At 67.1% G+C, this 57671-nt stretch carries 52 protein-coding genes (2 of these 52 cut by a window edge); 18 read left to right on the forward strand and 34 right to left on the reverse strand.

Annotated elements, in window-relative coordinates; all coding sequences use genetic code 11:
• The 4 genes from G6N55_RS10695 to G6N55_RS29375 form a co-directional block, all read right to left on the reverse strand.
• Nucleotides 1–766: the 5' portion of a ferredoxin reductase gene (locus G6N55_RS10695; protein WP_085220046.1), read on the reverse strand. Its footprint begins 386 nt before the window's first position; only the first 766 of its 1152 coding nucleotides appear in the window; it begins with the start codon at nt 764–766; the stop codon falls past the left edge of the window.
• 152 nt (nt 767–918) lie between these two features.
• Nucleotides 919–1431: a DUF6912 family protein gene (locus G6N55_RS10700; protein WP_085220045.1), complete on the reverse strand. Its 513-nt coding sequence runs from the start codon at nt 1429–1431 to the stop codon at nt 919–921.
• 2 nt (nt 1432–1433) lie between these two features.
• Complete coding sequence (ppk2, locus tag G6N55_RS10705; protein WP_085220044.1) at nt 1434–2297, reverse strand: polyphosphate kinase 2; 864 nt, start codon at nt 2295–2297, stop codon at nt 1434–1436.
• A 44-nt stretch (nt 2298–2341) separates the two neighbouring features.
• Nucleotides 2342–3751, reverse strand: a complete 1410-nt coding sequence (locus tag G6N55_RS29375) for a WS/DGAT/MGAT family O-acyltransferase (RefSeq protein ID WP_085220043.1) — start codon at nt 3749–3751, stop codon at nt 2342–2344.
• A gap of 192 nt (nt 3752–3943) precedes the next feature.
• Between G6N55_RS29375 and G6N55_RS10720 the strand changes: the two genes are divergently transcribed.
• Nucleotides 3944–4489, forward strand: a complete 546-nt coding sequence (locus tag G6N55_RS10720) for an Rv3235 family protein (RefSeq protein WP_139826660.1) — start codon at nt 3944–3946, stop codon at nt 4487–4489.
• An 18-nt stretch (nt 4490–4507) separates the two neighbouring features.
• Complete coding sequence (locus G6N55_RS10725; protein ID WP_085220042.1) at nt 4508–4981, forward strand: SRPBCC family protein; 474 nt, start codon at nt 4508–4510, stop codon at nt 4979–4981.
• Here G6N55_RS10725 and mddA read toward each other — a convergent pair.
• The 9 genes from mddA to G6N55_RS10770 all read right to left on the reverse strand — a co-directional run bounded on the left by mddA (nt 4978) and on the right by G6N55_RS10770 (nt 16882).
• Entirely contained in the window at nt 4978–5736 is a 759-nt protein-coding gene (gene mddA / locus G6N55_RS10730; RefSeq protein WP_085220041.1) for a methanethiol S-methyltransferase, read from the reverse strand. The two genes, G6N55_RS10725 and mddA, sit on opposite strands and share 4 nt — an antisense overlap.
• A 47-nt stretch (nt 5737–5783) precedes the next feature.
• Nucleotides 5784–7367: an HD domain-containing phosphohydrolase gene (locus tag G6N55_RS10735; protein ID WP_232078975.1), complete on the reverse strand. Its 1584-nt coding sequence runs from the start codon at nt 7365–7367 to the stop codon at nt 5784–5786.
• Nucleotides 7368–7398: 31 nt separating this feature from the next.
• A complete protein-coding gene (locus G6N55_RS10740; RefSeq protein WP_085220103.1) occupies nt 7399–8145 on the reverse strand; it encodes a hypothetical protein in 747 nt (248 codons plus the stop codon).
• A 218-nt stretch (nt 8146–8363) separates the two neighbouring features.
• On the reverse strand, nt 8364–11213 hold the full coding sequence (secA, locus tag G6N55_RS10745; RefSeq protein ID WP_085220040.1) for a preprotein translocase subunit SecA: 2850 nt from the start codon (nt 11211–11213) through the stop codon (nt 8364–8366).
• Between the two features lie 94 nt (nt 11214–11307).
• The gene (hpf, locus tag G6N55_RS10750) at nt 11308–11985 is read right to left on the reverse strand and encodes a ribosome hibernation-promoting factor, HPF/YfiA family (protein ID WP_372517579.1); all 678 of its coding nucleotides are present in this window, start codon (nt 11983–11985) and stop codon (nt 11308–11310) included.
• Nucleotides 11986–12333: 348 nt separating this feature from the next.
• Complete coding sequence (locus G6N55_RS10755; RefSeq protein ID WP_085220038.1) at nt 12334–12966, reverse strand: ComF family protein; 633 nt, start codon at nt 12964–12966, stop codon at nt 12334–12336.
• A 331-nt stretch (nt 12967–13297) separates the two neighbouring features.
• A complete protein-coding gene (locus tag G6N55_RS10760; RefSeq protein ID WP_232078976.1) occupies nt 13298–14911 on the reverse strand; it encodes an FAD-binding protein in 1614 nt (537 codons plus the stop codon).
• 68 nt (nt 14912–14979) lie between these two features.
• Nucleotides 14980–16002 (reverse strand): nitronate monooxygenase, encoded by a 1023-nt coding sequence (locus tag G6N55_RS10765; RefSeq protein WP_264001520.1) that lies wholly within the window; start codon nt 16000–16002, stop codon nt 14980–14982.
• Nucleotides 15995–16882 carry a Crp/Fnr family transcriptional regulator gene (locus G6N55_RS10770; RefSeq protein ID WP_085220036.1) on the reverse strand — a complete coding sequence of 296 codons (888 nt, stop codon included), beginning with the start codon at nt 16880–16882 and terminating at the stop codon, nt 15995–15997. Before G6N55_RS10770 ends, G6N55_RS10765 begins: the two co-directional genes overlap by 8 nt.
• A gap of 192 nt (nt 16883–17074) precedes the next feature.
• Here G6N55_RS10770 and G6N55_RS10775 point away from each other — a divergent pair, with 192 nt between their 5' ends.
• A complete protein-coding gene (locus tag G6N55_RS10775; protein WP_085220035.1) occupies nt 17075–18076 on the forward strand; it encodes an AraC family transcriptional regulator in 1002 nt (333 codons plus the stop codon).
• Nucleotides 18077–18108: 32 nt separating this feature from the next.
• Here the strand turns inward: G6N55_RS10775 and G6N55_RS10780 are convergent, their stop codons facing one another.
• A complete protein-coding gene (locus G6N55_RS10780) occupies nt 18109–19107 on the reverse strand; it encodes an AraC family transcriptional regulator (protein WP_085220034.1) in 999 nt (332 codons plus the stop codon).
• A 70-nt stretch (nt 19108–19177) separates the two neighbouring features.
• Entirely contained in the window at nt 19178–20215 is a 1038-nt protein-coding gene (locus G6N55_RS10785; RefSeq protein ID WP_085220033.1) for an AraC family transcriptional regulator, read from the reverse strand.
• A gap of 215 nt (nt 20216–20430) precedes the next feature.
• Here G6N55_RS10785 and G6N55_RS10790 point away from each other — a divergent pair, with 215 nt between their 5' ends.
• Together G6N55_RS10790 and G6N55_RS10795 are read left to right on the forward strand one after the other, a co-directional pair.
• Nucleotides 20431–21864, forward strand: a complete 1434-nt coding sequence (locus tag G6N55_RS10790) for an FAD-binding oxidoreductase (protein WP_085220032.1) — start codon at nt 20431–20433, stop codon at nt 21862–21864.
• A gap of 13 nt (nt 21865–21877) precedes the next feature.
• Nucleotides 21878–22909, forward strand: a complete 1032-nt coding sequence (locus G6N55_RS10795; protein WP_139826656.1) for a class I SAM-dependent methyltransferase — start codon at nt 21878–21880, stop codon at nt 22907–22909.
• A gap of 3 nt (nt 22910–22912) precedes the next feature.
• Here G6N55_RS10795 and lpqB read toward each other — a convergent pair whose 3' ends face one another.
• The 10 genes from lpqB to G6N55_RS10845 form a co-directional block, all read right to left on the reverse strand.
• Complete coding sequence (gene lpqB / locus G6N55_RS10800; RefSeq protein WP_085220030.1) at nt 22913–24667, reverse strand: MtrAB system accessory lipoprotein LpqB; 1755 nt, start codon at nt 24665–24667, stop codon at nt 22913–22915.
• Entirely contained in the window at nt 24667–26358 is a 1692-nt protein-coding gene (mtrB, locus tag G6N55_RS10805) for an MtrAB system histidine kinase MtrB (protein ID WP_085220029.1), read from the reverse strand. Before mtrB ends, lpqB begins: the two co-directional genes overlap by 1 nt.
• 49 nt (nt 26359–26407) lie before the next feature.
• Nucleotides 26408–27094 (reverse strand): two-component system response regulator MtrA, encoded by a 687-nt coding sequence (gene mtrA, locus G6N55_RS10810; protein ID WP_046187325.1) that lies wholly within the window; start codon nt 27092–27094, stop codon nt 26408–26410.
• A 102-nt stretch (nt 27095–27196) separates the two neighbouring features.
• Nucleotides 27197–27829, reverse strand: coding sequence for a dTMP kinase (locus G6N55_RS10815; RefSeq protein WP_085220028.1), 633 nt, complete (start codon nt 27827–27829; stop codon nt 27197–27199).
• A 30-nt stretch (nt 27830–27859) separates the two neighbouring features.
• On the reverse strand, nt 27860–29317 hold the full coding sequence (gene ahcY, locus G6N55_RS10820; RefSeq protein ID WP_085220027.1) for an adenosylhomocysteinase: 1458 nt from the start codon (nt 29315–29317) through the stop codon (nt 27860–27862).
• A gap of 117 nt (nt 29318–29434) precedes the next feature.
• Entirely contained in the window at nt 29435–30106 is a 672-nt protein-coding gene (alkX, locus tag G6N55_RS10825; protein ID WP_085220101.1) for a TetR family transcriptional regulator AlkX, read from the reverse strand.
• A 27-nt stretch (nt 30107–30133) separates the two neighbouring features.
• The gene (locus tag G6N55_RS10830; protein ID WP_085220026.1) at nt 30134–30316 is read right to left on the reverse strand and encodes a rubredoxin; all 183 of its coding nucleotides are present in this window, start codon (nt 30314–30316) and stop codon (nt 30134–30136) included.
• Nucleotides 30313–30486 carry a rubredoxin gene (locus G6N55_RS10835; protein ID WP_085220025.1) on the reverse strand — a complete coding sequence of 58 codons (174 nt, stop codon included), beginning with the start codon at nt 30484–30486 and terminating at the stop codon, nt 30313–30315. Before G6N55_RS10835 ends, G6N55_RS10830 begins: the two co-directional genes overlap by 4 nt.
• Nucleotides 30483–31730, reverse strand: coding sequence for an alkane 1-monooxygenase (locus tag G6N55_RS10840; RefSeq protein ID WP_085220024.1), 1248 nt, complete (start codon nt 31728–31730; stop codon nt 30483–30485). Before G6N55_RS10840 ends, G6N55_RS10835 begins: the two co-directional genes overlap by 4 nt.
• Before the next feature lie 100 nt (nt 31731–31830).
• Entirely contained in the window at nt 31831–33306 is a 1476-nt protein-coding gene (locus G6N55_RS10845; protein ID WP_085220023.1) for an amino acid permease, read from the reverse strand.
• A 66-nt stretch (nt 33307–33372) separates the two neighbouring features.
• On the opposite strand from G6N55_RS10845, the gene G6N55_RS10850 reads away from it, so the two are divergent.
• On the forward strand, nt 33373–34785 hold the full coding sequence (locus tag G6N55_RS10850; RefSeq protein WP_085220022.1) for an FAD-dependent oxidoreductase: 1413 nt from the start codon (nt 33373–33375) through the stop codon (nt 34783–34785).
• On the opposite strand, the gene manA is transcribed toward G6N55_RS10850, so the two are convergent.
• The 4 genes from manA to G6N55_RS10870 form a co-directional block, all read right to left on the reverse strand.
• On the reverse strand, nt 34763–35989 hold the full coding sequence (gene manA / locus G6N55_RS10855) for a mannose-6-phosphate isomerase, class I (RefSeq protein WP_085220021.1): 1227 nt from the start codon (nt 35987–35989) through the stop codon (nt 34763–34765). The genes G6N55_RS10850 and manA overlap by 23 nt on opposite strands.
• 8 nt (nt 35990–35997) lie before the next feature.
• Entirely contained in the window at nt 35998–37113 is a 1116-nt protein-coding gene (locus G6N55_RS10860; RefSeq protein ID WP_085220020.1) for a TobH protein, read from the reverse strand.
• Nucleotides 37110–38507 carry a phosphomannomutase/phosphoglucomutase gene (locus G6N55_RS10865; protein WP_085220019.1) on the reverse strand — a complete coding sequence of 466 codons (1398 nt, stop codon included), beginning with the start codon at nt 38505–38507 and terminating at the stop codon, nt 37110–37112. The genes G6N55_RS10860 and G6N55_RS10865 overlap by 4 nt, the downstream gene beginning before the upstream one ends.
• Nucleotides 38508–38574: 67 nt before the next feature.
• Complete coding sequence (locus tag G6N55_RS10870) at nt 38575–39048, reverse strand: DUF3499 domain-containing protein (protein ID WP_197747394.1); 474 nt, start codon at nt 39046–39048, stop codon at nt 38575–38577.
• Nucleotides 39049–39221: 173 nt separating this feature from the next.
• Between G6N55_RS10870 and G6N55_RS10875 the strand changes: the two genes are divergently transcribed.
• Nucleotides 39222–39644 (forward strand): metallopeptidase family protein, encoded by a 423-nt coding sequence (locus G6N55_RS10875; protein WP_085220018.1) that lies wholly within the window; start codon nt 39222–39224, stop codon nt 39642–39644.
• 11 nt (nt 39645–39655) lie between these two features.
• Here G6N55_RS10875 and G6N55_RS10880 read toward each other — a convergent pair whose 3' ends face one another.
• Nucleotides 39656–40027 carry a WhiB family transcriptional regulator gene (locus G6N55_RS10880; protein WP_308206467.1) on the reverse strand — a complete coding sequence of 124 codons (372 nt, stop codon included), beginning with the start codon at nt 40025–40027 and terminating at the stop codon, nt 39656–39658.
• 290 nt (nt 40028–40317) lie between these two features.
• On the opposite strand from G6N55_RS10880, the gene cofD reads away from it, so the two are divergent.
• Genes cofD through G6N55_RS10900 form a run of 4 tightly spaced genes read left to right on the forward strand, consistent with a single transcriptional unit; the run spans nt 40318 to nt 44789 of the window.
• Nucleotides 40318–41307 carry a 2-phospho-L-lactate transferase gene (gene cofD, locus G6N55_RS10885; RefSeq protein WP_085220017.1) on the forward strand — a complete coding sequence of 330 codons (990 nt, stop codon included), beginning with the start codon at nt 40318–40320 and terminating at the stop codon, nt 41305–41307.
• Nucleotides 41304–42656, forward strand: coding sequence for a coenzyme F420-0:L-glutamate ligase (locus G6N55_RS10890; RefSeq protein ID WP_085220016.1), 1353 nt, complete (start codon nt 41304–41306; stop codon nt 42654–42656). Before cofD ends, G6N55_RS10890 begins: the two co-directional genes overlap by 4 nt.
• 10 nt (nt 42657–42666) lie before the next feature.
• Nucleotides 42667–44256 (forward strand): Eco57I restriction-modification methylase domain-containing protein, encoded by a 1590-nt coding sequence (locus G6N55_RS10895; protein ID WP_085220015.1) that lies wholly within the window; start codon nt 42667–42669, stop codon nt 44254–44256.
• The gene (locus tag G6N55_RS10900) at nt 44253–44789 is read left to right on the forward strand and encodes an NUDIX domain-containing protein (RefSeq protein ID WP_085220098.1); all 537 of its coding nucleotides are present in this window, start codon (nt 44253–44255) and stop codon (nt 44787–44789) included. Before G6N55_RS10895 ends, G6N55_RS10900 begins: the two co-directional genes overlap by 4 nt.
• Before the next feature lie 73 nt (nt 44790–44862).
• Here G6N55_RS10900 and manB read toward each other — a convergent pair whose 3' ends face one another.
• The 3 genes from manB to rfbD are packed head-to-tail and all read right to left on the reverse strand — an operon-like array spanning nt 44863 to nt 47741.
• Nucleotides 44863–45942, reverse strand: a complete 1080-nt coding sequence (gene manB, locus G6N55_RS10905; RefSeq protein WP_085220097.1) for a mannose-1-phosphate guanylyltransferase — start codon at nt 45940–45942, stop codon at nt 44863–44865.
• Between the two features lies 1 nt (nt 45943).
• On the reverse strand, nt 45944–46840 hold the full coding sequence (locus tag G6N55_RS10910; RefSeq protein WP_085220014.1) for a glycosyltransferase family 2 protein: 897 nt from the start codon (nt 46838–46840) through the stop codon (nt 45944–45946).
• Nucleotides 46833–47741, reverse strand: coding sequence for a dTDP-4-dehydrorhamnose reductase (rfbD, locus tag G6N55_RS10915; protein ID WP_085220013.1), 909 nt, complete (start codon nt 47739–47741; stop codon nt 46833–46835). Before rfbD ends, G6N55_RS10910 begins: the two co-directional genes overlap by 8 nt.
• An 84-nt stretch (nt 47742–47825) precedes the next feature.
• Here rfbD and G6N55_RS10920 point away from each other — a divergent pair, with 84 nt between their 5' ends.
• The 7 genes from G6N55_RS10920 (at nt 47826) to G6N55_RS10950 (ending at nt 57469) form a co-directional block, all read left to right on the forward strand.
• On the forward strand, nt 47826–49292 hold the full coding sequence (locus G6N55_RS10920) for an LCP family protein (protein WP_372517578.1): 1467 nt from the start codon (nt 47826–47828) through the stop codon (nt 49290–49292).
• A complete protein-coding gene (locus G6N55_RS10925; protein ID WP_197747395.1) occupies nt 49280–49996 on the forward strand; it encodes a TIGR03089 family protein in 717 nt (238 codons plus the stop codon). Before G6N55_RS10920 ends, G6N55_RS10925 begins: the two co-directional genes overlap by 13 nt.
• A gap of 148 nt (nt 49997–50144) precedes the next feature.
• On the forward strand, nt 50145–50426 hold the full coding sequence (locus G6N55_RS10930) for a DUF1490 family protein (protein ID WP_085220011.1): 282 nt from the start codon (nt 50145–50147) through the stop codon (nt 50424–50426).
• A gap of 9 nt (nt 50427–50435) precedes the next feature.
• A complete protein-coding gene (ctpC, locus tag G6N55_RS10935) occupies nt 50436–52631 on the forward strand; it encodes a manganese-exporting P-type ATPase CtpC (RefSeq protein ID WP_085220010.1) in 2196 nt (731 codons plus the stop codon).
• Between the two features lie 158 nt (nt 52632–52789).
• Nucleotides 52790–53704 (forward strand): class I SAM-dependent methyltransferase, encoded by a 915-nt coding sequence (locus G6N55_RS10940; RefSeq protein WP_085220009.1) that lies wholly within the window; start codon nt 52790–52792, stop codon nt 53702–53704.
• A 15-nt stretch (nt 53705–53719) separates the two neighbouring features.
• A complete protein-coding gene (locus G6N55_RS10945) occupies nt 53720–54907 on the forward strand; it encodes a CoA transferase (protein WP_085220008.1) in 1188 nt (395 codons plus the stop codon).
• A gap of 312 nt (nt 54908–55219) precedes the next feature.
• On the forward strand, nt 55220–57469 hold the full coding sequence (locus G6N55_RS10950) for a SulP family inorganic anion transporter (RefSeq protein ID WP_085220007.1): 2250 nt from the start codon (nt 55220–55222) through the stop codon (nt 57467–57469).
• Nucleotides 57470–57478: 9 nt separating this feature from the next.
• On the opposite strand, the gene G6N55_RS10955 is transcribed toward G6N55_RS10950, so the two are convergent.
• Nucleotides 57479–57671, reverse strand: the final stretch of a protein-coding gene (locus G6N55_RS10955; RefSeq protein WP_085220006.1) for a response regulator. The gene runs 248 nt beyond the window's last position; only the last 193 of its 441 coding nucleotides appear in the window; the start codon falls outside the window, past its right edge — the gene reads right to left on this strand; it ends in the stop codon at nt 57479–57481.

A 57671-nucleotide genomic window follows, 5' to 3' on the forward strand; every position in this document is an offset into this window, starting at 1 on the left:
GCCAGTCCGGCACCTCGTCGTCGAGCCGGGTCAGGTCAAACCGGCCCTGCGCCCGGGTCTCGCGTACCTGCAACCGGTACCCGGGGTGCACCGACGCGAGTGCGGTCAATTCCGTGCCGAACATCACGTCCGATTGGGTGGGCGCCGAGTGCACGTGCTGAATGTCGCTAATTTGCTTGCGGCGCACCAGTGTTCGCAGCATCGACATCACCGGCGTGATCCCCGATCCAGCGGTGAGGAACAGGATCGACGGCGGAGCCGGATCGGGCAGGACGAAGTTGCCCTGCGGCGCGGCCAGCCGCACGATCGTCCCCGGCTCGACACCGGCCACCAGGTGGGTGGACAGGAAGCCTTCCGGCATCGCCTTGACGCTGATGGTCACCGTGCGTTCGGGACCGGATCCGGACCGTGCCACCGGGCTCGACGTCAGCGAATAGGACCGCCAGCGCCAGCGGCCGTCGACCAGCAGTCCGATCCCGATGTACTGGCCCGGCTCGTAGTCGAAGCTGAAGCCCCAGCCCGGTTTGATGACCAGGGTCGCGGAGTCCTCGGTCTCCCGTCGAACCTGCACGATGCGGCCCCGCAATTCGCGCGCCGACCACAGCGGATTGGCCAGATGCAGATAGTCGTCGGGCAACAGCGGCGTCGTGATGCGCGCGGCGATCTTGCGCAGCGCATGCCAGCCGGGATGGCGCTCGGCCCCCGCGACCGTGGGGCGCCTGGTCTCGACGACATTCGCCGTGATCGATTCGTATTTCTTACCCATAGGAAGCTCCTGCTCAGGCTGCGGGCGTTTAGCTTCCGCTTCATTTTCGCCGGGGCGTCGGCGCCCGCACAAAGGCTACGGTACCGTAAGTTACGGTAAATTATCCAGGCCTATGCGCCCGGGACTGCGTCACAATTGTCGGTCCGTCGCGGTTACAGCAAGTCGAGCAGGAACGGCAGCTCCTGGTTCGCGTACCAGGCCAAATCGTGGTCCTGGGCGTCGCCGACGATCAGGTCGGCATCCTCATCCCCCAGGTCAGCGGCGTCGATGGCCTCAATCGCCTTGGCGACGGCGTCTTCCGCGCCGGAGTTGTCGACGTAGGCCGCGATCACCCGGTCCATCGGCACGGGCCCGGCGAGCCTGACCACCGCATCGTCGAGATCGGGGCGGAAGGTGACGTCATCGACCTCGGCGGCGACCACCACTCGCCGCGGCCGCGCCGATTGATCGTCGTCGGCCGCCAGCAGGCGCAGCGAGGCCAGCGCCGCCTCACGCAGCGCCACCTCGGCGAGCTCGTCGTCGTCGCCCTCCGCGTAGGCCTCGCGCAGGGCCGGAGTCACCGCGAATGCGGTGCCATTGACCGGGCTCATCGAACCATCGGCGACGAGCTGCTGCAGCATCGCCAGCGTGGCCGGAATGTAGACCTGGATCGCGCCAGCGCCCATCGTCAGCTCTCGATCAAGGTGGCCGCATAATCATCGACATAGGTCGACAGCTCCCGCGGCGGGCGCTGGTAGTTGCCGGTCTCGATCGGGCGTTCCGGCAAGTCGACCTTCGGCTCTTCGACCTCGTGGTAGGAGATGCTGGTGAGCAGGTGATGCATCATGTTCAGTCGCGCGTGTTTCTTGATATCGGATTCCACTACGTACCAAGGACTTACCGGCGTATCGGTGTGCACCATCATCTCGTCCTTGGCGCGCGAATAGTCCTCCCACCGAAACACCGATTCCAGATCCATCGTGGACAGTTTCCAGCGCCGGACGGGGTCGTTGCGGCGCGCCCGGAAACGGCGCAGCTGTTCGGCCTCGGAAACCGAAAACCAGTACTTACGCAGCAGAATCCCGTCATCGATCAGCATCTGCTCGAATATCGGCGTCTGTCGCAAAAACAGCGCATGTTCTTGCGGCGTGCAGAATCCCATGACTTTCTCGATGCCGGCGCGGTTGTACCAGGACCGGTCGAACAGCACGATTTCGCCTTTACTGGGCAGATGCGCGATATACCGCTGGTAGTACCACTGGCCGCGCTCTCGATCCGTGGGCACCGGCAACGCGGCGATGTGGGCGGTACGCGGGCTGAGGTATTCGGTGATCCGCTTGATTGAACCACCCTTACCCGCGGCGTCTCGGCCTTCGAACAGCACCACGATCCGTGCCCCGGAATACCGCACCCACTCCTGCAGCTTCACGAATTCTGTTTGCAACCTGAACAATTCGGCTTCATAGACGGCGTCGGAGATCTTGGGCACGTCCCGCCCAGACGATTTCTTTTTCTTCGCCTTCGCCGGTGTGCCGTCGCTCGAGGTGCTCACGTTTACGAATGGTATACCCCCACACCAATTTTCACTGCCAACAATTAGCGGGAAGCTTCGAGTAGTTCCTCGAGCGATTGCTTCAACAACGCCGGCAGCAGGTCGACGTCGCTCATCGCATCGCGGTCGGCATTGATTCCGAAATACAGCGTGCCGTTGTAGGACGTCACACCGATGGCCAGCGCCTGATTGTGCAGCAGCGGCGGCACCGCGTAAGTCTCCAGCAGTTTGGTGCCGGCGACGTACATCTGCGACTGGGCGCCGGGCGCATTGGTGATCAACAAGTTGAACAGGCGCGCCGAGAAGCTGGTGGCCACCCGGATGCCCATGGCGTGCAGGGTCGGTGGCGCGAAACCGGACAACGTGACGATGGTGCGGGCGTCGACCAGCCGCGCGGCCGACGGATTCGACTCGGTGGCATGCGCGATCTGCGACAGGCGCACCACCGCATTGCGCTCGCCCACCGGCAGGTCGACCAGGAACGGGGTGACCTGACTGATCATCTGGCCGGGGCCCGTCGAGTCGTGTTGGTCCTCGGCATAGACCGAAAGCGGCGCCATCGCCCGGATCGTCGCGCTCGACGACACCCCTTCACCGCGCGACATCAGCCAGCTGCTCAGTGCGCCGGTCACGACGGCCAGCACCACATCGTTGATGTCGCAGTCGTAGCGTGCCCGGACCGTGCGGTAATCCTCGAGGCTGCCGCGGGCGACGGTGAACCGCCGATGCCGCGAAACGGTGGCGTTGAGCGGGCTACTGGGCGCCGTGCCGCGCGCCACGGTCCGCGCGATGTCGAAGACCCGGCGGCCCACGTTGAGCAGCTCGCCGTAGTTCGTCGCCAACCCGGCCATCGCGGAGCCGACGGCCTGCAGCTGCGTGCCCGGGCCAACCATCCAGTCGGTGAGCGCGCCCACCAGCAGCCGCGTCGGGCCGGGCTCCCGTTCCGGGATCCAGATGTCCTCGGGGAACGGCGCCGGCTGCCGCGTCCGGTCGGCGATCACGTGACCGATCTCCAGCGCCGTCATCCCGTTGATCAGCGCCTGGTGCGACTTGGCGTAGAGGGCAACCCGGTTCTTGGCCAGGCCTTCGACCAGGTACATCTCCCACAGCGGCCGCGTCTTGTCCAGCGGCCGGGCGGCCAGCCGCGCGATCAGCTCGTGCAGCTGCTCATCGCTGCCCGGCGACGGCAGCGCCGAGCGCCGTACGTGGTAGGTGATGTCGAAATCCGCGTCGTCGATCCACACCGGCCTGGCCATGCCGATCTTCACTTCGCGGACCTTCTGGCGGTAGCGCGGTATCTGTGGCAACCGCTGTTCGACGGCGGCGAGCACCGTCTCATAACTCAGCCCGGTCCGCGGGCGCTGAAGGATCGATAGCGATCCCACGTACATCGGGGTGGCGGTGTTCTCCATCCGATAGAAGGACGCGTCCGATGTGGACAACCGGGTCACCATTGCGGCCCTGGCCTCCTTGGTCAATCCTTGGCGTTCCCCGATGCTCTCGCCCACCGTAATAGTCCGCTAGGGCGCAACACGGTGCGGGTACGCGCGATGTCGAATTGTGCGATGATGACCGGCAATTGAAAGACTAATTGTCTGCCACTCTCCTGCAGGCCGCTCGTTCATCGATGACTTGGAGAGTGCGTGTTGACCGTCAGCCCCGTAAACCCCGCTCACCGAGACGATTTCGCCGTCGTGCCGGTCGTCGAGTACGAACCACCGCCGCGGGAGTTGCCGCGCAACCTCTCGCCCTGCCGCCAGTCGACCGTGGCGCACCGGGCCGGCGGCGGGCCACGCCGGCCCTATAGCGGGCGGGCAGTCAGGCAACCGGAGCCGACGGCGCCCTGGTCCGCGGCGATGCGTCAGGCCGCGACCTTCGCCGACGCCGCGCTGCGCCGGGTGCTCGAAGTGATCGATCACCGGCGACCCGTCGCCCAGCTCAGGGGTCTGCTGATACCCGGCCTCGTCGACTCCGTGCTGTCGGTCAGCCAGTCGGGCGCCGGACGCCAGGGGGCGGCGGTGCTGCGCCGGATGCGGCTGCAACCCGTCGGGCACCGCGCCGCGGAGAGCGCCGCCGAGATATTCGGCTCCTACAGCCGCGGGGACCGCATTCATGCCATCGCCGCTCGGGTGGAGAAGCTGCCCACCAACAGCGGAGTCCGCTGGCAGGTGGTGGCCCTGCATATCGGTTGACGGCGCTAGTGTTGCCGAATGGATGGAGACACGCTCAGCGTCGAACGGGTCATCAAAGCACCGCCGGACAGGATCTTTGCCCTGCTGGCCGACGCCGCCAAACACGCCAGTTTCGACGGCTCCGAGTCGGTGAACCGGTGCACACAGGAGTCGGTCCCGCTGACGATGGGTTCGACGTTCGGGATGGCGATGCGGGGCCGCAAGGAGACGCTGTTCATCCCCTACCGCACCACCAACACCGTCATCGAGTACGAACCCGACCGGCGTATCGCGTGGAAGACCACCGCCTTGGGCGGCCGGGTGGGTGGCCGCATCTGGCGCTACGAGCTGATTCCGGCCCCGGACGGCACCGAATGCACGCTGGTCCGCGAAACCTGGGACGTGTCGCAAGACAAGCAGAAGGCGATGATCACCAGCGGCTCGATGCCCAGCCGGACCGAGGCGGGCATCCGCGCAACCCTGGACCGGATCGCGACGCTCCTCGAAAGCTAGTGATGTGGGCGGGCGGCCGCGTGCGGGTGCCGCCGCATCCCGGGCACCAGCGCCGGCACCTCGCGGCGGTAGGCAAGGTATTGCTCGCCGACCGACTCGACCAGATCGTGTTCTTCCAGCCGCACCGCGATCAGGATGTAACCCGTTGTGGCGAGGCTGAATAGCAGGTGCCCGGCCGTCATCGTGGGTGTCGACCAGAATGCGATCAGAAAGCCCAGCATCAGCGGGTGCCGCACCACCCGGTACAGGTACCGAACACGAAAGTCCAAGTCGCGGTACGGTTTTCCGCGCCATGCTAGGTACACCTGCCGCAACCCGAACAGGTCGAAGTGGCTGACCATGAACGACGAGAAGAACACCGTCGCCCAGCCGAGCCAGAACAACGCCCACAGCACCACCCGTGCCGCCGGCAGGCTCACGTCCCACACGACGTCCGGAAGCGTCCGCCACTGCCAGTAGAGCAGCAACAGCGCGCCGCTCGCCAGGACCACGTAGGTGCTGCGCTCGATCGACGAGGGCACGAATCGCGTCCACCATCTCTTGAACGCCGGCCGCGCCATGACGCTGTGCTGAATCGCGAAAACACCGAGCAGGAGTACGTCGATCAGCACCGCCAGACCCATTGGCGCCGAGAGCGCGTGGTCGACACTGCGCGGCACCCAGATGTTGCCGACGAATCCGATCGCGTACGTGAACGACACCAGGAACAGCAGATAAGCCACTGCGCCGTAACAGATTGTCAAATATCGACTCATGTCTTGATTGTCCGCCGCATCCCGCGCGAAAGAGTGGGGCGATTGCCTCAATTTTCGGTTGTTGGTAGTGACAACCCTTGTTGCAGGGCATACATGCTGGCGCCGATGCGATTTGAGACGCCGATCTTCGCGTATGTCCGCTCCACATGATTGCGGGCGGTCTTCTCGCTGATCACCAACGCGACCGCGATTTCCTTGTTGGACGCACCGCGCGCGACGAGGCGGAGCACCTCGATCTCGCGCGGGGTGAGTCCGCCCGGACGGGGCTTGGGCCGCTGGGCAGGCTGACCCGCCGCGTGCAGCACCGCTTCGACGGCGACGGGGTCGAGTTCACCGGCGCCCACCCGCTCATGCAGCCGCCGGGTCGCCGTGCCCGGTGACAACTCTTCGCGGTATGGCCTTGGTTCACAAGCGGATTGGTAGCTGACCGCGGCCGCCAGGATACGGTCGGGCAGGCTCAGCGCGGTCCCGGCAAGCCCGCGCGGGTATCCCGATCCGTTCAGGCATTCGTGGTGGTTTCCGGCGACTTCCGCGAGCCGACCCAGGCCGCGGACCTGGTTGAGGATCCGGGCGGTGAGATAGGGATGCAACCGCACCCGCTCGAACTCGCCCGCGGTCAACGACCCCGGCTTGGACCAGATTTGATTGGACACACCGATGCGGCCCAGGTCGTGAACGTGACCCGCACGTCGCGTCAGGGCCGCCGAGCCGGCGTCGACGCCGGCCACGAGCGCCGCGTCGCCGGCGAGCCGGGCCACCGCACGCGAATGCCCAAGGGTGAACGGACATTTGAGGTCGACGAAGTCACCGAACGCGACGAGAAGGACGTCCAGCTCCTGGTCGTCGAGCCGTCGGTGCCGATCGGGCGCCTCGCGCAGTGCCGCCGCCCACGCATCGCCGGGGCCCGGCCCGGCCAGGACCGCGTCGGCATTGTCGATGAAGGCGTCGACGACCTTCGGGTCGAATTGGCCCCCGCGGCGGCTGCGCGCCATGGCCACGGCGCCCTCGACGCCGTAGGTACGGTGGTGCACCTCGACCATCTCGGCGAGTTGGGCAACCCTCATCTGGATCGGGATCTGGTCGCCGCGCGCGCCGGCGGGCAGGCCGCCGCCGTCGTAGCGCTCGAAAGCGAACGCGAGCGACGCCTGGACGTCGGGGCCCAGTCCGATGCGATCCGCCAGCAGCGCCGCGGAGGTGCAATGCGAATGGATCAACCGGGACAACTGCCCGCGCGCATTGGCGAACAGCGTTGCCATGATGGTCAGCCGCTGCGTCAACGGCTGACCACGACCGATATTCCCCAGCAGGAACCGCCAATACGGCAGTCCCGACCAGTCGACCAGGTACGAGTCATGCCGCACCGCAATGTCGTCGCCGAACCAGCGTGCGTATTCATGCGAGTCGGCATGGCACCCGATCCACATGACCAATGTCGTGTAGTAGACGCAATCCCGTTGTGCGTCGGTAAGTCCCAGCCGATCCGCGAGCCGGGTGGCGATCATCGCCGCGCGCAGCATGTGCTCGGCGGGTTGCCCCAAACCGAGGTCGATCGCCACGGAGAGCGCCGCCAGCAGCTCGGCCCGGCTGGGCGCCTCGCCCGCCGGCGCCGGCCCGGTCATATGCGACGCCATCGGCTCATTGTCCCCTTCGGTCGCGTGCAAGTCAGCAAATCGAAACAGTGCGCTGCACCGCGCGGTGACGGCTCGGGTCGAACGTCTCGAAACGGCCGCCCCCGGTCACGAAAAGCCCGCGCTGCGGGCCCCAGAAGTCGGCCAGGCGGGCCTGCTGCCGCAGCGGGGCAACCGGGCCGAGATCCTCGGCGCGCCACACCGCGCGCGAATCGGTGACGGACCAGAATCGCTTGGGGGCGATCGTGAATCGCTGGCCGTTCGGTGCCCGGCCGGATAGCCGGACCCGTCCGGCGCCCATCATCGGTCCGGCGACTCGCGCGATAGCGCCGAGCGCCAACCGGTTGGTCCACACCCGTTCGGGCAGGCGCGGGGCGATCCCGCTCATCAGCCGGGTCGACGCGCTGGTCCCGAGATCCAGATGCCACTCGAGCAAGCCGGCAATCCGGACGAACAGCGACCACGGAGTAACCCAGGCGACGTCGATGTCGCATTGCACGGCGTCTCGGGGCGTGGCCGCGCTGAAGAAGCGGGAGCAACTGAGTTCGCCGGGGCTCGTCGCGTAGAACGTCCACACCCCGGCCACGTCGCGATGCCACACCGACCGGTAGCCCGGCGCGAACGAGGAAGTGGGTATGCAGCGCAGCGCGAGGTAGTGCCCGCTGGCGAAGGGCAGCCCCAAAACCCCGAAACCGGCGAATCTTTCGTTGTCACCGGGGGGCAGCGCGGCGTTGTGCAGGACGGCCGACGCGGCGTCGGCGGGAGTGTGCGACGTGGTCATGCACCGATGCTGCGCGGCGCCGCCGGGCCAGCGCATGAGGCTTATGCCTCAAATCCCTGGGCCGTGCGCCGAACGCCCGGCTGGCGGCGCGCTCGGCGTCTAACGCCCGGCTGGCCGGCCACTCGGCGACGCCCCGAAAGTGAAGTTAGTTTCACGCTGGGCGTCGAGTGTGAAACTAACTTCACTCTCGGCGAGAGGGCCGTGCGCCGAACGCCCGGCTAGCGCTTCTTCACCGACTTCGGCGGCTTGGCGCCCCGGCCTTGTTGACGGGCGGCGGCACGGCGCTCGCGCCTGCTGGCGCCGGCGGGTACGCCGGCCGGGGTCTTCTGCGCGCCACCGCCGTTGCGCTGGACTTCCGCCGAACCGTCCTCTGCCGGACCGGAGTACGTCAGAGCCGGAGCCTCGTTGTCAATACCCTTGGCGCGCAACGTGCTCGGAGCCTGCTCGCGCGCCGCGGCGGGTGCAGCGGCGGATTCGCCTTCCTGCTGTTGGGCGGCCGCGGCAGCAGTCGCGAACTCCGCGAGCCCCTCCGGCGTTTCCACCGGCGCGACCTGCGGGGCTGGGGCGGCCTCCACCGTGACGTTGAACAAGAAGCCGACGGACTCCTCCTTCATGCCGTCGAGCATGGCCATGAACATGTCGTAACCCTCGCGCTGGTACTCGACCAGCGGGTCGCGCTGGGCCATCGCGCGCAACCCGATGCCCTCCTTGAGGTAGTCCATCTCGTAGAGGTGCTCGCGCCACTTGCGGTCGATGACGTTGAGCAACACGTTGCGCTCCAGCTGACGCATCGCACCTTCGCCGGCGATTTCCTCAAGCTCGGATTCCCTTGCGGCATAAGCTCGTTCGGCGTCTTTGACGAGCGCTTCGAGCAGCTCTTCACGGGTCAGATCGTCGTGCTCGGAGTCCGCGTCACGGCGCGTGAGCGACTCGTGGTCGATCCCGACCGGGTACAGCGTCTTGAGTGCGGACCACAACGCGTCGAGGTCCCAATCCTCGGCATAGCCTTCTGTTGTCGCGCCGTCCACGTAAGCGGTGATGACATCGCGGACCATCTCGAACGCCTGCTCTTGCAGGTTCTCGCCCTCGAGAATGCGCTTGCGCTCGGCGTAGATCACCTTGCGCTGCTGGTTCATCACCTCGTCGTACTTGAGGACGTTCTTGCGGACCTCGAAGTTCTGCTGCTCGACCTGGGTTTGGGCGCTCTTGATGGCGCGGGTGACCATCTTGGCCTCGATCGGCACATCGTCGGGCAGGTTCAGCCTGGTCAGCAGCGATTCCAGGGCGGCGCCGTTGAAGCGGCGCATCAACTCGTCACCCAGCGAGAGGTAGAAGCGTGACTCGCCCGGGTCGCCCTGCCGGCCGGAGCGGCCGCGCAGCTGGTTGTCGATGCGGCGCGACTCGTGCCGTTCGGTGCCCAGCACGTACAGCCCGCCGGCCTCGATCACCTCTTTGGCCTCGGCGCTGGCTTCTTCCTTGACCTTGGGCAGTTCCTCATGCCAGGCCGCCTCATACTCGTCGGGCGTTTCCACCGGGTCCAGGCCCGCCGCGCGCAGCCGCTGGTCGGTGAGGAAGTCGACGTTGCCGCCCAGCACGATGTCGGTACCGCGGCCGGCCATGTTGGTAGCAACGGTGATGCCGCCCCGGCGCCCGGCGACCGCGATGATCCCGGCCTCCTGCTCGTGAAACTTCGCGTTGAGCACGTTGTGCGGGATGCGGCGCTTTTGGAACTGCCGCGACAGGTACTCGGAGCGCTCCACGCTGGTGGTACCGATCAGGACCGGCTGACCCTTCTCGTAGCGCTCGGAGACGTCGTCGACCACCGCGATGTACTTGGCTTCTTCGGTCTTGTAGATCAGGTCGGACTGGTCTTCGCGGATCATCGGCTTGTTGGTCGGGATCGGTACCACACCGAGCTTGTAGATCTCGTGCAGCTCGGCCGCCTCCGTCTGGGCGGTACCGGTCATGCCGGCCAGCTTGTCGTAGAGCCGGAAGTAGTTCTGCAGTGTGATCGTGGCCAGCGTCTGGTTCTCGGCCTTGATCTCGACGTGCTCCTTGGCCTCGATGGCCTGGTGCATGCCCTCGTTGTAGCGGCGGCCGATCAGCACACGACCGGTGAATTCGTCGACGATCAGGACCTCGCCATCGCGGACGATGTAGTCCTTGTCGCGGTGGAACAGCTCCTTGGCTTTCAGCGCGTTGTTCAGGTAGCTGACCAGCGGCGAGTTGGCGGCCTCGTAAAGGTTGTCGATGCCCAGCTGGTCCTCGACGAACTCCACCCCGAGTTCGTGCACACCGACGGTGCGTTTGCGCAGGTCCACCTCGTAATGGGTGTCCTTTTCCATCAGCGGAGCCAACCGGGCGAACTCGAGATACCAGTTGGAGGCGCCGTCGGCGGGTCCGGAGATGATCAGCGGGGTGCGGGCCTCGTCGATCAGGATGGAGTCCACCTCGTCGACGATCGCGAAAGTGTGCCCGCGCTGCACCATGTCGTCGACCGAGTGCGCCATGTTGTCGCGCAGGTAGTCGAAGCCGAACTCGTTGTTGGTGCCGTAGGTGATGTCGGCGTTATAGGCCACCCGACGCTCGTCGGGGTTCATGTTGGCCAGGATCACGCCGACCTGCAGGCCCAGGAAGCGGTGCACCCGGCCCATCCACTCGCTGTCGCGTTTGGCGAGGTAGTCGTTGACGGTGACGATGTGCACCCCGTTGCCGGCCAGCGCGTTGAGATAAGCGGGCAACACACAGGTCAGGGTCTTGCCTTCACCGGTCTTCATCTCGGCGACGTTGCCCAGGTGCAGTGCCGCGGCACCCATCACCTGCACGTCGAACGGACGCTGATCCAGCACTCGCCAGGCGGCTTCGCGGGCCACCGCGAACGCCTCGGGCAGCAGCTCATCAAGGGTTTCGCCGTCGTCGAGCCGCTTGCGGAACTCGTCGGTCTTGGCCCGCAGTTCCGCGTCGGTGAGTTTTTCGATGTCGTCAGACAACGTGTTGACATAGTCGGCCACGCGCCTGAGGCGCTTGACCATGCGACCTTCACCAAGGCGCAGCAGCTTAGACAGCACAGCTAGGTCCCCTGTGGGTAGGAGTCTTGTTTTCCGGTAAGGCGACTCCCATGGTAGGGGACGACCCCGTGACCGCCGCCGACGCGGCGACCCGTCAGGAGAGCCTGATCAGTCCGTAGTCGTAGGCGTGCCGGCGATAGACGACGGACGGCCGCTCGGTCTGCTTGTCGTAGAACAAGAAGAAGTCGTGCCCGACGAGCTCCATCTCGTAGAGCGCGTCGTCGACCGACATCGGCGTGGCCTGGTGTTCCTTGGTGCGCACCACCCGCCCCGGCCGATGGCCATCGTCGTCGCCGGTGTCGTGTTGGTGTGCCTCCGCGGACGCATGGTTGTTGCGGAAGGCCCGCTCCGGCGGGGTCACCGCCGTGGCCTCGGCCAGGGAAACGGGGGTCTTTTCGCCGTAGTGCACCTTGCGGCGATCTTTGCCGCGGCGCAGTCGGCTCTCCAGCCGGACCACCGCGGACTCGAGCGCGGAGTAGAAGCTGTCGGCACAAGCCTCGCCGCGGACCACGGGCCCACGGCCCCGCGCGGTGATCTCCACGCGCTGACAGGACTTACGTTGGCGACGGTTGCGTTCATGCTTGAGCTCGACATCGAACAGGTAGATGGTTTTGTCGAATCGTTCCAAGCGAGCGAGTTTCTGCGAGACGTAAACGCGGAAGTGATCGGGGATCTCGACGTTGCGGCCCTTGAAGACAACCTCTGCGGTTGCGGTCGGTTCCTGCGCGTCGATCTTTACCGGCGGTTCGTCCAGAAGCTGTGTGGAATCCACGGTTAGCCTTGACATACGTGACAACTCGTTTCTCTTTTCACGTTGCACGCGCCCTGCGTGCCGGCTCTCAGGTGAAGCTCCGACGGGGTTGGTAGCGGTGTCAAAACAGCCACCGCCGCAGGCAGCCCGCCGTTGCAAGATGTCGAATACTCACCCCCTCCGCATAAGGCGTCTCAACCTGTGAAATTGCGACCCGTGAATCGGAACCAGTGGGTCCCGAAGAGTTGTTGAAGGTTGTTCTCGACGTTAGCTCGTGTTCGCCTCGCCGTGCCACCGATTTGACGAACCCGTAGCGAGTTCTTCACGTCTTCTTGGCAATTTCACTGGTTTACGCCGAGTTTCGGCGATTCAGGCGACCGCGATCGCCAGCACGGCCGTCACGTGCGTGCCGGCCGCCGACAACACCCGTACCGACTCCGCCACCGTCGCTCCGGTGGTGACGATGTCGTCGACGAGCAGCACCTCGGTGCGCGGCGGCCGGCCTCGCAGCAGCACCCGGCCCGCGACGTTGCGCTCACGCTCGGCAGTGCCCAGGCCGACCGAGTCCCGGGTCAGCGCTTTCATCCGCAATCCCGCTGCGATGGCGACGTCCGGATGCCGGGCTACCGCGGCTTGCGCCAGACGGGCGACGGGGTCGCCGCCGCGCCGCCGTGCCGCCGAGCGCCGCGACGGCGCGGGCACGATCGTCAACGGGGTCTCGACGATGCCCCAGGCCAGCAGCCGGTGGATGCCGACGGCCAGCGCCCGGGCCAGCGGTGCGACCAGGTCGCCGCGCCCGTGTTCCTTCATCGCCAGAATCGCCTGGCGACGGGCGCCCGCATAGCGCCCGAGCGCGAACACCGGCGCCTGCGGGTCGGTGCGCGGGCTGATCAGGTGCGGTTCGTCGGGCTTGACGACGAGCTCCATGGCGCAGGCATCGCACCAGCGGGTCGACGCCGTTCGGCAGCCGCCGCATTCCAGCGGCAGGATCAAATCGAGCACGCCGCCAGTGTCGCCGGCAGGGGTGACATCGGGGGCCGATGCGACGGGCTACGCGTTCGCCTGAAAGATGCCGTCGGCATAAGCGCGCATCGTCTTCGGCTCCACCATGCTGCCGATCGTGAAGAACGCCTACCGGGAGCGGATCGCCGGCTGGGAGGAATGAGAGCACATTGGCCCCGAAGCCCCGGCCCAGCCACCCGAGATCACGCCGAACGCCTTCTGCTGAAGGCCAGGGCCGCACAGGTGATTCTTCTTTCGGTTGCGCGACGGGTCAGCCGGGTTACCGAAAGCCACACTGTGTATTTGGGCAGTGCTATCTCGAATAACATTGCTAGGTCAATCTTTTGGCTGAGATGCGGCTGCTGATGGCGGCGTGCTCGCCCGCCCGGATGCCCGAGAACACGCAGTCCGCCAGCGCCAGTCCGGTGACATAGGAGTTCGAGCAGACCCCTACCGCGGTACGACCGGCCGCATAGAGCCCGCGAATCGGGGATCTCGCCTCGTCCAAGACCTGACCACTGGGCCCGTCCACCCGCAGGCCACCCAGCGTCATGCCCGGGACGAAGTAGGCCAGCGAGGGCCGCACGGAGATGTCGATGCCGTAGTAGGGCCCGCATCGCAGCGGACGACACAGCGTCGGCGCCTTGTGCGCGGGATCTTCACGCCCCGCTTCGGCGGCGCCGTTGTAAGCGGCCACGGTGGCCGCCAGCCCCGACGGTGAGATCCCCAGCTGCGCAGCAAGTTCGGACAGTGTGTCGGCCTTGCGATGTCCGGCGGTGATGACAAAGGACATCTGGATGCGTTGCAGCGGCGAAGTCTCGTTCGCCAACTGAGCGCGCGCCCGCTTCCACGTCTCGGCATCGAGGATGAGAAACCCGTGTCCGCCGAACTTGCGCACCATGATGTCGGCGAGAGTGGCGCCGTACAGGTCCTCGTTGGCGATGCGCTCGCCGCTGAGTCCGACGGCGATGCCCTCCAGCATCGCCGCGGGTGGGCACAGATGCCGCCAGGCGACCACGCGGTCCAGATGCCCGGTCGCTCCGCCGACCCCCGTCCCGAGCATGATGCCGCTACCGTCATCGGCTTGTGTTCCCAGCGGTGTTATTCCGGCGAAGAATGGTGCGTAGCGGAGCAGCATGTCGCGGTTGAACGCGAATCCACCGGCGGCCAAGATCACGTTCGGCGCACCAAGCAACAGGTCGGTGGTTCGTCTCCACAATCGTGCCGCGCCGGTGGGAAACGCACGCGCGACGGTCGGAGCCCAATTCGTCAGCTTGTCTCGCGTCCGCGTGGTGCGCCAATAGTGCTGTAGCAATAGAGGATTGACATCAATGACGGTCCGGCAACGCAACCCCGCCACCCGACCGCCCGCCATCACTACTTCCTCGGCGTGCGTCAGGGGCAGGAACTGCACGCCCAGCCCCTCGGCGGAGCGGCGCAGCGCCCGGTACAACGCGCGGCCGGAGCCCATGCCCTTGGCGACCTGCCGGTGTCCGCGCGGAGCGGGTGTGGCGCTCAGTCGGTAGGGATAAGCGCGTTCGTTGCCGGAGAAGTACAGATGGTGCCGGTCGGTCGGAAAGGACGTCTTGTAGTCACACAGCGAGCCGGCGAACCGGGCGCCGTGCCGCTCCAGCCACGAAAGCTGTTGCACGCTAACGTCGCAGAAGGTTCGCAGTGTCTGGTCGTCGACCGCGCCGTCGACCTCCTGGCGCAGGTAGTTGAACATATTGTCCGGGGTGTCGTCGAAGCCCACGGCTCGTTGGTAGCGCGTACCTCCGCCCGAATACACCACTCCCCCCGACAAAGCCGTGGCACCCCCGCCCACCGACCGGTCCACCACAAGTACCCGCGCACCACGCTCGGCCGCGGCGATGGCCGCGCACGCACCTGCCCCGCCGAATCCGACGATCACGACGTCGAAGGTGTTGTCGTCAGGAACAATCACGGTCGCTCCGATCCCTCAGTGGATCTCGCCGGTGACGATCGCGACTTTCTGGTTCGCGGATCCCATGGTCAGCCCGCCAGCTCTTGCACGATGTCGGTTGCCGAACCGGTTCGTACGTGGCCGAACGCCGCGCCGGTCCACATGCCGACGCCGTGCGGGTCGCCCAGCTTCACCGCGGCCGCCTGGATGGGACCGGTGATCATGGCTGCCTGGGGAAACCCGAACACCGCGTGAGCGTCGTGCGTGTCGATGAATCGATTGCGCAACGCGCGGGCATACCGCCCGGTGAACGCCCGCGTCACCACGGTTTCGGTGAACTGCGGATCGCGCAAGGCCGCACGGTGCACCGGGTTTGTTCCGGCCTCGTCGGCAAGCAGGAACGCCGTTCCGATTTGCACGGCCGACGCACCCGCATCCCGCACCTGCTGCACGGCGGCGGCAGTCCCCAGCCCCCCGGCCGCGACGACCGGACAGTCGAAGCAGGCGACCAGAGCCGACACCAGATCGTCGAGAGGATCGGCGGCCGGCGCGGCGATCGGATCGAACGTAGCCCGATGCCCACCCGCACCGGGCCCCTGTGCCACCACCCCACTCACCCCAAAACTGACCGCGATCAACGCTTCCCGCACCGTGGTCACCGTGGCCAGGGTCAGGATGCCGGCGTCACCGAGTCGAATGCACGCCGCTTCGCTCGGCGAGCCGAAAGTGAAGGAAACCACCTCCGGCCGCAGATCGCACACCACGTCGAGCTTCGCTGCGTACTCGTCGTCGTCGCCGTGCGGTTCGCCGAGCGCTACGCCGTAAAATTCGGCCTCGGCCTCGAGGGCCGCCGCGAATGCGCCCAGTTCGTCGGGAGTGGCAACCCGCGCTTGGGGCACAAACAGATTCACGCCCAGTGGGCCCGAGGTCAGCCTGCGGGCCGCCAGGATCGCGTCGGCCAGCTCTTCGGCTGACAGCAGGCCCCCGGCCAGGAATCCCAGACCGCCGCCGTTGGATACGGCGGCCGCCAACGCCGGGGTCGACGGGCCCCCCGCCATGGGCGCCCCGAGAATTCGAACAGTCAAATCCCCCAACGCAAAACGATCAAACACCACAAACCTCCCCCATACTCACCTGTCGTACCTGACCAAGAGCGTGCCCGTCGACGATGACGATGCTGTCGTGTTCCAGACGGATCCAGCCGTTGGCCTCGAATCCGCGCAGTGTCGCGCCGATCGTCTCCGGATCGACGCCGGCCAGCGAAGAGAAGTCGTCGGCGCTGAGATCGTGCACCACCCGCACGACATCACCGTCGAGGCGGCCAAACCGTTTTCGTAGCGACAACAACCGGCTCGCGACGCGGCCCTGCGCGTCGGCAAACCCGAAGTCGACCAGCGAGTTCGTCATCGCCTTCACCCACCGCGCGAACAGCCGCAGCACCTGATCGCACACTTCCGGGCGCTCGACCATCCACGTCAGGAGCTGATCGCGGGCGATCGGCACCGCCAGAACTTCGGTGAGCGTGGTGATGCTCATGTCTTGTGGGCCCGGGTCGAAAAGCGTGATAGCACCAAATATTTCCGAAGGCCCCAGAATCTTGAGCACGATCTCGCCGCCGCCGGATCGCCGGTAGCAGACCTTGACCTTCCCGCGGACGATCACGTACACAGAGCCCCCGAAGTCGCCTCGCGCGCTCATCACCCGCCCCGGTGAGAAGTGCTCAGGATGCAGCTCCTCGGACAGGGCGGCGACCACGTCGGGAGTGGTCCTGCCGAATATTCCCGACGTGATCAGCGCCCGGCGCGCATCGTTGTCCTCCGGGCCCGGTGTCGCGGCCACGTACTCGGTGGCGCCCAGCGCCACCGGACCCAGCGCGTTTACCTCGTGCTTGGCCCTGCCGAACGTCAACCCCGCGGAACTCGTTGTCTCCCACCACAACAACGCCACCACCATCAGGATGGGCGTCAGCGCGATCGCAGCGGGGCTATGCACGCTGTTAACGTTAAGCGCGACAACGTAAATGGAGTAGCCACTGCACGCGGTCCGCTGGACAGATTGCGTAGCGCACTCGGTACCGCGACGCGGCCAACGCTAACGCCATAATGCGCAAACTTCCGGCCGATATGCGCAAGCGAGAAATCTCCGGATGCCGCGGGCCGGCGGCCGGCGTAACCTGGGCATCGCATGACCACGCGAGGCCGAACTGCCACATCGGACGGCAGTGCATGGACGACGGCGAAAACGCTCGACGACTTCGCCATGCTGTGCTGCCCCGAACCCCACCTCACATTGCGCAGCAACCCAGACTCGTTTTCCCTGGGCCAGCGCGCCGGTGGCGTCGGTCCGGTGACCCTCTCCGAACTTGTGGTCAGCACCGACACGTCGCTGGATTGCGGTGAGCGGTGCAGCGGCTACCGCGTCAATGTGCTGCAGTCGGGACGCTTCGAGTCGACGCACCGGGGTTCTGTCCAGGACGCGGGCGGTGGCCGTGTTGCCGTATACCTGCCGGAGGGCCACACCACGGCACGGTGGATGGCGGGCACCCGGATGCTCGGGGTCAAGCTCGACCGAAACGCTGTCGACGACGCGCTGAGCGACGCGCTGGGCCGGCAGGTGACTTCGCAGATCGACCTCGCACCTTATCTATCGACCGCGACGGCGGCGGGTCGCGGCTGGATCAGCATGTTGTTGCTGCTCTACGAACAGATCGCCCGTCCCGACAGCCTGTTCAATCAGCCACTGGTCGGCTTGCCGTTCGCCGACAGCCTGATTCGTGGATTCCTGCTCGCCGCCAACCATCCCGATCGCGATGCCGTCGCGGCCGACGCGCCCCGGCCCGCACCGCGCACCATCCGCGCCGCGCTCGAGATCATCGACGCGGAGGCGGATCAACCGTTGACGGTCTCGGTGCTGGCCGAGCGCAGCTATGTCAGCGTCCGCTCGCTGCAGCAGGGCTTCCGCGACTACCTGGACGTTTCTCCGATGGAGTATCTGCGGCAGGTGCGGCTGCGCCGGGCACACGACATGCTGCTCGACTCGGACCCGTCGCACGTGACCGTTGCTTCGGTCGCATGCCGGTGGGGCTTCACGAACCCGGGGCGCTTCGCCACCGCACATACCCAGCGATACGGCGAATCTCCGTCAGAGACGTTGCGTCGCAAAGCTTTCCCCAAGGACCGTCGATAGGGCAGCGCAGCAGTGCGGCGAACCGCGCGCCGTTATGCGCTGCGGCGCAACGTCTCCGACGGTGACTCCCCGTAGCGAGCGCTGTGGGCGGTGGCGAACCTGCCGAGATTGGTAAATCCCCATCGGTAAGCGACCGAGGCCACGGTGACGCGAGCGGGGTCGGATTCCAGCAGCATCTGGTGTGCCCGGCCCAGCCGGACCTCGCGCAGATACGCCATCGGCGTGATGCCGAGGTGATCGCGAAACGCCTGCTGCAGCGTGCGGACGCTGACGTAGCTGCGCTCGGCCAGCACCGAGACCGTCAACGGTTGATCCGCCTCGGCCTCGATGACGTCCAGCGCGGCCCGCACGGCGGGCGGCGCCGGCTCGGGCGCGTCGGCGTCCAATGCGGCCCGGTATGAGTGATCGGTCGCGAGCAGGAGGCCGTGGACCACGCTCTCGGCGAACGGCAGTCCGACCATGGGCTGCTGCAGCGGGCTGCCCGGCTCGAATAGCTGCTCGGCAAGTAGCGACACCATTTTGATCCAGCTGCGGACCGCTTGATCGGTGGTCATCATGACGGGCTGGCAATCGATTTGCGAAGTGATGGAATGCCCCAGCGCACCCGCGAGTGCCTCTTCGACGGCCTGCCGATCGATCATCACCGCCAGCAGACGGCCGGCGTAACGGGAGATACCGGCCTTGCCCTCCGGCCGATACACCCGGACCGAACTCGCTTTCGAGACGACGGGGCTACGGCCATCTCTGGTCGCCCACGACGCCGCGATCGGCACGGTGACGTGATAATGCGGACGAATGTCACCGCCGTTCACCCACACGTCGTCGTGAAAATCAATGTCCAGCAAGGTGATCGGCCCGAGGCGACGCACCCGGTGCGTGAACGAGAACGCGTCGGTGTCGACGGTCGGCCCGATTTCGGGCCACCACTGACACGGTGAATCCGGTCGGCCGTTGCGCAGCTCGGCAAAGTCGTCGACTGACCGCACCGCGACCCACGCGTTGTCCTCTGCGGTCACTCGGGTACCTCCCATTCGACTCACGATAGTGCTCGTGTCCCGCGGTCCGGCCAGGTCAAAGTTCCTCCCGGCTGGGAGGCGGGACCTAACACGGGCGAGCGGATCTCAGGTGAATCCGTTCTTCGGCGGTGAGGCGTTGGAACGCCCTGCGGCGCAGGGTCTCCGTCGGCGTCTCGCGGTAACGCGCGGAGTGGGCCGCGGCGAACCGGCCGAGATTGGTGAAGCCCCAGCGGTAGGCGACCGAGGCGACGGTCACCTGCGACGGGTCCGACCTCAGCAGCGCCTGGTGGGCTCGCCGCAGCCGGACCTCGCGCAGATAGGCCATCGGCGAGGTGTCCAGGTGACGCTGAAATCCCTGTTGCAAAGTCCGCACGCTGATGTGGGTACGGGTGGCGATCGACGTCAAGGTCAGCGGTAGATGCGCCTCTTCTTCGATGATTTCGATCGCGGATCGAATCGCGCGGGGTGCGAACAGCCGAACGTCTTTGGCAAGAGCTTCGCGGTGGGGATGGTCGGCCGCGAGTAGAAACCCGCGGACCAGGCTGTCGACGAACGGCAATCCGACCAGCGGCTGGTTCAGCACACTGTCGGGCCGGAAGACCTGTTCCTTGAACAGCGCCAGCATGTTGATCCAGGTTCGGGTCGGGGCGGAATCGGTGGACATGATGGGCGAGAAGTCGGGTTGGGACATCACCTGCCAGCCCAGTGCATCGCTGAGCGCATCGTCGACGGCCGAACGTTCGAGTTTGAAGGAGATGCATCTGGTACCGGCAGCCCATTTCCCGGTAGCGCGTCCCTGCGGTGGGTACACGGTGGCCGCACCCGGCCCGCCCGCGAAGGAAAGACCCCGATAGAACCCCTCGGTGTGTCCCGTCCGCAGCACCACGATCCGATAGGCCCCGCACACCTCGCCGGCGTCCACCGACATGTCGGACCCGAGCGCGATTTCGGAGACGGTCGCCGCACCGAGTCGGCCCACCCGGTGAGACATGCAAAACGAGTCGGGGTCGTCCAACAGGTGCATGTGGACTCGGCCGCAGCACACCCGGGCAAAGTCGTCGAACGTGATCGCCGGCTTCCAGATGTGCGCATTTGAGGCGTCCGCTGTCGGTGGTTCCGTCATACGGTCGCCTCCCTCCAATTCACTGATGCCCCTTCCGCAACCGCGTGCCAACAAGCTAGCGTTGCCGACCAAGGCCGCGCTATGCCGTGCTGGGGGCCGTGCGCGATCCGGCCAAACCACTGCGTAATTAGGCTAGCCCCGATGTGGGCACATACCTACCGCCTATCGTGGGTATCGTGCCGAGTGACCCGCCAATCGAAACCGGGAGTCCGCCCATGGTGCACGCTGAATCCGTTCCCGCTCAGCGCTTTTCGGATCATCAGCTCGCCGCGTTGGATGCTCGGCTGGACGGTGACATCGTGCACTGTCGGCACCCGGAGTATCAGCAAGCGCGTCGTATCTGGAACGCGATGATCGACCGGCACCCCGCGCTGGTCGTCCGTTGCCGGACCGACGGCGATGTCGGCGCCGCAATCGAATTCGCCCGTGAGCACGCCGTCAGGTTGACCGTCAAAGGCGGCGGCCACAGTGTCGCAGGGCATTCCATGATCGACGGCGGCCTGGTGATCGATCTTAGTCGCATGCGCGATGTCACCGTGGACCCAGACGCCGGCACGGTACGGGTCGGTGGCGGCTGCCTCCTCGCGGATATGGATCGGGCTACCCAGATCCACGGTTTGGCAACACCGGCCGGGGTGATGTCGGAGACCGGCGTGGCCGGGCTGGCACTCGGTGGCGGCGTCGGCTGGCTGACTCGTAAGCACGGTCTCACCTGCGACAACCTACTTTCGGCTCGGGTGATCCTGGCCGACGGCAGCCTGGCGCGTGCCAGCGCGGACGAGAATGCCGATCTGTATTGGGGCCTGCGTGGCGCGGGAACCAACTTCGGCGTGGTCACCGAATTCGAATTCACAACACACGTTGTCGCCCAACCGCTTCCGGTCGGCACCGCACTATATCGACTGGACGAGGCTCCCGCCGCGATCGCACACTACGACCAGATGATGCGGCGCGCTCCCGACGACCTGAAGGTCGTGGTGTACTTGCGGCGTGCCTTCCCCGAACCGGGAGTGCCCGACGAACTTGTCGGCGAACCGGTGTGCGTGATGGTCAGCGTGTGGACGGGCGACGCCGCGGACGCCGAAGGTATCAACGAGGAACTGATGCGCGGTGCGCCGCACGTGTCCTCGTGCATCCGGGCGACGCCGTTCGTCGAGCTGCAATCGGTCAACGACGGCCTGCTGGGCCCGGGCGCCTGCAACTACACCAAAGGTGGTTATCTCGGTGAAATCACCGGAGACTGCATCGGCGCGTTGCTCGACTCGGCGCGGCGGCTGCCGTCGGCGATCTCGATGCTGGAGATCTCCTATCAGCACGGCGCCCAGGACCGGCTGTCGGAAGACGACACCGCGTTTCCGGACCGCCATGCCGATCATTTCCTCAATGTGCTCACCCGGTGGGACCCGTGCGACGATGGACGTCCCCATATCGATTGGGCACGAGAAACTTTCGCCAGGACATCCGACTGGCACAGCGGTGGGATCTACTCGAACTTCCTGGCCTACGACGACGACGCTCGGGTGCCCGACGCCTACCGAAACGGCAAATACGAGCGACTGGCTAGGATCAAGACCACTTACGACCCCGACAATACCTTCAACAGCAATCCAAACATCGTTCCCGGCAACATGATTGAACGGCATATCTAACGTGCACCTGGGCATGATCCCGGACGACCCGACCGAATGGAAGGCGCTGGTGTCACGACAACTACCGTTGCCATTCTTCGAAACCCACTTCGCATTCGGCCGCGCACGCGCGATCATGGCCGCAACCAAACTCGGTGTGTTCGAGTCACTGAGCCGGTGTGCGGCGACCCCGGCCGAAGTCGCCGAACGGTGCGGAACGGATACGTTCGCGACGCGGCAGCTGCTGGTCGCCCTCGCCGGATGTGAGTACCTGGTGTACCGCGATGGCCGGTACGCACTGACGCCGACCGCACGCACCTGGCTGCTGCCGGAAAGCCCCTGCTCGATTGTCGATGCGGTGCTCTTCGCGTTCGACGAGTGGGAGCTCATGATGCACGTCGAAGATTATGTGCGTACCGGGATCCCCCTCGAGCTGCACCAGACCATGACCGGTGTGCAGTGGGCACATTACCTGCGGGCCATGCGGGCACTGGCCGGCCTGACGGCGCACGAAGTCGCGCAGTTCGTCCCGGTGCCGGGCGGTGCCACCGACATGATCGACATCGGTGGTGCGCACGGGCGTTACTCGGTTGCCTTGTGCCGCCGTCATTCCCAATTGCGTTCGGTGGTCCTGGACGTGCCCGAGGCCGTCAGGGCCGCGGCGCCGCTGTTGGCGACCGAGAACATGGGTGCCCGCGTCGTCCACCTCGAAGCCGACGCGCTGACGCATGATTTCGGTGTCAGGACCTACGACGTGGTTTTGTTGTGCAATCTCGCCCGACACTTCAGTGCCGCGGAGAATGCGCTGTTGTTCCGGCGATTGGCGCGCGCCCTGCGGCCACGTGGCGTTTTCGCGGTGATCGAGCCCCTGCGCCTCGAGATAGGGGATAGCGCAAGCCAATTCACCGCGCTGAACGAGCTGTACTTCGGAGCGACCAGCCGCTCCGGGACATGGACCGCGCGTGACACCGCGGGCTGGCAGCGGGCGGCCGGGCTGGAACCGGCGGCCGACCCGGTCACACTGAGCGGCGGCGATGTCGGCCTACATATCGCGACGAAGATCTAACGTCTAGCCCGGCAGCACCGGAGCGGCGCCGCCGGTCATCAAGCCCGGGACGTCCGACCAGGTCTGCTGACTTTCCGGTGCGGACGCCGAATACTGCAGCACGCCTTGCGGAGCCGCGACATAGACGGTCGACGGGTTGGCCGCGATCGCGGTCAGCGGAATCTGCAAACCGTGCGCCGGGGCGTCGGAGTTCACCCCGTCGAGGTTCACGTACGAGACCGGATGGGCGAGGTCGTTGCGGGTCACCACCATGTCGTCGCCGGTGCGCCAGTACAGGGACACCACCGTATTGCCCAGCCCGAAACCCAACCGCCGGGGATAGGTCAGCGCGTACTGCCCGGCCTGGGTCTGCTCGACACCGGCGAGAATGACCTCGCCGCCGATCACCATCGCGGCCCGCGTGCCGTCGCGGGACAGTTGCAGGTCGCTGATCGGTCCCGGGAACTTGCTCGCCACCGCCCCGGAATCCACCGGGAGGCGCGCGGGTTGCCCGGATGCCGGTTCCTGGATGGCCCGCAACACGTTATTGCCGTCCACCACCACCCATACCGCGTCGTCCAGCGCCCAGCTGGGACGCGACAGGCTGTGCCCGTCGGCGGATTGAACCGCCTCGCCACCGAGATCACCGATCCACAACGACTCCGCCATGTCCGGAGCGCCGCGGTGCAGGGTCACGACGGACGCCACCTGCCGCCCGCTGCGCGACAACGCGGCCAGCGTCTGGTCGCCCATCCGGCCGAACGCGCCGGGCACCGTGCTGGTCCGCTGCCCGTCCAGGCCGACCAGCGATCCGTTGATCAGCGCGTGCAGCCCCGCGCCGGCGCCATCGGCCACGCCCGGGTCGGTGGCGGCGACGTCTGAGGTGGTCCACCCTTCGGCGAACCTGTCGTCCAGCGGCGCGCCGTCGGCATTGATCACATACGGGCCCCGGATGTCGGCTCGGGCCAGCGTCCAAATGATCTGCGCGGCAAGCAATTGCCTACTGTGCGGGTCGGTGGTGGAGAGCTTCTGCAGATCGATGCGGGCACCGCCGTAGCCCCGCCCGATCCCGTTCTTGCCGCCGTCGGCCCGGGTCACCGGACCGCGTAGCCGCAGCGGCGGGGCGAGCAGGTTGCGTACCGTGTGCGCCATCTCGGGCCGCGGTCCGGCCAACAGCTTGGAGATGAGTTCGGTGGGCAGCTGATCGTGATCGGAGACCGCGACATAGCGCGGGTCGGGCACCACCGTCTTGCCGGTCGGGTCGGCGAAGTACAGCGTGTTGCGCTTATAGGTGGCCTGAAACTGTTGCCAGTCCAGGAAGACGCCGTTGGGCAGTTTGTCGATTCGCCAGCCGCCGGACGTCTTGACCAACTCGATCGCGCCGGGATCGGGCAGCACGCCCTCGGCCGTTTCGAACACCCCGACGTCGGACAGCGAGCCCAGGATGTCGGCCCGCATGGTCGCCGAAACACGTTCGGCGCCACGGGTTTCGACAAACACCACGTGGTCGATCAGCAGTGCGCTACCGGCGTCGTCCCAGGAATTGGATGCCGACTGGGTGAGGAACTGCCGCGCCGCCAGGTGCCGGTTCGCCGGATCGGCTGTGGCCTTGAGGAATTCGCGGAGCAACACGTCGGGATCCATGCCGGGGGTCGGTTTGGGCAGGTTCGACGGTGCGGGCCGCTCGACGGTGCCGATGGCCTGCGGCGCCGACGTGCTCGGAACCCCCGCGCAGCCGGCGAGCAGCACCGCGAGCACCGCGACGTAAAGCCGCCGCATCACAGGCTCCGCTCGGCGTGCTCGGGTTGGCGCGCATGCTCCTTGCCCGGCGGTTGCCCGGGCTCCCCGGCCGGCGGGGCCGGTTGCGGTATCGGTTTCATCGGCAACGGGCTGGTGGTGACCTTGTGGCCGCGGATCAGCGGAAGCGTCAGCCGGAAGCAGGCGCCCTGACCGGGCTCACCCCACGCCTCCAGCCGGCCCTGGTGCAGGCGGGCATCCTCGACGCTGATCGCCAGACCCAGCCCGGTCCCGCCGGAGCGCCGCACCCGCGACGGGTCCGAGCGCCAGAACCTGCTGAACACCAGCTTCTCCTCGCCAGGCCGCAACCCCACCCCGTAGTCGCGGACCGTGACAGCGACGGTGTCCTCGTCGACGCCCATCCGGATCCGCACCGGTTTGTGCTCGGCGTGGTCGATGGCGTTGGCGATCAGGTTGCGCAGGATGCGCTCCACCCGCCGCGGATCGACCTCGGCGATCACCTCTTCGGCGGGCATGTCCACCAGCAGCTCGATGCCGGCGTCTTCGGAAAGGTGGCCGACATTGCCCAGCGCGCTCTGCACCGTCGTGCGCAGATCGACCGCCTCCACCGACAGTTCGGCCACACCCGCGTCGTGCCGGGAGATTTCCAGCAGGTCGTTGAGCAGCGTCTCGAAGCGATCGAGCTCGTTGACCATCAGCTCCGTGGAGCGCTGCAGGGTCGGGTCGAGCTCGGAGCTGTGGTCGTAGATCAAGTCGGCGGCCATCCGCACCGTGGTCAGCGGTGTACGCAGTTCGTGGCTGACGTCGGAGGTGAACCGGCGCTGCAGGTTGCCGAACTCCTCGAGCTGGGTGATCTGCCGCGACAGACTCTCGGCCATGTCGTTGAACGACACCGCCAGTCGTGCCATGTCGTCTTCACCGCGCACCGGCATGCGCTCGGACAGGTGCCCCTCGGCGAACCGCTCGGCGATCCGCGACGCCGAGCGCACCGGCACCACCACCTGGCGCGATACCAGCAGCGCGATCCCGGCCAGCAACACCAGCAGCACCGCGCCGCCGGTGATCATCGTGCCGCGCACCAGCGTGATCGTGGCCTGCTCACTGGCCAGCGGGAAGATCAGGTACAGCTCCAGGTTGGCCACCTGCGACGACGCCGGCGTGCCGACGATCAGTGCCGGTCCCGAGAAGCCTTCGGTGTGCACCGTGGCGTACTGGTAGGCCGCCTGCCCGGCCTTGACGAAGCCGCGCAATGAGGCGGGCACCTGGTCGACCGGTCCGGCGGCGGTCGCGGCGCGCGGGCCGTCGCCCGGCACCATCAGCACCACGTCGAACGCACCGGCAAGACCGGGACCAGAGGACGGATCGGTTTTCGATGTCAACGTGTTGCGGGCCAGCTGCAGGCTGCTGTCCAGCGAGCGTGTCTCCTCGCCGTTGACGATCCCGCCGACCGTCGTGCGCGCCCGTTCGATCTGCTCGACGCCCGCCTTGACCTTGACGTCAAGAACGCGGTTGGTGACCTGGCTGGTCAGCACGAAGCCGAGCGCCAAGATCACGGTCAACGACAATCCGAGCGTCAACGCCACGACTCGCAGTTGCAGCGAACGGCGCCAGGCAATGCCGACGGCTCGACTCAGCGCACTCATGCCCCGAGTCATGGGGCCGGTGCGCCCCCAGCGGTGACCGTGAATACGTCGCCGCGAGCCCCAGATCAATGGCGGCGCTCCTCATCTTCGCGACGTCCTACACCGGCGCCGCCGCGGATCACGGAGGTCCGGCCTTGTAACCCACTCCTCGAACGGTCAACACCACAGTCGGGTTTTCCGGGTCTTTCTCGACCTTGGCCCGCAGACGCTGGACGTGCACATTCACCAAACGAGTGTCCGCTGGGTGACGGTATCCCCACACCTGTTCGAGCAGTACATCACGAGTAAACACCTGGCGCGGTTTGCGTGCCAGCGCTACCAGCAGGTCGAACTCCAGCGGGGTCAGCGAGATCTGCTCACCGTTGCGGGTGACCTTGTGTGCCGGCACATCGATCTCGACATCGGCGATCGAGAGCATCTCGGCCGGCTCGTCGTCGTTGCGCCGCAGCCGCGCTCGCACCCGGGCGACCAGCTCCTTGGGCTTGAACGGCTTCATGATGTAGTCGTCTGCACCCGACTCCAGGCCCAGCACCACATCCACGGTGTCGGTCTTGGCAGTCAGCATCACAATCGGAACGCCCGAATCGGAGCGCAACACCCGGCACACGTCGATGCCGTTCATGCCCGGCAACATCAGGTCAAGCAGCACCAGGTCGGGCCGCAGCTCGCGCACCGCGGTCAGAGCCTGCGTGCCATCACCGATGACCGCAGTGTCGAAGCCCTCCCCACGAAGAACGATGGTCAGCATCTCCGCGAGCGAAGCGTCGTCGTCGACGACCAAAATCCTTTGCCTCATGGAGTCCATGGTGTCACCAGATCGGGACAAAACTCGGGCGCCACACGGGCGTTTCTTCTTGGATAAGGGCAAATCGTGACAAATTTGTGCTATTCGCGGCCTATTCGGTGCCTATCCCAAGATCAAATCGGCCGCGAGGCTCCCCGGATCGACGTCAGCGTCGACCACCAGCCACCGCCCTCCCCAGCCCGCATCGGCTAGTCCGGCGTACACCGCGCGGGTGCGCTGCTGTAGCCCGTCGTCGCGTTCGTAGCTGTCGCGTGGACGGGTGGGATCGGATTCCGCGCGGCTGCGGGCCCGCTGCCCGGCGAGCTCGGCGGACACCCCGAGCAGCACCTGACAATCCGGCGCGGGCAGCCCGAGCCGCCCGAATTCCAGCTCGTACACCCAGGCGGCCGCGTCCCCCGCCGCGTCCTGGTGCAGGCGCGCGGCGCTGTAGGCGGCGTTGGAGGCGACGTAGCGATCGAGAATCAGCACGTCATGGTCGCGCCTGCGGGCGGCGATGTCCTCGACCGCACCGGCGCGGTCGAGCGCGAAGAGCATCGCCATCGCATACACCGACGACGCGAGGTCCCCGTGCTGGCCGTGCAGCGCCTCCGCCGCGATGTCGGCGGTCACCGATTGCCCGTAACGCGGGAAGGCCATCGTCGCCACCGACTTGCCGGCAGCCTCGAACGCGGCTTTCAGCCCTTCGGTCAGCGTCCGCTTGCCGGAGCCGTCGACGCCCTCGATCGCGATCAGCACGGCGCCGAGCCTATCCGGCGCCTCGAGCGATCAGTAGCGGTAGTGGTCCGGCTTGTACGGGCCGTCGACGTCGACGCCGAGGTATTCGGCCTGCTCCTTGGTGAGCTTGGTCAGCTGGCCGCCGAGCGCCTCGACGTGGATGCGCGCCACCTTCTCGTCCAGGTGCTTGGGCAGCCGGTACACCTCATTGTCGTACTCGTCGTTCTTGGTCCACAGCTCGATCTGGGCGATCGTCTGGTTGGCGAAGCTGTTGCTCATCACGAACGACGGGTGCCCGGTGGCGTTACCCAGGTTCAGCAGCCGACCCTCGGAGAGCACGATGATCGACTTGCCGCTGTCGCCGAACGTCCACAGGTCGACCTGCGGCTTGATGTTGAGCTTCGTCGCGCCGGAGCGCTCCAGCGCGGCCATGTCGATCTCGTTGTCGAAGTGGCCGATGTTGCCCAGGATGGCGTGGTCCTTCATCGCCTTCATGTGCTCCAGCAAGATGATGTCCTTGTTGCCCGTCGACGTCACGACGATGTCGGCGTCGCCGATGGCGTCCTCGACGCGCACCACGTTGAAGCCCTCCATCAGCGCCTGCAGCGCGTTGATCGGGTCGATCTCGGTGACCGAGACGCGGGCGCCCTGGCCCTTGGCGGCTTCCGCGCAGCCCTTGCCCACGTCGCCGTAACCACAGATCAGGACGTTCTTGCCGCCGATCAGCGCGTCGGTGCCGCGGTTGATGCCGTCGATCAGCGAGTGCCGGGTGCCGTACTTGTTGTCGAACTTGGACTTGGTCACCGAGTCGTTGACGTTGATCGCCGGGAAGGCCAGGTCGCCGGCCGCGGCGAACTGGTAGAGGCGCAGCACGCCGGTGGTCGTCTCCTCGGTGACGCCCTTGACCGACTCGGCGATCTTCGTCCACTTGGTCTTGTCGGTCTCGAAGCGGCGCCGCAGCACGCCCAGGAAGACCTTCCATTCGGCCGAGTCGTCGTCCTCGGCGGGTGGCACGACGCCGGCCTTCTCGTACTGCGCGCCGCGCAGCACCATCATGGTGGCGTCGCCGCCGTCATCCAGGATCATGTTGGCCGGCTCGCCCTCCCAGGTGAGCATCTGCTCGGCGCACCACCAGTACTCCTCCAGCGACTCGCCCTTCCAGGCGAACACCGGGACGCCCTTGGGCTCCTCCGGCGTGCCGTGCGGGCCGACGACGACCGCCGCCGCCGCGTGGTCCTGGGTCGAGAAGATGTTGCAGGAGGCCCAGCGGACCTCGGCGCCCAGCGAGGTCAGCGTCTCGATCAGCACCGCGGTCTGCACGGTCATGTGCAGCGACCCCGAGATCCGCGCGCCCTTCAGCGGTTGCACGTCGGCGTACTCGCGACGCAGCGACATCAGGCCGGGCATCTCGTACTCGGCCAGGTCCAGTTCCTTGCGGCCAAATTCCGCGAGCGACAAGTCGGCGATCTTGAAGTCGATGCCGTTACGAACGTCGGCGGTCAGAGTCATGGCGTGTCTGTTCCTTACTGCGGCTCAGGGAGATCAAGGTTATGAGCGGACTACGTGGCTTTAGTTAGCTTGGGTACGCTCTTGCGCCACTGTAGTCGGCGCTGAATGTCCGCCAGGTCAGGGGATGTTGATGACGCCGTGGCGCTCGGCAAAAGGAGTCATCAGACGGGCAAGATCGCGTGCGACATCTCCCCCGCGAGCGGGAGGTGCCCCCAGGTCGGCCTCCGGCGGCATCGACACATAGCTCAACGCGAGCCGCACGATGGCGCGTGCCAGCACGCCGGCGTCCTCGTCGCTGGTGGCTACCCAGCTGTGGGTGAATGCCGAGCTCAGCCGGTCCGACGCCCGGGTGATGATGGGCCCGCTGTCGGTGGTGATGATCTGCAGCAGGTCCGGCTTGGCGACACCGGTCAACAGCGAGATCACCAGCGGGTCGGCCGCCGAGTCGGCGAAGAAGGACCGAAACCCCTGCAGGAAAGCCTCGTAGATGTGGCCGACATTGGCCTCGATCGCGGCGTGGACGGCGTCGACCAGGCGATCGGCAAGGCGCAGGGCGTACCCCTGCGCCAGCCCCTGGCGTGAGCCGAACTCGTTGTAGATCGTCTGCCGGCTGATGCCGGCGGCCCGGGCCACGTCGGAAAGCGTGATCGCCGACCAGTCCCGGGTCAGCAGCAGGTCGCGCATCGCGTCCAGCACCGAGTCGCGCAGCAGATTCCGCGACGCCTCTGCGTAAGGAATCCGCTTCACAGGCGCGACAATAGCTCCTATCACTGCGCCGCTCCCCCTCATCACTTCGTTCTGCATCGTGGCGGGCGGCTACGGACGCGCGACCTCCACCATCTCGAAGTCGGACTTTGCCGCGCCGCAGTCCGGGCAGCTCCAGTCGTCGGGAATCTCGTCCCACCGGGTGCCGGGGGCGATGCCATCCTCGGGCCAGCCCTTGGCCTCGTCGTACTCGAATCCGCACTGCACGCAGATGAAAAGCTTGTAGTCGGTCATCGGGGCACTCCTATCGGTTCGAAGTCGACTTTCTCCAGCACGGCGCAGTCAGGGCAGCCCCAGTTGTCGGGGATGTCACTGAACGGCGTGCCCGCGGGAAAGCCCTCCCGCGGAGCGCCTTTCGCTTCGTCGTAGGTGTAGTCGCAGCCGGGGCAGCGGTAGGCGGTCATGCCGCAGCCTTTTCGGTGGTCCCGTACTTGGCCAGCACCTTGTCGCGCATCCGCGGGTGGACGTTGACCTTGGTGATGTCGCCGTCGTAGTGCGCCAGCACCCGGTGGTCCATCACCTTGCGCCACACCGGCGGCAGGTAGGTCAGCGCGATCATCGACGCGTACCCACTGGGTAGGTTGGGCGCGCCCGCCATGCTGCGCAGCGTCTGATAGCGCCGGGTGGGGTTGGCGTGGTGATCGCTGTGCCGCTGCAGGTGGTAGAGGAACAGGTTGGTGACGATGTGGTCGGAGTTCCAGCTGTGCACCGGGGCGCAGCGCTCGTAACGGCCGTTGGCATTCGTCTGCCGCAGCAGGCCGTAGTGCTCGAGGTAGTTGACGGTTTCCAGCAGCGAGAAGCCGAAGACCGCCTGGATGACGATGAACGGAATCACGCCGACGCCGAACACCGCGATCAGCGCGCCGAACAGCACCACCGACATGGCCCAGGCGTTGAGCACGTCGTTGCCCAGGTAGGTCTTCGGGTTCCACGGGCTCTTGCCGAGCCGGCGGATCCGCTGCGCCTCGAGATGAACCGATGAGCGCAGGCTACCGAACACGCTGCGGGGCAGGAACTCCCAGAACGTCTCGCCGAAGCGGGCCGACGCCGGGTCCTCGGGTGTGGAGACGCGCACGTGGTGGCCGCGGTTGTGCTCGATGTAGAAGTGGCCGTAGGCGGTCTGGGCCAGCGTGATCTTGGACAGCCAGCGCTCCAGCGAGTCCTTCTTGTGCCCCATCTCGTGCGCGGTGTTGATGCCGACGCCACCGAGCACGCCGACCGAGAGCGCGACGCCGATCTTGCCGACCCAGCCCAGGCCGCCGTCAAAGCCCAGCCATCCCAGGTCCGAGGCGGTGAACAGGTAGGCGCCCATCACCACGCTGAGGTACTGGAACGGGATGTAGATGTAGGTGCAGTAGCGGTAGTACTTGTCGTTCTCCAGCCGCTCCATCACCTCGTCGGGAGGATTCTGCCCGTCGGGCCCGAATCGCAGGTCCAGGATCGGCAGCAGGACGTAGAGCAGGATCGGCCCGATCCACAGCGGCGCCTGGGCGGCGCCATGCCAGCCGTACTGGTTCAGCCCCCACACGATCGGCAGCATCACGAACAACGCCGTCGGCGGAATCAGGCCCATCAGCCACAGGTGGCGCTTCTTGTCGCGCCACTCGGTTGCACCGAGCTCGTCGGCCACCTGGATCTGTGTGGTCATATGCCAAACCTCCTTGTGAGTCACACCACGTCGCGATTGGACAATACCGCTACTTGCGTCCTCTGTCTAGACAAAAGATGCTGTTTTGTAAAGCCGATGGTTACGTCGTCTGCTCGGCCTGCCGGCGCCCCTGCACCGAGTGGCGGTATCCGTAGCCGAGATAAATCGCGGTTCCCAGCACCAGCCACACACCGAACCGGACCCAGGTCAGCGCCGTGAGGTTCACCATCAGCCAGACGCACGCGCAGATCGAGGCAATCGGCAGCAAGGGCACCCACGGCGCCCGGAACCCGCGCTCCAGGTCCGGGCGGGTGCGACGCAGCACGATGACCCCCGCGGATACCAGGACGAACGCGAACAACGTTCCGACGTTGACCATCTCCTCGAGCTTGCTGATCGGAAACACCGACGCCGTCGCGGCGATCACCAGCGCGACCAGCACGGTGATCCGGACCGGCGTGCCGCGTGAGCTGGTCTTGGCCAACGACCGCGGCAACAAGCCGTCGCGCGCCATCGCGAACAGCACTCGGCACCCCCCGAGCACCAGCACCATCACCACGGTGGTCAACCCGGCCAGCGCCCCGATGGCGATGATCTCGCTCGCCCAGTTGATCCCGTTCGCGGTGAACGCGGTGGCCAGGTTGGCCGGCTTGCCGCCGGGCATGGTCTTGAGCTGGGTGTAGGACACCATGCCCGACAACACGACGGAGACCGCGATGTAGAGGACGGTGACCACCGCCAGCGACGTCAGGATCCCCCGCGGCACGTCACGTTGTGGGAGTTTGGTCTCCTCGGCCATCGTCGCGACGATGTCGAATCCGATGAACGCGAAGAACACGATCGACGCGCCGGCCAGCACGCCGTACCAGCCGTAGTGGCTGCTGTGCGCCCCGGTCAGCAGTGACAGCACCGACTGGTTGATGCCGCTGGCCTCGTGCCCGGCTTCCGGCTTGGGGATGAACGGCGAGTAGTTGGATCCCTTGATGTAGAAGACGCCGACCACCACGACGAAGATGACCACCGACACCTTGATGGCGGTGATCACCGCGGAAATCCGCGACGACACTTTGGTGCCCACGGCGACCATCGTCGCCACCAGAAAGACGATCAGCAGCGCGCCCCAGTCGAGGTCGATCGAGCCCAAATGCACTGTGCCTCCGGCGAATCCGAATACCGTACCCAGATAGCTGGACCAGCCTTTCGACACCACGGCGGCACCGATCGCCAATTCCAGCAACAGATTCCAGCCGATGATCCAGGCCAGGAACTCACCGAAGGTCGCATAGGAGAAGGTGTACGCGCTGCCGGCGACGGGCAGTGTCGAGGCGAATTCGGCGTAGCACAACGCTGCCAGCGCGCAGGTGACCGCGGCGATCACGAACGATATCCAGATCGCCGGGCCGGTGATATCGCCGGCAGTCGATGCGGTGACCGTGAAGATGCCGGCGCCGATCACCACGGCCACGCCGAACACCGTCAGGTCCCACCAGGTGAGGTCCTTGCGCAACCGGGTGTCGGGCTCGTCGGTGTCGGCGATGGACTGTTCGACCGACTTGGTGCGCCATCGGTTGGCCATCTGCCGCCCTTTCACATGAGCCGTCGGAAAGTCGTTGGACCGCACAGTACTGGGTACCCCCTTGAGATGCCGGACGGCGCAGACAACATCCAAACTCACGCGGTAGTGATCGGCGCCAGCATCGCGGGACTGTGCGCCGCACGGGTGCTCTCGGATTGGTATTCCCAGGTCAGCGTCTATGAGCGCGACGAGCTGCCGAGCACCCCGGCAAATCGCGCGACGATTCCTCAAGACCGGCATCTGCATTTGCTGATGGCACGCGGGGCCACCGAGTTCGAGGCGTTGTTCCCGGGGCTGCTCAAGGACATGGTGGCCGCCGGCGTGCCGATGCTGGAAAACCGGCCGGACTGCATCCACCTGGGTGCAGCGGGCCATGTCCTCGGGACGGGCCGCACGCTGCGGGACGAGTTCACCGCGTACGTGCCCAGCCGGCCGCATCTGGAGTGGCAGTTACGCAGCCGCGTCCGCGACATCGACAACGTCGCGATCCTGCGGCGATCGGTCGCCGAACCGCGGTTCGACCCGGCGCGCCAGCGGGTGACCGGGGTGCTGCTGGATCCCGTCGACGGCGGCGAGCCGGAATTCGTTCGCGCCGACCTCGTCGTCGACGCGGCGGGTCGGGGAACTCGGCTACCGGTCTGGTTGACGCAGTGGGGATACCGGCGCCCCACCGAGCAGACCCTGGAGATCGGCATCAACTACGCCAGCCACCAGTTCCGCATCCCGGAGGGATCGATCGCGGAGAAGGTGGTGGTAGCCGGCGCCTCCCACGACCAGTCGCTGGGGATGGGCATGCTGTGCTACGAGGACGGCACCTGGGTGCTGACCACCTTCGGCGTCGCCGGAGCGAAGCCGCCGACGACGTTCCCGGAAATGCTGACGCTGGCCATCGAGTTGCTCCCGCCACATTTCACCGAGGCGCTGACCCTGGCCAAACCCGTTGGTGCGCCGGCATTTCACGCCTTCCCGGCCAGTAAATGGCGCCGCTACGACAAGCTGAATCGCTTCCCGGCCGGCATCATCCCGTTCGGTGACGCCGTGGTCAGCTTCAATCCCACCTTCGGACAGGGCATGACGATGACGTCACTGCAGGCCGGTCATCTGCGGCGGGCGTTGCGATCCGCGGATGGCGACCTGGCCGGCGAGCTCAGTCGGGCGACCGCCAAGACCACGTATCCGGTGTGGACGATGAACGCCATCGGCGACGTCGCCTTTCACCACGCCGGCGCCGGCGGGGCGATCCCCTGGTGGTGGCGGCCGTCGGGAGCGCTGTTCGATCAATTCCTCGGGGCCGCCGAAACCGAACCTGTTCTCGCCGAATGGTTTTTGCGCCGGTTCTCGCTGCTCGACAGCCTCTATATGGTTCCGCCGCCGCGGATCATCGGGCGGGCCATGGCGCACAATCTGCGGCTGTGGCTGCGCGAGCGCCGCGGGTCGCGACGGGCCGCAGCGGCGCTCACAAACCTACGGTCGCCCTGAACAACTTGGCGGGCTGGTGGGCGACCAGTCCGACCGGGCCGTCGTCGGCCGCGACCCAGGCGGCCATGCCGCGCTCCAGCGTGAGCGACGCAGACTTGCCGTGCACCACCGCGGAACCCTCGGCGCACAACAAGATCTGGGGGCCGTCATAGCTGGGCGACGCGTCGACCTCGTGGCCCAGATGCTCACCCTCGAGGGTCAGCAGCGCGACCGCGAACTCGTCGGCCGGCGTGTCGTAGCTCAGCCCCAGCCCCTCGCGATGCACGTGTGGCCGCAGCTGCGCCTCGGCGGTCGGCGCGAAGTCCAGCACCCGCAACAACTCGGGCACGTCGACGTGCTTGGGGGTCAGCCCACCGCGTAACACGTTGTCGGAGTTGGCCATAACCTCGATCGCGAAGCCACGCAGATAGGTGTGCAGGTTGCCGGCCGGAATGAAGAGCGCCTCGCCGGCGGCCAGGCTGATCCGGTTGAGCAACAACGACGCCAGCACCCCGGCGTCCCCGGGGTAGCGTTCGCCGAGTTCCAGCACCGTCCTGGCTTCGGCCGCGAATTCCGTTGCGCCGGAACTGACGTACTGGATGGTACCGTCGATCACCGCCGACACCAACACATCGACGTCGGGCTGCGGCGCGGTGATCCAGGTGGTGAACAGCGCCCGCAGACCGTCGGCGTCGGACTGGTCGTTCAGCAGTTCGATGTAGGGGTCGAGGTCGGTGACGGCCAAGGCCCGCAGCAGCTCGATGGTTCGGGAGGCCTGACGAAAACCGGCCAGCGCCTCGAATGAGTGCAGCGCCACCAGCAATTCGGGCTTGTGCGATGTGTCGCGGTAATTGCGGACCGGCGAGGCCACCGGAATGCCCAACTTTTCCTCGCGCAGGTAGCCCTCGACGGCCTGTTCGGCACTCGGATGCGCCTGCAGCGACAGCGGTTCGTCGGCGGCGAGCACCTTGACCAGGAACGGCAGCACGTCACCGAACCGGTCGCGCGACGCGGAGCCGAGCTGTCCCTCCGGATCGGCGGTCACCGCCTCCAGCAACGAGAGTTCGCCCTGCTCGGTTTCCAGGAAGGCCGGGTCCCCCGGATGCGCGCCGAACCAGAGCTCGGCCTCGGGGTGAGCCGCGGGCACGGGACGCCCGGTGAATTCGGCGATGGCCGTACGCGACCCCCACGCGTACGTCCGCACAGCACCGCGAAGCAGTTCCACTTGTCTATCTATCCCCGCACCAGTCTCAAGTAAACGGCGGCCATCTCCAGCCGAACGGCCAATACTGCCAGTTGCTGCTCGGCACGCCCGGCACCGGCCGGCTCACGCGGGGGTCCGGCCACGCCGTCCTCGCTGTCCGACACCTCGGGCACGTCCTGGGCCGCGATCAGGTGGACGTCGTCGAGGCCGGCGACCCGCGCGGCCGCCACCGTCCGATCCCCGGACAGGGTCAGCGCCAGCACCCGCATCCGCTGCGGCAACGGTCCGTCGATCTCCTCGTCGTGAAACAGCGCGTCCACCGACGACGCCGCTTGGCCCAATCCGGAGCCGAAGTCCGGCTCGCGCAGCGCCACCACCGCATCGGCCAGCCCGGCCGCCGCGACCACGTGGTGCGCGATCCGCAGCAGAACCGAACTGCCGTGCCGGGCCAGCGCCAGCGTCGCCGCGTCGTCACCGGCCAGCGCGACCCGGTGCTCGGACAGCCGGGCGGCAATGGCCTTGGCCGGGTTGGTGAATAGCTCGCGGCCCGCGCTGTTGCGCAGCGCCTCGGCATCCAGCTCGTCGGCGAGTGCGGGCACGTCGATGTCCAGGCGCGGGTCCACCGCTTGCAGCGTGGCCAGGCCGGCGGCCAGATACCGGCACAAGCCGAACTCGTCGGGCAGCCACAGCCGCGGCGCCAGCACCGCGGCGCGGCCGGCCGTGGCGTCGCGCAGCGGACCTTCGTACGAGGCGACCACGACCACCCGCGCACCGCGGCGCACCCCGGTCGCGGCGGCACCGACGAGGGCCGGATCGCCCGGGTCGTCGCCCGCGACGACCAGCACATCGAGCGGCCCCACCCACGGCGGGGCCTCGCTGAGGATCGCGATCGGCGCCGACGCCGCGCCGCCCTGCGTCGCGGCCAGCATCGTCCCCGCCGTCTCGGCGGTTCCCCGCCCGGCCACCCAGATCACGCTGCGCGGGCGGTCGCCGGTGCGCAGCGAGTCCAGCTCACCTTCGTCGACCGCCGCGGCGATCGCGCGCACCTGCGCACCGGACGACGAGGCGGACCGCAACATGCCCTGCCGGTCGGCGGAGATCAGGCCGTCGGTGTCTTCGAGGTCGATCGCCCGGGTGGCGTTCACGGCACGCCCTCGTTGCGCTGCACCTGGCCGGCGATCTCGGCGCTGATCTCGGCGATCATCGCGTCGACATCCTCGGTGGTGCGGCCCTCGGCATTGAGCCGCAGCAGTGGCTCGGTGTTGGACGTACGCAGATTGAACCAGCTGCCCTCGCCCAAATCGACCGTCACCCCGTCCAGGTGATCGATGGAGTGGATCCGGCTGCTGAACGACTTCAACACGGCGTCCACGCACGCCGCGGCGTCGGCCACCCTGAAATTGATCTCGCCGGAGGATTCGTAGCGCTGGTAGTCCGCGGTCAGCTCGGACAGCGGCCGGTCCTGCTCCCCGAGGGCGGCCAGGACATACAGCGCGGCCAGCATCCCCGAGTCGGCGCCCCAGAAGTCACGGAAGTAGTAGTGCGCGGAATGCTCGCCGCCGAAGATCGCGCCGGTTTCGGCCATCAGCGTCTTGATATAGGAGTGTCCGACGCGCGAGCGCAGGGGTGTGCCGCCGCGCTCGGAGACCAGTTCGGGCACCGCGCGCGACGTGATCAGGTTGTGGATGACGGTGGCGCCGATTTCCCGGCCGAGCTCACGCGCGGCCACCAGGCTCGTCACCGTCGACGGAGAGACCGGCATGCCGCGCTCGTCGACCACGAAGCACCGGTCGGCGTCGCCGTCGAAGGCCAGTCCGATGTCGGCACCGGTTTCGCGGACGTAGAACTGCAGATCCAGCAGGTTGGCCGCGTCCAGCGGGTTCGCCTCGTGATTGGGAAACGACCCGTCGAGCTCGAAGTACAACGGCAACAACGTGATCGAGTCGATGGCGCCGAGCACCGCCGGAGTCGTATGACCGGCCATCCCGTTGCCCGCGTCGACCGCCACCCGCAGCGGTCGCAATCCGGAGGTCGCCACCAGCGACCGCAGGAATTCGCCGTAGCCGGAGAGCACGTCGCGATCGGTGGTAGTCCCCGGTTTCCCGTCGTAGGCCGGTACCCCGGCGATCAGGTCTTCGGTGATCACCTTCAGCCCCGTGTCGGCGCCGACCGGCAAGGCGGCGGCCCGGCAGAGCTTGATGCCGTTGTAGGCGGCGGGGTTGTGACTGGCGGTGAACATCGCGCCCGGACAATTGAGCGTCCCCGAGGCGAAGTACAGCTGGTCGGTCGATGCCAACCCGATCCGCACCACGTCCAGGCCCTGGCCGGTCACCCCGGTCGCGAAGGCAGCGGCGAGCGACGGCGAACTGTCGCGCATGTCGTGTCCGATCACCACGCGCTGCGCGCCTTCGCCACGCATCAACGCGGCGAACGCGGCCCCGATGTCGGCGACCATCGACTCGTCGATCTCTTCGCCGACCAGCCCACGGATGTCATAAGCCTTGATGACACGGTGGACAGTCGCGGCGGGCCGAGACATGCGGGGCCTCCTTGACGCCATGGATTGATTTGGCTCTTGGCGTCAGCCTATCGGCCCGAGCGTCCCCCTAGTCCGACGGATCGGGCAACACCCGCAGATGTCCCCGGCGGCGACCGGACCGTTTTTCCGGCGGCGCGAACAGATTGCTACTGGGTGCGGTGGCCTGAGCTCCGGTGTGGTGCAGGCGCGGGGTACCTCCCGCTTGCGGGGGAAATCCGTTCAGCGGCATGCCGGTGCCGCCCGCGTACGGTACGGCCGCCTCGGCGGAACCGCCTTCGCGCACGGCGTCGGCGAGCGCGACCAGGTCGTCTTCGTCGGGATTGGTGGGCTCCGAATTAAGCGGGCCGGCGTGGCGCACCAGCTCCCATCCGCGGGGCGCGGTGATCCGGCTGGCGTGGCCGACGCACAAATCCCACGAATGCGGCTCGCGCGCGGTCGCGAGTGGGCCTACGACTGCCGTCGAGTCCGAATAGACGAACGTCAAGGTCGCCACGGCGTAATGCGGGCACCCGGGCCGGCAGCAGCGACGGGGAACGTTCACGTCGGAAAGGCTATCGTGCGAAAACGCCGCCGAAGCGCCGGACACGCGCAACCGTTCGGCGCACGATGTCCAACCGTTACCATCGGCGCGTGGGTGATTCGCGCAGTTTCCCGCGGAACGGACGGCCGTCGGGCCGAACGCCCGGGCACCGGGCAACTCGGCGCGGCCGCGATATGCGCGGGCCTTTGCTGCCGCCGACGGTGCCGGGATGGCGCAGCCGGGCCGAGCGATTCGACATGGCGGTGCTGGAAGCCTACGAACCTATCGAGCGACGCTGGCAATCTCGAGTGTCGGAACTCGACGTCGCTGTCGACGAGATTCCCCGCATCGCCGCCAAGGATCCCGAAAGCGTGCAGTGGCCGCCCGAGGTCGTCGCCGACGGACCGATCGCACTGGCCCGGCTGATCCCCGCCGGGGTCGACGTCCGGGGAAACCCGACGCGGGCACGAATTGTCTTGTTCCGCAAGCCCATCGAACGACGCGCCAAAGACACCGTCGAACTTGGCGAGTTATTGCACGAGATTCTGGTGGCTCAGGTGGCCATCTATCTCGACGTAGAACCCACGGTCATCGACCCGACGATCGACGACGAATAGGTTTTGTCGGCTCAGATGATGCCGCGCTTGAGGCGGCGGCGCTCACGCTCGGAGAGACCACCCCAGATGCCGAAGCGCTCGTCGTGTGCCAGGGCGTACTCCAGGCACTCATGACGTACCTCGCAGCCCAGGCAGATCTTCTTGGCCTCGCGGGTCGACCCGCCCTTCTCCGGAAAGAAGGCCTCGGGGTCGGTCTGCGCGCACAGCGCGCGGTCCTGCCATTGGTCCGGAGTGAGTTCGGCCTCGGGCAACGGCTCGGGCTCGAATGCTATTGGCGCATCAGGGACCACGGTCAAGTGGGGCCGTGAAATCGGCGCCGGCGCGGAGCTGATCGTGGCGCGCTCAGCGCTTGGCATGACGCCCCGTAGGTGCTCGTAAGACATGCGTCGTACGCCTCCTCAGCTTGGTCTTTGAGAGAGTGGTTGTGTCCCGCTGTTCTGATGTGACAGACAATTCGAACAAGTGATCGAATCTCGGTCTGCGACACCGGAACCGGCCGGCCAACCGGGAATGACACTGATGTGATTAGACACGGGTTATTCTGCCGGGTCAAGCGTTTCGGCGATTTTCCATACCATCTCGTGATCAATTTCCGGCGTTTCTGTTATTTCGCCCCTTCGGCGTGTCCGTCACAAAGGCTCACCAAAGTCCCCGGCCGGTACTGTCGTCCGATGTGAAGGTCACCGTTCTGGTCGGCGGGGTCGGCGGCGCCCGGTTCCTGCTGGGTGTTCAACAATTACTCGGACTGGGTCAGTTCGCAGCCGGGGGACAAGATTCCGGCCATGAGCTGACCGCCGTCGTCAACATTGGCGACGATGCCTGGATTCATGGGGTTCGGGTTTGTCCGGATTTGGACACCTGCATGTATACCTTAGGTGGAGGCGTAGACCCCGAGCGCGGGTGGGGCCATCGGGACGAAACCTGGCACGCGAAAGAGGAATTGGCACGCTACGGCGTGCAGCCGGACTGGTTCCAGCTCGGCGACCGCGATCTCGGCACCCACCTGGTGCGCACCCAGATGCTCAACGCCGGCTACCCGCTCTCGGCGATCACCACCGCGCTGTGCGACCGTTGGCAACCGGGCGCACACCTGCTGCCCGCCAGTGACGACCGTTGCGAAACCCATGTGGTGATCGCCGATCCGGCCGACGACAGCCGGCGCGCGATCCACTTCCAGGAATGGTGGGTGCGCTACCGCGCCCAGGTGACAACACACAGCTTCGCGTTCGTCGGCGCCGAAACGGCCAGCGCCACAGCTGAAGCGGTCGACGCCATCGGCGGCGCCGACATCATCTTGCTGGCGCCGTCCAATCCGGTGGTGAGCGTCGGCGCGATCCTGGCCGTCCCGGGTATTCGCGGCGCGCTGCGGGCGGCTTCCGCGCCGATCGTCGGCTACTCCCCCATCATCGGCGGAAAGCCGTTGCGCGGCATGGCCGATGCCTGCCTCGAGGTGATCGGGGTCGAGTCCACCGCGGAGGCGGTCGGCAAGCATTACGGCGCCCGCGCGGCCACCGGGATACTGGATTGCTGGCTGGTGCACGAGGGCGACCACGCCGACATCGACGGCGTCGCGGTGCGCGCGGTGCCGCTGCTGATGACCGACCCCAAGGCGACGGCCGACATGGTCCGGGCCGGACTCGACATTGCGGGCGTGGCGCCGTGACCCGTTCGCCGAAAGAGCATGGCACCGCCGCGACGGTCGAGATCCTGCCCGTCACCGGGCTTCCCGAGTTCCGCCCCGGCGACGATCTCGGCGCGGCAATCGCCGCCGCCACGCCGTGGCTGCGCGACAGCGACGTTCTGGTGGTCACCAGCAAGGTGGTGTCCAAATGCGAGGGCCGGCTGGTGGCGGCGCCCGAGGACCCCGAGGAGCGAGACGAGCTCCGGCGCAAGCTGGTCGAGGACGAGGCCGTGCGGGTGCTGGCCCGCAAGGGTCGCACGCTGATCACCGAGAACCGGCTCGGGCTGGTGCAGGCCGCCGCCGGGGTGGACGGATCCAACGTCGGCCGAAGCGAACTCGCGTTGCTGCCGGTCGATCCCGACGGCAGTGCGGCGGCGCTGCGCGCGGCACTGCGCGAGAAGCTCGGCGTCGACGTCGCGGTGGTGATCACCGACACCATGGGCCGGGCGTGGCGCAACGGTCAGATCGACGCCGCGATCGGGGCGGCGGGTTTGGCTGTGCTGCACGGCTATTCGGGCGCGGTCGACGAGCACGGCAACGAGTTGGTGGTCACCGAGATCGCCGTGGCCGACGAGGTGGCCGCCGCGGCCGATCTGGTCAAGGGCAAGCTGACCGCGATGCCGGTGGCCGTCGTGCGCGGGCTCACCGTGGTCGATGACGGCACCACCGCCCGGCAGCTGCTGCGGCCCGGTCCCGAAGACCTGTTCTGGCTCGGCACCGCCGAGGCCATCGAGCAGGGACGCGCACAGGCGCAGCTGCTGCGCCGGTCGGTGCGCCGGTTCAGCGACGAGCCGGTGCCGCCGGAGCTGATCGAGGCGGCCGTCGCCGAGGCCCTGACCGCGCCGGCCCCGCACCACACCCGCCCGGTGCGGTTCGTCTGGCTGCGCACCGCGGCCACCCGGACGCGACTGCTCGACCGCATGCAGGACAAGTGGCGGACCGACCTTGCCGGTGACGGCAAGCCCGACGACGCGATCGATCGCCGGGTGGCGCGCGGTCAGATCCTCTACGACGCGCCCGAGGTCGTCATCCCGATGCTGGTGCCCGACGGCGCCCACACCTATTCGGATGCCGAGCGCACCGAGGCCGAGCACACCATGTTCACCGTCGCGGTCGGAGCGGCCGTGCAGGCGTTGTTGGTGGCGCTGGCCGTTCGGGGGGTGGGCAGCTGCTGGATCGGCTCGACGATCTTCGCCGCCGATTTGGTCCGCGCCGAGCTGGAGCTGCCGGGCGATTGGGAGCCGTTGGGCGGCATCGCGATCGGCTACGCCGCGGAGCCCGGAGGGTTGCGCGACCCGGTGAATCCCGGAGATCTGCTGATCCGCAAGTGATACTGACCCGGTGAAGACGTTCGCGGGCAAGGCGGCGGCATCGGCCGACAAGGTCCGCGGCGGGTACTACACGCCGGCTTCGGTGGCCCGATTTCTGGCAGCCTGGGTCCGCGAGGCCGGTACCCGGATCGTCGAACCCTCGTGCGGCGACGGCCGAATCCTGCGCGAGCTGGCCGCGCTCAGCACCCAGGTGCGGGGCGTGGAACTCGTGGCCGGCGAGGCCGCAAAGTCGCGAGCGTTCGCTCCCGTCGACACCGCGAACCTGTTCACCTGGCTGGCCGACAACGAGGCCACCGGTTGGGACGGGGTCGCGGGCAACCCGCCCTACATCCGATTCGGCAACTGGGCGTCGCAGCAGCGCGAGCCGGCGCTGGAGCTGATGCGGCGCGAGGGTCTGCGCCCCAGCCGGCTGACCAATGCCTGGGTCCCATTCGTCGTCGCGAGCACGGTAATGGTGCGCGACGGCGGACGGGTGGGTTTGGTATTGCCGGCAGAATTGCTGCAAGTCGGTTATGCCGCACAATTGCGCGAATTTCTGCTCGCTCGCTACCGCGAAATCACTCTGGTCACATTTCGGCGGTTGGTGTTCGACGGCATCCTGCAGGAAGTCGTGTTGTTCTGCGGAATAGTCGGCGCGGGTCCCGCGCGGATTCGCACGCTGGGTCTCACCGATGCCGACGCCCTGGACGGCGCCGACCTCGACGTCGAATCCGCGCCCGCCCTGCTGCACGAACAGGAGAAGTGGACCAAATACTTCTTGGACCCCGCCGCGATCGGACTGCTGCGGATGCTCAAGGGATCCGACACGATGACACGGCTCGGGGACATCGCCGACGTCGACGTCGGCATCGTGACGGGCCGCAACAGCTTCTTCACCTTCACCGATGCGCAGGCCGACGAGCTGGGCCTGCGGGGCCACTGCGTCCCGCTGGTCTCGCGCAGCAGCCAGCTGTGCGGCCTGGTCTACGACTCCGATTGCCGGGCAAGCGATGTCGCGGCCGGCCACCGGACCTGGTTGCTCGACGCCCCCGACGAGCCGGCCGATCCCGCGCTGGCCGCGCACATCGGCGCCGGTGAGGCCGACGGTGTCCACCTCGGCTACAAGTGCTCGATCCGGACGCCGTGGTGGCGCACACCGTCGCCGTGGGTGCCCGACCTGTTCCTGCTGCGCCAGATCCACCTGGCCCCACGGCTGACCGTCAACGCCGCCGCGGCGACGAGCACCGACACCGTGCATCGGGTGCGGCTGGTCGGCGACCGCGATAGCCGGGCCGACCCGGCGGCGTTCGCCGCGGTGTTCCACAACAGCGCGACGTTCGCCTTCGCCGAGATCATGGGCCGCAGTTATGGTGGAGGCATCTTGGAACTCGAGCCGACCGAAGCCGAGCAGCTACCCATTCCCCCATCGGCGCTGGCCGGCGCCGAACTCGCGGCAGATGTCGATCTGCTGTTGAAGGCCGACGAAATCGAGAAGGCGCTCGACGCCGTCGACCGACACGTGCTGATCGACGGGCTCGGCTGGTCACCCGATGTCGTCGCGCAATGCCGGGCGGCGTGGCACACGCTGCGCGACCGCCGGACCGGACGCGGCGCCCGATGAGCATCCGCGATTCGGCCATCTCGATCCTCACCGACTGGCAGGCACCCGATCCCGCGCAGGAGTCGTTGCGGCACGCCGTGCTGGCGTTCGTGCACGGCCGCCCCGACGCCTGCCGCCGCGAATGCGAAGCCGGCCACGTCACGGCGTCGGCGATCGTGCTCGACGACACCGGCACCCGGGTGCTGCTGACCCTGCATCGCCGGCTTCGCCGTTGGGTGCAGCTCGGTGGCCACTGCGATGACGACGACCCCGACATCGTGACCGCGGCGCTGCGCGAGGCCGTCGAGGAATCCGGTGTACCCGATCTACGAATCACACCGCGGCTGGCCGCGATTCACGTCCACCCGGTCACCTGCTCGCTGGGTGTCCCGACCCGGCACCTGGACCTGCAATTCGTCGCCCATGCGCCGACGGGCGCGCAGGTCGCGATCAGCGAGGAGTCCGAGGACCTGCGGTGGTGGCCGGCCGACGCGTTGCCGCCCGGCACCGATTACGCGCTCGCACACCTGGTTTCGCGGGCGACTCAGCCCTAGCGCCGAGCACCCGGCCAGCCGGGCGTTGGACGCCGAGCACCCGGCCAGCCGGGCGTTCGGCGCGCGATCACCGTCAGACGTCGCTGGAGTAGCGGATCCCGCCGTCGGGAATGGAGACACCCGGCCACACCCGGGCGCCGCGCAACAGCTCGCAGCGCGCACCGATATCGGCGCCGTCACCGATCACGCCGTCGCGGATCAGCGCCCGCGGACCGATCCGGGCCCCGAATCCGACGATGGAGCGCTCGACCACGCTGCCGGCCTCGATCTTGACGCCGTCGAAAATCACCGCGCCGTCCAGCCGCACGCCGGGCCCGATCTCGGCTCCGCGTCCGATGACCGTGCCACCGATCACCACCGCACCGGGCGCCACCGCCGCGCCCTCGTGCACCAGCTTCTCGCCCCGATGTCCGTGCAGCGCCGGGGATGTGACGATACCGCGCACCAAGTCCGACGATCCGCGGACGAAGTCATCCGGCGTGCCCATGTCTCGCCAATACGTCGCATCGACGTAGCCGCAGAACTTGACGTCGGGATCCGACAGCAGCGACGGGAACACCTCGCGCTCGACCGACACCGGCCGGCCGCGCGGAATCCGGTCGATGATCTTGCGCGCGAAGACATAGGTGCCGGCGTTGATCTGATCGGTCGGCGGATCCTCGGTCTTCTCCAGAAAGGCCATCACTCGGTTGTTCTCGTCGGTGGGCACGCAACCGAACGCGCGCGGATCGCCCACCCGAACCAGGTGCAGCGTCACGTCGGCCTCGTTGGCCCGGTGCGACTCCACCAGCTCGCCGAGGTCGGCACCGGAGAGCACGTCGCCGTTGAACACCAGCGCGGTGTCGTGACGCAGCTTGTCGGCGATGTTGGCGATGCCGCCGCCTGTTCCCAGCGGTTCTTCCTCGGTGACGTAGTCGATCTCCAGCCCGAGCGCGGACCCGTCACCGAACTCTGCCTCGAACACCCCGGCCTTGTAGGAGGTGCTGAGGATGACGTGCTCGACGCCGGCCGCGGCGATGCGCGACAACATGTGGGTGAGAAACGGCACTCCGGCCGTCGGCAGCATCGGCTTGGGCGCCGACAGCGTCAACGGCCGCAACCGAGTGCCCTTGCCGCCGACCAGAATTACCGCATCGACCGGGGGAATCGCCAACTCAGTGCCGCCCTTCTGCCGGCTTCTGCGCACGCTGCCGGCGCGAGCTGCGCACCATCAGAGCCGAGCGCAGCGCCAACGAGGCCCGCAACGTCCAGCGCAGCGGAGCCAGCCACCAACCGGTATGCCGGTCGGCCAGAAAGATATAGGTGCTCCGGTGGTGCGCCGCCAAATGGCTGGCCGGATCGTCGCCGGTGGAGTGGCCCTTGTGGTGCAGCACTTCGGCCGACGGCACGTAGACGTTGAGCCAGCCGGCCTTGCCCAGCCGGTCGCCGAGGTCGACGTCCTCCATATACATGAAGTAGCGCTCGTCGAATCCGCCGATCTGACCGAACGCCGAGCGGCGCAGCAGCAGGCACGATCCCGACAGCCAGCCCACCGGCCGCTCGCTGGGCTCGAGGCGCTCCTGGCGGTACGCGGCCGTCCAGGGATTGCGCTTCCAGAACGGCCCGATCACGGCGTGCATGCCGCCGCGGATCAGGCTGGGCAGGTGGCGTGCCGACGGATACACCGAGCCGTCCGGGTCGTGGATCAGCGGCCCCAGCGCGCCGGCCTGCGGCCAGCGGGCGGCCGCCTCCAGCAGCGCGTCGATGCTGTTCGGCCCCCACTGCACGTCCGGATTGGCCACCAGCACCCAGTCGTCGATCTCCCCGCGCTCGCCGAGATGCTCGATCGCGCGATTGACCGCGGTTCCGTACCCGAGGTTGCCTCCGGTGCTGAAGAACCGCACATTCGGGTAGCGCTCCACGGCAGCCTGCGGGGCGCCATCGGTGGAACCGTTGTCGGCCATCAGCACGCTGACCGGGCGCTCGGTGGCCAGCGACAGCGAAGCCAGAAAACGTTCGAGGTGGTGGCCCGGCGAGAAGGTCACCGTCACGACCGGCAGGACGTCAGTCACGCGTAGAGATTATCGGTCGTGCGGCTGCGACTGCCCCCTCCGACGCGGTCAGCGCGGCGACAAGTGCGGACCGCCAGGGCCGTAGCGGCGTCATGCCCGCCGCTGCCGACTGCCGGCTCGACAGCGCGGAGTAGGTCGGTCGCGGTGCGGGACGGGGAAATTCCGCGGTGCTCACCGGGTGCACCCGCTCGGGATCGGCGCCACACTCCTCGAACACCGCGCGGGCCAGCCCGAAACGCGAGACGACGCCCTCGTTGGCGGCGTGCAGGATCGGCCCGGGGACGCCGTCGTCGGCCACCTGGAGCAGCGCGGCAGCCAGGTCGGCGACATAGGTCGGCGAGCCGACCTGGTCGTCGACGACCTTGATCGGGTCGTCGCCGGCGGCGAGCTTGCGCATGATCGCGACGAAGTCCTTGCCGGTGCCGCCGGTGTAGACCCAGGCGGTCCGGACCACGACGCACTGGGAGGGCTCCGGCAGCGCTGCCAGCGCGGCGATCTCCCCGGCGCGCTTGCTGCACGCGTAGACGCCACGCGGCGTGGTCTCGTCGCTGGGTTCGAACGGGTGGGGATCGGCGTAATCGCCGGCGAACACGAAGTCGGTCGAGACGTGAATCAGCCGGGCACCGGCCCGCGCGCAGGCCCGCGCGATGTGTGCCGGCGCGGCCGCATTGACCGAGTAGGCCCGCGCTTCGTCGCTTTCGGCGCCGTCGACATCGGTGTAGGCCGCGCAATTGATCACGACATCACCGCTTGTCACGATCGCCTCGGCGGCGGCCGGGTCGGTGATGTCCCACTGCGCGGACGTCAGGGCAAGGACGTTGCGGCCCTGGTCAGCGCCCTGCGCGGCCAAACAACCGCCCAGCTGCCCACCGGCTCCGGTGATCACGATCCTGCCCGACATGGTTCGAGTCTGGCATGTCCGGGAAAGCTGGGGCCACGCCGCCGCTGGCTACCCGAGAAGCGCCTGTGCCGCAAGTAACCTAATGTGATGCCTGTGCAGCGTGTGGTTCGTGTTATTACCACTGTGCTAACCGTCGCCGTCGTCATCGGCACCGGCGTGGCGTGGAACAACGTCCGATCGTTTGAAGACGGCATCTTCCACATGTCGGCAGCGTCGCTCGGCAAGGGCGGCGACGACGGCGCGATCGACATCCTGCTGGTCGGCCTGGACAGCCGCACCGACGCCCACGGCAACGCGTTGACACAAGAGGAACTGGCAACGCTGAAGGCCGGCGACGAGGAAGCCACCAACACCGACACCATCATCCTGGTTCGGATACCGAACAACGGGAAGTCGGCCACCGCCATCTCGATTCCGCGCGATTCCTACGTCGTGGCCCCCGGCCTGGGCAAGACGAAGATCAACGGCGTCTACGGCCAAACCAGGGAAGCCAAGCGGGCCAACCTGGTCAAAGCCGGTGATTCCGCCGAGGACGCCGCCACGCAGGGGACCGAGGCCGGGCGCGAGGCGTTGATCAAGACGGTCGCCGACCTCACCGGTGTCACCGTCGACCACTATGCCGAGATCGGGCTGCTCGGTTTCGCATTGATCACCGACGCCCTCGGCGGCGTCAACGTGTGCCTCAAAGATGCGGTGTATGAACCATTTTCGGGTGCCGACTTCCCGGCCGGGCCGCAGAAGCTGGACGGCGCCGAGGCGCTGAGCTTCGTGCGCCAACGCCACGATCTGCCACGTGGCGACCTCGACCGGGTGGTGCGCCAGCAGGTCGTGATGGCCTCGCTCGCACACCGGGTGATCTCCGGCAAGACGCTGTCCAGCCCCACCACACTGAAGCGGCTGGAGGCGGCGGTGCAGCGCTCGGTGGTGATCTCCCAGGGTTGGGACGTAATGGATTTCGTCCAGCAATTGCAGAAGCTGGCCGGCGGTAACGTCGCCTTTGCCACTATCCCGGTGCTCGACGGAGCCGGCTGGAGTGACGACGGCATGCAGAGCGTGGTCCGGGTGGACGCGCACCAGGTTCAGGACTGGGTCGCCGGCCTGCTGCACCAACAGGATCAGGGCAAGACCGAGGAAATCGCGTACACACCCGCAAAGACCACCGCCACCGTGGTCAACGACACCGACATCAACGGACTGGCGGCCGCGGTGTCAGACGTGTTGAGCTCCAAGGGATTTACCACCGGCGCCGCCGGCAACAACGACGGCGGCCACGTCAAGTCCAGCCAGGTGCGCGCCAACAAACCCGACGACATGGGAGCGCAGGAAGTCGCCAAGGAGCTGGGCGGGTTGCCCGTCGTGCCGGATGCATCGTTGGCGCCGGGATCGGTCCGCGTGGTGCTGGCAAACGACTACACCGGACCGGGCTCGGGCCTGTCCGGCAGCACGACGGCCCCGGCGCGGGTGACGAACCAGTCGGCCACCGACCCGAATGTCCCAGCGCCCTCGCCGATCCTGACGGCCGGGAGCGACAAGCCGGAGTGCATCAACTGACCACCTTGTCGGCAGCGATCCTCGATCCGATGCTGCGCGCCGACCCGGTCGGTCCGCGCATCACCTACTACGACGACGCCACCGGCGAGCGCATCGAGTTGTCCGCGGTGACGCTGGCCAACTGGGCGGCCAAGACCGGCAACCTGTTACGCGACGAGCTGGGCGCGGGACCGGACAGCCGGGTGGCGATCTTGCTTCCGGCGCACTGGCAGACCGCGGCGGTCTTGTTCGGGGTGTGGTGGATCGGCGCCGAGGCCGTACTCGACGGCCCGGCCGACCTCGCGCTGTGCACCGCCGAGCGGCTGGACGAGGCCGACTCCGCCGTTGCCGGCGGCGAGGTCGCGGTCTTGTCGCTGGATCCGTTCGGTCGTCCGGCGCCCGACCTGCCGATCGGCGTCACCGATTACGCCACCGCGGTGCGGGTGCACGGCGACCAGATCGTCGCCGCACGCCATCCCGGCGCCGCGCTGGCCGGCCGCTCCGTCGATGAGATCCTGGCCGACTGTGAAACCTCGGCGGCGGCACGGGGTTTGGCGTCCGCGGATCGGGTGCTCTCGACCGCCGCGTGGCCCGGCCCCGCCGAGCTGGTCGACGGCCTGCTGGCGATCATGGCCGTCGGCGCGTCGCTGGTGCAGGTGGCGAACCTCGATCCGGCGACACTGCAGCGCCGCGTCGAGACCGAGAAGGTCACCCGCGTCCTCTGAACGCATATTGATATTGCAATACGTCGATGTTGATTTCGTGCGAGCATGAGGTGGACGGCGCGACAACTTGGCTATTTACGTCGCCCTCGGGTGGACTTTCTGATAATGGTTGTCATTAACGACTGGGCGGCGGAGAAAGGATCGGGCAATGGCGGTATACGGGCTACTGGCAAAGGCGGCGGGGACGGTATTCACCGGCCTGGTCGGCGTGACGGCCTACGAGGTCGTGCGCAAAGCCGCGGCCAAGGCGCCGCTGCATCAGACCGCCGTCAAAGGCGCCGAGCTGGGATTGCGCGGCACCCGCAAAGCCGAGACGGCCGCGGAGTCGGCGCGCCTCAAGCTTGCCGATGTGATGGCCGAAGCCCGCGAACGCATCGGCGAGGAGGCGCCCACCCCGTCGCTGGGCGACACCCACGACCACGACCACTGATCGCTCGCCATGAGCCTCGCGATCGTTGAAGACATCGCAACTGCCAAAGACCCTGCCCTGGAAGTACTTTCGGATGCGGCCGGCCGCATGCGGCTTTGCGTCCCGTGGGTGCGCTCCCGCACACGACGGGCCGTCGCGGTCGAAGATGCGGTGGCCAAGCGGACCGGCGTGCGCGCCGTGCACGCCTACCCGCGTACCGGATCGGTCGTGGTCTGGTATTCACCGCACCGCTGCGACCGCGCCGAGATCATGGCGGCGATCAGCAGCGCCGAACACGTTGCCGCCGAACTGATTCCGGCGCGCGCGCCGCATTCGTCGGAGATCCGCAACTCGGACGTGCTGCGCATGGTCATCGGCGGCCTGGCCCTGAGCCTGCTCGGGGTGCGCCGTTATGTGTTCGCCCGGCCACCGCTGCTCGGGCCGAGCGGCCGGGTGGTCGCCACGAGCGTCACGATCTTCACCGGTTACCCGTTCCTGCGCGGCGCGTTGCGTTCGCTGCGGTCCGGCAAGGCCGGCACCGACGCGCTGGTCTCGGCCGCGACCGTGGCGAGTCTGATCCTGCGCGAGAACGTGGTCGCCCTGACCGTGCTGTGGCTGCTCAATATCGGTGAGTACCTGCAAGATCTGACGCTGCGGCGGACCCGGCGCGCCATTTCCGAACTGCTGCGCGGCAGCCAGGATACGGCGTGGATCCGGCTCACGAGCCCTTCTCGGGGCCTTGAGCCTGGCACCGAAATCCAGGTGCCGATCGACAGCGTGGAGATCGGCGACGAGGTGGTGGTGCACGACCACGTCGCCATCCCGGTGGACGGCGAAGTGGTCGACGGCGAAGCCGTCGTCAACCAATCCGCGCTCACCGGCGAAAACCTGCCGGTGAGCGTGCACGTGGGCACCCACGTGCACGCCGGCTCGGTCGTGGTGCGCGGACGCGTCGTGGTGCGTGCGCAGGCCGTTGGCAACCAAACCACGATCGGGCGCATCATCACCCGCGTCGAGGAGGCGCAGCACGACCGGGCGCCCATCCAGACGGTCGGCGAAACCTTCTCGCGCCGTTTCGTTCCCACCTCGTTCATCGTGTCGGCGATCACGCTGGCGGTCACCGGCGACGTCCGGCGCGCGATGACCATGCTGTTGATCGCCTGCCCGTGCGCGGTGGGCCTGGCCACCCCGACCGCGATCAGCGCAGCGATCGGCAACGGCGCGCGCCGCGGCATCCTGATCAAAGGCGGGTCCCATCTCGAGCAGGCGGGCCGGGTCGACGCGATCGTGTTCGACAAGACCGGAACCCTGACCGTCGGTCGCCCAGTCGTCACCAATATCGTTGCGATGCATAAGGACTGGGAGCCCGAGCAGGTGCTGGCGTACGCGGCCAGCTCGGAGATCCACTCGCGGCACCCGCTGGCCGAGGCGGTCATCCGCTCGACCGAGGAACGCCACATCAGCATCCCGCCGCACGAGGAGTGCGAGGTGCTGGTCGGGTTGGGCATGCGGACCTGGGCCGACGGCCGCACCCTGCTGCTGGGCAGCCCGTCGCTGCTGCAGGCCGAGAAGGTCAGGGTGTCGAAGAAGGCCAAGGAGTGGGTCGACAAGCTGCGGCGCGAGGCCGAGATGCCGCTGCTGCTGGCGGTGGACGGCAAGCTGGTCGGGCTGATCAGCCTGCGCGACGAAGTCCGGCCCGAGGCGGCCGAGGTGCTGACGAAGCTGCGCGCCAATGGGATTCGACGCATCGTGATGCTCACCGGCGATCACCCGGACATCGCGCAGGTGGTCGCCGGCGAGCTGGGCATCGACGAGTGGCGCGCCGAGGTGATGCCGGAGGACAAGCTCGAGGTGGTGCGCGAGCTGCAGGGCGAGGGCCACATCGTCGGCATGGTCGGCGACGGCATCAACGACGCCCCGGCTCTGGCCGCGGCAGACATCGGAATCGCGATGGGGCTGGCCGGAACCGACGTCGCCGTGGAAACCGCCGACGTGGCGCTGGCCAACGACGACCTGCATCGCCTGCTCGACGTCGGGGACCTGGGCGCCCGGGCGGTCGACGTGATCCGGGAGAACTACGGCATGTCGATCGCCGTCAACGCTGTCGGGCTGATCATCGGGGCGGGCGGGGCCCTATCCCCCGTGCTGGCCGCGATCCTGCACAACGCGTCGTCAGTTGCCGTGGTGGCCAACAGTTCCCGGCTGATCCGCTACCGCCTTGACTGAGCGCTTCGGCTATTCGCCACCCTTGTCGACAGCAGGATCGCAGCACTGTATACCAGCGTCGTAACCCTCCGCCACCACCCCCGAGCCGGGGACGCCGACCGGTCGCCAGACAGTATCGTTATTCTGTCTAACCAGTAATCGGCGGAAGGGGCCCATCCGTGGCACGCAGCGACAATGACTCCTGGGACCTGGCGACAAGCGTGGGAGCCACCGCCACCCTGGTCGCCGCTGGACGTGCCCGGGCCACCAGGGACGAGCTGATCGACGACCCGTTCGCCGAGCCGCTGGTGCGCGCCGTGGGTGTCGACTTCTTCACCCGGTGGGCCAACGCCGAGATCGACGCGGCCGACGTCGACGAGCCCGGTGCGCCGTGGGGCATGCGGCGCATGACCGACCTGCTGGCCGCCCGCACGCGTTACATCGATGCGTTCTTCGCCGACGCGATGGCCGCGGGCGTGCGCCAGGTCGTCATCTTGGCCTCCGGCCTGGACGCGCGCGGATACCGACTCACCTGGGCTCCGGGAACAAAGGTGTTCGAGATCGACCAGCCGGACGTCATTGAGTTCAAGACCACGACGATCGAAGCACTCGGCGCCCGGCCCACCGCCGAGATCCGCGCGGTCGCGGTCGACCTGCGCCACGATTGGCCGTCGGCGCTGAAGCAGGCCGGCTTCGATACCAGCCAACCCGCCGCGTGGGCCGCCGAGGGACTACTCGGTTTCCTACCGCCCGACGCGCAGGATCGCTTGCTGGACAACATCACCGCGCTATCCGCCGGTGAAAGCCGGCTGGTGGCCGAAATCTTCATCAACACCGGCTGCAACCAGAACGCGTTGGACAGCGCCAGCCAGCGGTGGCAGGCGAAAGGGCTCGACGTCGCGCTCGACGATCTGGGTTTTCCCGGCGAGCGCAACGATGCGGCCACCTATCTGCGCGACCGCGGCTGGCGGCCGGTCAGCACCCCGCTGAATCAGTTGTTGGCCGACAACGGATTACCGCAACAGCCCACAGGCGAAGACGCCCCGTTCGCCAAGAACTATTACTGCACCGCAGTTTTGCACAAGGCAGGGTAAGAGGAAGGCCATACTATGCCAAACAGCCAGCCGCCCAAGCCACTTGACGGATACCGGGTTCTCGATTTCACCCAGAACATCGCCGGGCCGCTGGCCGGTCAGATCATGGCCGACCTTGGCGCCGAGGTCATCAAGGTCGAGGCACCCCATGGCGAAGCGGCCCGTCAGATCGTCGCGGTGCTACCCGGCCGGCCACCGCTGCCCACGCTGTTTTGGCCGCACAACCGGGGCAAGAAGTCGGTGGCGGTGGATCTGACCGACGGCGAAGCCAAACGGCACATCTTACGGCTGGTCGACACCGCCGACGTCGTGCTCGAAGGATTCCGGCCCGGGGTGATGGAGCGGATGGGGTTGGGCCCCAACGAGTTACGTTCCCGCAACCCGAAGCTCATCTACGCACGCCTGTCCGCCTACGGCGGCAACGGCCCGGAAGGCAGCAGGCCGGGCGTCGACCTGATGGTCGCCGCCGAGTCGGGCATGACCACCGGAATGCCCACGCCCAGCGGCAAACCGCAGATCATTCCGTTCCAGCTTGTCGACGCCGCCAGCGGCCACGTGCTGGCCCAGGCGGTGCTGGCCGCGCTACTCAACCGCGAGCGTCACGGCGTGGCGGACGTGGTCCGGGTCGCGATGTACGACGTCGCGGTGGGGCTGCAGGCCAGCCAGCTGACCATTCACCTGAACAAGCCCGCCGGGCAGCCCCAGCCGAAACCGGACGCGGCACCAATTGCCAAGAAGCGCAAGGGCGTTGGCTTCGCGACCCAACCGTCGGATGCCTTCAAGGCTGCGGACGGGTACCTGGTGATCAGCGCGTATGTCCCCAAACACTGGGCGAAGCTGTGCGAGATCATCGGCCGACCCGACATGTTGGAAGACGAACGGTTCATCGACCAACGCTCCCGCGCCATGAATTACCCCGAGTTGACCGAGGAACTCGAGTCGGCCCTGGCCGCCAAGCCCGCCGCCGAATGGGTTGAGCTGCTGCAGAAAGGCGGCTTGATGGCCTGCCTGGCCTATACCTGGAAGCAGGTGGTCAGCACCCCGCTGTTCGCCGAAAACGAACTCGCACTAACGGTCGGCAGTGGTGACGATGAAATCACGGTGATCCGCACTCCGGCCCGCTACTCCAGCTTCGATGCGACGGCCGCCGACCCGCCACCCGCTCCGGGCCAGCACAACGACGTGTTTCTGCACGAGTCCTGATTTCTCGCACCGGATTTCTTTGAATCGCCCATGAAACGACTTGTTGTCAAACGACGTGCAGCTGGGTTTCTTTGAGTTGTCGATGAATCCATAGGTGTTTATCAAGGCAATCGAGCAGTCGCGGAAAGCTTCGTCACACGAACTAGCCGCAGGCGGCACTATGTTTGGCCATCCGCCTATCTGACTTGTCTTGGTTTCCAGGGCCGGTGAGCGCATGATTGACACACGACGTTCTACCGGTCATAAAGAGTCGTCAGCCCGCGGTAGCGGACCGCCGCTTGCCGACTTCCTGACCGTTGGAGGAGTCGACTTATGAATGCGCCTGTAGGCAAACCCGTGGAAGCGACCGAATCAGGGTCGCTTCTGAAGAATCTGCGCCACGACGTTCCCGCATCGCTTGTCGTCTTCCTTGTGGCCCTACCGCTTTCGCTGGGCATCGCGATCGCCTCCGGTGCGCCACTGGCCGCCGGTCTGATCGCCGCGGTAGTGGGCGGCATCGTCGCCGGCGCCTTCGGCGGGTCGTCGGTCCAGGTCAGTGGGCCGGCCGCGGGCCTCACCGTCGTGGTCGCCGGACTGATCGATGAACTGGGCTTTCCGATGTTGTGCCTGATGACGGTCGGTGCGGGCGCGCTTCAGATCGCGTTCGGCCTGAGCCGGCTGGCACGCGCCGCGCTGGCAATCGCACCGGTGGTGGTGCACGCGATGCTGGCCGGCATCGGTATCACGATCATTTTGCAACAGATCCACGTACTGATGGGCGGATCGTCACACAGTTCTGCTTGGCAGAATCTGGTGGCGTTACCCAACGGGATCCTGCATCACGAACTGCATGAAGTGATCACCGGTGGAACAGTCATCGCGATCCTGCTGGTGTGGTCAAGGCTGCCCGCCAAGATACGGATGATTCCGGCCCCGCTGGTGGCGATCGTCGCCGCGACCGCGCTGGCGATCGCGGCGGGACTGGATACCGATCGAATCTCATTGTCGGGCAACTTCTTCGATGCCCTTAACCTGCCCCATATCTCGGGAGCGTCACCGAAGGGCAAGCCGTGGATCGAAGAGGCCAGTGACATCATCGTCGGCGTCCTCACCATCGCCCTGATCGCCAGCGTCGAATCGCTGCTGTGCGCGGTCGGTGCCGACAAACTGCACACCGGCCCGCGAACGAACTTCGACAGGGAAATCATCGGGCAGGGCACCGCGAACGTGGTGTCCGGATTGGTGGGCGGCCTGCCGATCACCGGTGTCATCGTGCGCAGCTCGGCCAACGTGGCCGCCGGCGCGCGCACCCGGATGTCGGCGGTGCTGCACGGAGTGTGGATCCTGCTGTTCGCCTCGTTGTTCACCGACCTGGTGGAGCTCATCCCCAAGGCGGCGCTGGCCGGACTGCTGATCGTGGTCGGCGCCCAGCTGATCAAGCTGGCTCACATCAAACTGGCTTGGCGTACCGGCAATTTCGCGGTGTACGCGGTCACCATTGTGTCAGTGGTGTTCCTCAACCTGCTGGAAGGCGTGATCATCGGGCTCGCCGTCGCGATCGGCTTGCTCCTGGTCAGGGTGACCCGCGCACCTGTGGCGGTGCGGCCGATCGGCGGCGAGCTGTCCAAACAGTGGCGGATCGACATCGACGGCACGCTGAGCTTCTTGCTACTGCCGCGCCTGACCAAAGCGCTCGCGTCGGTGCCGCAGGGGTCCGAGGTGACACTGAACCTGAACGCGGACTACATCGATGACTCCGTATCCGAGACGATCGGAGATTGGCAACGCACTCACGAAGCACGGGGTGGAGTGGTGGTCATCGTCGAGACGACGGGCGCGAAGCTGCAGCACGCACACGCGAGGCCACCGAAGCGTCACTTCGCGTCCAATCCGATCGGACTGGTGCCGTGGCGGTCGCAGCGCGCCAATCACGGAAACAATGGTGACGCTACGATTCTCGACCGCGTCGATGAGTATCACCGCAACGGCTCGGCCGTCTTGCACCAGCACATCGCCGGGCTCGGCGGTACGCACGACCCCTATGCGCTATTCCTTACCTGCGCGGATTCCCGGATCCTGCCCAACGTCATCACCGCCAGCGGCCCCGGCGACTTGTACACCGTCCGCAACTTCGGAAACCTGGTGCCGACCGACGGGGATGACCGATCCGTCGACGCCGCACTCGAATTCGCGGCCAGGCAGCTCGGCGTGCGTTCGGTCGTCATCTGCGGGCATTCGTCGTGCGCCGCGATGAAGGTGCTGCTCGAGGACAGCGATCACCCCGCGACCTCGATGGGCCAGTGGCTGGAGTATGCCGGCGAGAGTCTGGATGCTTACCGGGATCACCATCCGGCACGCGCGAGCGCCGAATCCGTCGGCTACTCCGAGATCGACCAGCTGAGCATCGTCAACGTCGCCATTCAGCTGGAAAGGCTGATCCGCCACCCGATCCTGGCGCCCGCCGTCGCGTCCGGCGATATACACGTAGTCGGCATCTTCTTCGACATCGCGAGCACCCGGGTGTACGAGGTGACGCCGCGCGGCATCGTGTGCCCCGAGGAACCGGTGCGGCCGCCCGCCTGACGATCGGCGCTACACGCCCGGAAGGCGTACGACCTGAAGAAAGAATTCGTCGATCTGCCTTACCGCATTGATGAATTGGTCGAGGTCGACCGGCTTGGCGACGTAGGCGTTGGCGTGCAGCTTGTAGCTGCGCACGATGTCCTCCTCCGCCGACGACGTGGTGAGCACGACGACCGGGATGCGCGCGAGATCGGCGTCGGAC

Source organism: Mycobacterium florentinum, assembly GCF_010730355.1.
GTDB lineage: Bacteria > Actinomycetota > Actinomycetes > Mycobacteriales > Mycobacteriaceae > Mycobacterium > Mycobacterium florentinum.

What these genes read in the sequence shown, in the direction of transcription:
- G6N55_RS10700 (WP_085220045.1), bottom strand. Translation starts at nt 1,431, where the DNA reads ATGGGCGCTGGCGCGATCCAGGTCTACATTCCGGCCACGCTGGCGATG.
- G6N55_RS29375 (WP_085220043.1), bottom strand. Translation starts at nt 3,751, where the DNA reads ATGGTGACCCGGTTGTCCACATCGGACGCGTCCTTCTATCGGATGGAG.
- G6N55_RS10725 (WP_085220042.1), top strand. Translation starts at nt 4,508, where the DNA reads ATGGATGGAGACACGCTCAGCGTCGAACGGGTCATCAAAGCACCGCCG.
- mddA (WP_085220041.1), bottom strand. Translation starts at nt 5,736, where the DNA reads ATGAGTCGATATTTGACAATCTGTTACGGCGCAGTGGCTTATCTGCTG.
- G6N55_RS10735 (WP_232078975.1), bottom strand. Translation starts at nt 7,367, where the DNA reads ATGGCGTCGCATATGACCGGGCCGGCGCCGGCGGGCGAGGCGCCCAGC.
- G6N55_RS10740 (WP_085220103.1), bottom strand. Translation starts at nt 8,145, where the DNA reads ATGACCACGTCGCACACTCCCGCCGACGCCGCGTCGGCCGTCCTGCAC.
- G6N55_RS10775 (WP_085220035.1), top strand. Translation starts at nt 17,075, where the DNA reads ATGACCACGCGAGGCCGAACTGCCACATCGGACGGCAGTGCATGGACG.
- G6N55_RS10780 (WP_085220034.1), bottom strand. Translation starts at nt 19,107, where the DNA reads ATGGGAGGTACCCGAGTGACCGCAGAGGACAACGCGTGGGTCGCGGTG.
- G6N55_RS10785 (WP_085220033.1), bottom strand. Translation starts at nt 20,215, where the DNA reads ATGACGGAACCACCGACAGCGGACGCCTCAAATGCGCACATCTGGAAG.
- G6N55_RS10790 (WP_085220032.1), top strand. Translation starts at nt 20,431, where the DNA reads ATGGTGCACGCTGAATCCGTTCCCGCTCAGCGCTTTTCGGATCATCAG.
- G6N55_RS10795 (WP_139826656.1), top strand. Translation starts at nt 21,878, where the DNA reads ATGATCCCGGACGACCCGACCGAATGGAAGGCGCTGGTGTCACGACAA.
- lpqB (WP_085220030.1), bottom strand. Translation starts at nt 24,667, where the DNA reads ATGCGGCGGCTTTACGTCGCGGTGCTCGCGGTGCTGCTCGCCGGCTGC.
- mtrA (WP_046187325.1), bottom strand. Translation starts at nt 27,094, where the DNA reads ATGGACTCCATGAGGCAAAGGATTTTGGTCGTCGACGACGACGCTTCG.
- ahcY (WP_085220027.1), bottom strand. Translation starts at nt 29,317, where the DNA reads ATGACTCTGACCGCCGACGTTCGTAACGGCATCGACTTCAAGATCGCC.
- alkX (WP_085220101.1), bottom strand. Translation starts at nt 30,106, where the DNA reads ATGAGGGGGAGCGGCGCAGTGATAGGAGCTATTGTCGCGCCTGTGAAG.
- G6N55_RS10830 (WP_085220026.1), bottom strand. Translation starts at nt 30,316, where the DNA reads ATGACCGACTACAAGCTTTTCATCTGCGTGCAGTGCGGATTCGAGTAC.
- G6N55_RS10835 (WP_085220025.1), bottom strand. Translation starts at nt 30,486, where the DNA reads ATGACCGCCTACCGCTGCCCCGGCTGCGACTACACCTACGACGAAGCG.
- G6N55_RS10840 (WP_085220024.1), bottom strand. Translation starts at nt 31,730, where the DNA reads ATGACCACACAGATCCAGGTGGCCGACGAGCTCGGTGCAACCGAGTGG.
- G6N55_RS10845 (WP_085220023.1), bottom strand. Translation starts at nt 33,306, where the DNA reads ATGGCCAACCGATGGCGCACCAAGTCGGTCGAACAGTCCATCGCCGAC.
- G6N55_RS10850 (WP_085220022.1), top strand. Translation starts at nt 33,373, where the DNA reads ATGCCGGACGGCGCAGACAACATCCAAACTCACGCGGTAGTGATCGGC.
- G6N55_RS10865 (WP_085220019.1), bottom strand. Translation starts at nt 38,507, where the DNA reads ATGTCTCGGCCCGCCGCGACTGTCCACCGTGTCATCAAGGCTTATGAC.
- G6N55_RS10875 (WP_085220018.1), top strand. Translation starts at nt 39,222, where the DNA reads ATGCGCGGGCCTTTGCTGCCGCCGACGGTGCCGGGATGGCGCAGCCGG.
- G6N55_RS10880 (WP_308206467.1), bottom strand. Translation starts at nt 40,027, where the DNA reads ATGTCTTACGAGCACCTACGGGGCGTCATGCCAAGCGCTGAGCGCGCC.
- G6N55_RS10900 (WP_085220098.1), top strand. Translation starts at nt 44,253, where the DNA reads ATGAGCATCCGCGATTCGGCCATCTCGATCCTCACCGACTGGCAGGCA.
- rfbD (WP_085220013.1), bottom strand. Translation starts at nt 47,741, where the DNA reads ATGTCGGGCAGGATCGTGATCACCGGAGCCGGTGGGCAGCTGGGCGGT.
- G6N55_RS10930 (WP_085220011.1), top strand. Translation starts at nt 50,145, where the DNA reads ATGGCGGTATACGGGCTACTGGCAAAGGCGGCGGGGACGGTATTCACC.
- ctpC (WP_085220010.1), top strand. Translation starts at nt 50,436, where the DNA reads ATGAGCCTCGCGATCGTTGAAGACATCGCAACTGCCAAAGACCCTGCC.
- G6N55_RS10945 (WP_085220008.1), top strand. Translation starts at nt 53,720, where the DNA reads ATGCCAAACAGCCAGCCGCCCAAGCCACTTGACGGATACCGGGTTCTC.
- G6N55_RS10950 (WP_085220007.1), top strand. Translation starts at nt 55,220, where the DNA reads ATGAATGCGCCTGTAGGCAAACCCGTGGAAGCGACCGAATCAGGGTCG.